53 protein-coding genes and 1 CRISPR repeat array (1 of these 54 only partly in view) are annotated in these 56,815 nt (G+C 71.4%); of the genes, 21 read left to right on the top strand and 32 right to left on the bottom strand.

All coding sequences use genetic code 11. The features are described from left to right. Positions 1 to 5: 5 nt before the first annotated feature. Positions 6 to 766: a CRISPR direct-repeat array (repeat unit 29 nt; unit sequence CGGTCCATCCCCGCGTGCGCGGGGCTTAC). 178 nt (positions 767 to 944) lie between these two features. The 4 genes from B5D66_RS19935 to sigE all read right to left on the bottom strand — a co-directional run bounded on the left by B5D66_RS19935 (position 945) and on the right by sigE (position 4,939). Beyond that, positions 945 to 2,297 carry a S1C family serine protease gene (locus B5D66_RS19935; protein WP_078763324.1) on the bottom strand — a complete coding sequence of 451 codons (1,353 nt, stop codon included), beginning with the start codon at positions 2,295 to 2,297 and terminating at the stop codon, positions 945 to 947. 136 nt (positions 2,298 to 2,433) lie between these two features. Beyond that, on the bottom strand, positions 2,434 to 3,477 hold the full coding sequence (locus tag B5D66_RS19940) for a sigma-E factor regulatory protein RseB domain-containing protein (protein ID WP_144390222.1): 1,044 nt from the start codon (positions 3,475 to 3,477) through the stop codon (positions 2,434 to 2,436). A gap of 41 nt (positions 3,478 to 3,518) precedes the next feature. Further along, entirely contained in the window at positions 3,519 to 4,304 is a 786-nt protein-coding gene (locus B5D66_RS19945) for a zf-HC2 domain-containing protein (protein WP_078763326.1), read from the bottom strand. Further along, positions 4,301 to 4,939 (bottom strand): RNA polymerase sigma factor SigE, encoded by a 639-nt coding sequence (gene sigE / locus B5D66_RS19950; protein WP_235001116.1) that lies wholly within the window; start codon positions 4,937 to 4,939, stop codon positions 4,301 to 4,303. Before sigE ends, B5D66_RS19945 begins: the two co-directional genes overlap by 4 nt. Positions 4,940 to 5,267: 328 nt before the next feature. Here sigE and B5D66_RS19955 point away from each other — a divergent pair, with 328 nt between their 5' ends. Beyond that, a complete protein-coding gene (locus B5D66_RS19955; protein WP_144390233.1) occupies positions 5,268 to 5,876 on the top strand; it encodes an O-methyltransferase in 609 nt (202 codons plus the stop codon). 50 nt (positions 5,877 to 5,926) lie between these two features. Here B5D66_RS19955 and B5D66_RS19960 read toward each other — a convergent pair whose 3' ends face one another. After that, positions 5,927 to 7,432: a leucyl aminopeptidase gene (locus B5D66_RS19960; protein ID WP_078763328.1), complete on the bottom strand. Its 1,506-nt coding sequence runs from the start codon at positions 7,430 to 7,432 to the stop codon at positions 5,927 to 5,929. A 130-nt stretch (positions 7,433 to 7,562) separates the two neighbouring features. After that, positions 7,563 to 7,730, bottom strand: coding sequence for a DUF3117 domain-containing protein (locus tag B5D66_RS19965; protein WP_078763329.1), 168 nt, complete (start codon positions 7,728 to 7,730; stop codon positions 7,563 to 7,565). A 279-nt stretch (positions 7,731 to 8,009) separates the two neighbouring features. Here B5D66_RS19965 and B5D66_RS19970 point away from each other — a divergent pair, with 279 nt between their 5' ends. Next, positions 8,010 to 8,801, top strand: a complete 792-nt coding sequence (locus B5D66_RS19970) for an enoyl-CoA hydratase-related protein (RefSeq protein ID WP_078763330.1) — start codon at positions 8,010 to 8,012, stop codon at positions 8,799 to 8,801. A gap of 45 nt (positions 8,802 to 8,846) precedes the next feature. Here the strand turns inward: B5D66_RS19970 and B5D66_RS19975 are convergent, their stop codons facing one another. The 3 genes from B5D66_RS19975 to B5D66_RS19985 all read right to left on the bottom strand — a co-directional run bounded on the left by B5D66_RS19975 (position 8,847) and on the right by B5D66_RS19985 (position 10,611). Next, entirely contained in the window at positions 8,847 to 9,428 is a 582-nt protein-coding gene (locus B5D66_RS19975; RefSeq protein WP_235001117.1) for a hypothetical protein, read from the bottom strand. A 287-nt stretch (positions 9,429 to 9,715) separates the two neighbouring features. After that, positions 9,716 to 10,162, bottom strand: a complete 447-nt coding sequence (locus B5D66_RS19980; protein WP_235001118.1) for an SRPBCC family protein — start codon at positions 10,160 to 10,162, stop codon at positions 9,716 to 9,718. Beyond that, positions 10,159 to 10,611, bottom strand: a complete 453-nt coding sequence (locus B5D66_RS19985; protein WP_235001119.1) for a hypothetical protein — start codon at positions 10,609 to 10,611, stop codon at positions 10,159 to 10,161. Before B5D66_RS19985 ends, B5D66_RS19980 begins: the two co-directional genes overlap by 4 nt. Before the next feature lie 103 nt (positions 10,612 to 10,714). Between B5D66_RS19985 and B5D66_RS19990 the strand changes: the two genes are divergently transcribed. Beyond that, positions 10,715 to 11,020, top strand: a complete 306-nt coding sequence (locus tag B5D66_RS19990; RefSeq protein WP_235001120.1) for a hypothetical protein — start codon at positions 10,715 to 10,717, stop codon at positions 11,018 to 11,020. 4 nt (positions 11,021 to 11,024) lie between these two features. Here the strand turns inward: B5D66_RS19990 and B5D66_RS19995 are convergent, their stop codons facing one another. From B5D66_RS19995 to B5D66_RS20005, 3 genes are all read right to left on the bottom strand, one after another. After that, positions 11,025 to 11,846: an LOG family protein gene (locus B5D66_RS19995; protein WP_078763333.1), complete on the bottom strand. Its 822-nt coding sequence runs from the start codon at positions 11,844 to 11,846 to the stop codon at positions 11,025 to 11,027. A 99-nt stretch (positions 11,847 to 11,945) separates the two neighbouring features. Beyond that, positions 11,946 to 13,016 (bottom strand): succinyl-diaminopimelate desuccinylase, encoded by a 1,071-nt coding sequence (gene dapE, locus B5D66_RS20000; RefSeq protein WP_078763334.1) that lies wholly within the window; start codon positions 13,014 to 13,016, stop codon positions 11,946 to 11,948. Between the two features lie 75 nt (positions 13,017 to 13,091). Then, positions 13,092 to 13,928 (bottom strand): 2,3,4,5-tetrahydropyridine-2,6-dicarboxylate N-succinyltransferase, encoded by an 837-nt coding sequence (locus B5D66_RS20005; protein WP_078763335.1) that lies wholly within the window; start codon positions 13,926 to 13,928, stop codon positions 13,092 to 13,094. Between the two features lie 259 nt (positions 13,929 to 14,187). On the opposite strand from B5D66_RS20005, the gene B5D66_RS20010 reads away from it, so the two are divergent. Then, positions 14,188 to 15,042, top strand: a complete 855-nt coding sequence (locus B5D66_RS20010; RefSeq protein WP_235001121.1) for a hypothetical protein — start codon at positions 14,188 to 14,190, stop codon at positions 15,040 to 15,042. A gap of 60 nt (positions 15,043 to 15,102) precedes the next feature. Here the strand turns inward: B5D66_RS20010 and dapC are convergent, their stop codons facing one another. Together dapC and fdxA are read right to left on the bottom strand one after the other, a co-directional pair. Then, a complete protein-coding gene (gene dapC, locus B5D66_RS20015; protein ID WP_078763337.1) occupies positions 15,103 to 16,221 on the bottom strand; it encodes a succinyldiaminopimelate transaminase in 1,119 nt (372 codons plus the stop codon). A gap of 118 nt (positions 16,222 to 16,339) precedes the next feature. Continuing rightward, a complete protein-coding gene (fdxA, locus tag B5D66_RS20020) occupies positions 16,340 to 16,663 on the bottom strand; it encodes a ferredoxin (RefSeq protein WP_078763486.1) in 324 nt (107 codons plus the stop codon). 172 nt (positions 16,664 to 16,835) lie between these two features. Between fdxA and B5D66_RS26615 the strand changes: the two genes are divergently transcribed. The 3 genes from B5D66_RS26615 (at position 16,836) to B5D66_RS20035 (ending at position 19,608) form a co-directional block, all read left to right on the top strand. Continuing rightward, positions 16,836 to 17,084, top strand: a complete 249-nt coding sequence (locus B5D66_RS26615; RefSeq protein WP_078763338.1) for a putative acetyltransferase — start codon at positions 16,836 to 16,838, stop codon at positions 17,082 to 17,084. A 97-nt stretch (positions 17,085 to 17,181) separates the two neighbouring features. Then, a complete protein-coding gene (locus B5D66_RS20030) occupies positions 17,182 to 18,552 on the top strand; it encodes a hypothetical protein (protein ID WP_078763339.1) in 1,371 nt (456 codons plus the stop codon). Positions 18,553 to 18,672: 120 nt separating this feature from the next. Next, positions 18,673 to 19,608, top strand: a complete 936-nt coding sequence (locus tag B5D66_RS20035) for a site-2 protease family protein (protein WP_078763340.1) — start codon at positions 18,673 to 18,675, stop codon at positions 19,606 to 19,608. 10 nt (positions 19,609 to 19,618) lie between these two features. Here B5D66_RS20035 and B5D66_RS25205 read toward each other — a convergent pair whose 3' ends face one another. Together B5D66_RS25205 and mshB are read right to left on the bottom strand one after the other, a co-directional pair. Beyond that, a complete protein-coding gene (locus B5D66_RS25205) occupies positions 19,619 to 20,062 on the bottom strand; it encodes a DUF6113 family protein (RefSeq protein ID WP_144390223.1) in 444 nt (147 codons plus the stop codon). Positions 20,063 to 20,129: 67 nt separating this feature from the next. Continuing rightward, the gene (gene mshB / locus B5D66_RS20045; RefSeq protein WP_078763342.1) at positions 20,130 to 20,990 is read right to left on the bottom strand and encodes an N-acetyl-1-D-myo-inositol-2-amino-2-deoxy-alpha-D-glucopyranoside deacetylase; all 861 of its coding nucleotides are present in this window, start codon (positions 20,988 to 20,990) and stop codon (positions 20,130 to 20,132) included. A gap of 109 nt (positions 20,991 to 21,099) precedes the next feature. Here mshB and B5D66_RS20050 point away from each other — a divergent pair, with 109 nt between their 5' ends. The 7 genes from B5D66_RS20050 to B5D66_RS20080 all read left to right on the top strand — a co-directional run bounded on the left by B5D66_RS20050 (position 21,100) and on the right by B5D66_RS20080 (position 31,001). Continuing rightward, positions 21,100 to 23,268, top strand: coding sequence for a S9 family peptidase (locus B5D66_RS20050; RefSeq protein ID WP_078763343.1), 2,169 nt, complete (start codon positions 21,100 to 21,102; stop codon positions 23,266 to 23,268). 438 nt (positions 23,269 to 23,706) lie between these two features. Then, on the top strand, positions 23,707 to 24,852 hold the full coding sequence (locus B5D66_RS20055) for a S1 family peptidase (RefSeq protein WP_078763344.1): 1,146 nt from the start codon (positions 23,707 to 23,709) through the stop codon (positions 24,850 to 24,852). Between the two features lie 241 nt (positions 24,853 to 25,093). Then, complete coding sequence (locus tag B5D66_RS20060) at positions 25,094 to 26,431, top strand: MFS transporter (protein ID WP_200813723.1); 1,338 nt, start codon at positions 25,094 to 25,096, stop codon at positions 26,429 to 26,431. Positions 26,432 to 26,536: 105 nt separating this feature from the next. Beyond that, positions 26,537 to 26,920, top strand: coding sequence for a DUF3054 domain-containing protein (locus B5D66_RS20065; protein WP_078763345.1), 384 nt, complete (start codon positions 26,537 to 26,539; stop codon positions 26,918 to 26,920). 131 nt (positions 26,921 to 27,051) lie between these two features. Next, positions 27,052 to 27,417 carry a hypothetical protein gene (locus B5D66_RS20070; protein WP_078763346.1) on the top strand — a complete coding sequence of 122 codons (366 nt, stop codon included), beginning with the start codon at positions 27,052 to 27,054 and terminating at the stop codon, positions 27,415 to 27,417. A gap of 111 nt (positions 27,418 to 27,528) precedes the next feature. Then, complete coding sequence (locus B5D66_RS20075) at positions 27,529 to 28,188, top strand: TrmH family RNA methyltransferase (protein WP_078763347.1); 660 nt, start codon at positions 27,529 to 27,531, stop codon at positions 28,186 to 28,188. Beyond that, positions 28,185 to 31,001, top strand: coding sequence for a DEAD/DEAH box helicase family protein (locus tag B5D66_RS20080; RefSeq protein WP_078763348.1), 2,817 nt, complete (start codon positions 28,185 to 28,187; stop codon positions 30,999 to 31,001). The genes B5D66_RS20075 and B5D66_RS20080 overlap by 4 nt, the downstream gene beginning before the upstream one ends. A gap of 160 nt (positions 31,002 to 31,161) precedes the next feature. Here the strand turns inward: B5D66_RS20080 and B5D66_RS20085 are convergent, their stop codons facing one another. Genes B5D66_RS20085 through B5D66_RS20095 form a run of 3 tightly spaced genes read right to left on the bottom strand, consistent with a single transcriptional unit; the run spans position 31,162 to position 34,550 of the window. Continuing rightward, on the bottom strand, positions 31,162 to 31,908 hold the full coding sequence (locus B5D66_RS20085) for a succinate dehydrogenase/fumarate reductase iron-sulfur subunit (RefSeq protein ID WP_078763349.1): 747 nt from the start codon (positions 31,906 to 31,908) through the stop codon (positions 31,162 to 31,164). Beyond that, a complete protein-coding gene (locus tag B5D66_RS20090; protein WP_078763350.1) occupies positions 31,905 to 33,845 on the bottom strand; it encodes a fumarate reductase/succinate dehydrogenase flavoprotein subunit in 1,941 nt (646 codons plus the stop codon). Before B5D66_RS20090 ends, B5D66_RS20085 begins: the two co-directional genes overlap by 4 nt. After that, a complete protein-coding gene (locus B5D66_RS20095; RefSeq protein WP_078763351.1) occupies positions 33,846 to 34,550 on the bottom strand; it encodes a succinate dehydrogenase cytochrome b subunit in 705 nt (234 codons plus the stop codon). Between the two features lie 80 nt (positions 34,551 to 34,630). Here B5D66_RS20095 and B5D66_RS20100 point away from each other — a divergent pair, with 80 nt between their 5' ends. Beyond that, positions 34,631 to 35,572 (top strand): LysR family transcriptional regulator, encoded by a 942-nt coding sequence (locus B5D66_RS20100; protein WP_078763352.1) that lies wholly within the window; start codon positions 34,631 to 34,633, stop codon positions 35,570 to 35,572. A gap of 15 nt (positions 35,573 to 35,587) precedes the next feature. Here the strand turns inward: B5D66_RS20100 and B5D66_RS20105 are convergent, their stop codons facing one another. Continuing rightward, the gene (locus tag B5D66_RS20105) at positions 35,588 to 36,541 is read right to left on the bottom strand and encodes an Lrp/AsnC family transcriptional regulator (RefSeq protein ID WP_078763353.1); all 954 of its coding nucleotides are present in this window, start codon (positions 36,539 to 36,541) and stop codon (positions 35,588 to 35,590) included. 609 nt (positions 36,542 to 37,150) lie between these two features. Here B5D66_RS20105 and B5D66_RS20110 point away from each other — a divergent pair. The 5 genes from B5D66_RS20110 to B5D66_RS20130 all read left to right on the top strand — a co-directional run bounded on the left by B5D66_RS20110 (position 37,151) and on the right by B5D66_RS20130 (position 43,878). Then, positions 37,151 to 38,482: an amidohydrolase gene (locus B5D66_RS20110; protein ID WP_078763354.1), complete on the top strand. Its 1,332-nt coding sequence runs from the start codon at positions 37,151 to 37,153 to the stop codon at positions 38,480 to 38,482. Positions 38,483 to 38,516: 34 nt separating this feature from the next. Next, entirely contained in the window at positions 38,517 to 39,887 is a 1,371-nt protein-coding gene (locus B5D66_RS20115; protein ID WP_078763488.1) for an amidase, read from the top strand. 383 nt (positions 39,888 to 40,270) lie between these two features. Beyond that, positions 40,271 to 41,089 (top strand): hypothetical protein, encoded by an 819-nt coding sequence (locus B5D66_RS20120; protein ID WP_078763355.1) that lies wholly within the window; start codon positions 40,271 to 40,273, stop codon positions 41,087 to 41,089. 30 nt (positions 41,090 to 41,119) lie between these two features. Next, on the top strand, positions 41,120 to 43,030 hold the full coding sequence (locus B5D66_RS20125) for a fumarate reductase/succinate dehydrogenase flavoprotein subunit (protein ID WP_078763356.1): 1,911 nt from the start codon (positions 41,120 to 41,122) through the stop codon (positions 43,028 to 43,030). Next, entirely contained in the window at positions 43,027 to 43,878 is an 852-nt protein-coding gene (locus B5D66_RS20130; RefSeq protein ID WP_078763357.1) for a succinate dehydrogenase/fumarate reductase iron-sulfur subunit, read from the top strand. The genes B5D66_RS20125 and B5D66_RS20130 overlap by 4 nt, the downstream gene beginning before the upstream one ends. A 31-nt stretch (positions 43,879 to 43,909) precedes the next feature. Here the strand turns inward: B5D66_RS20130 and B5D66_RS20135 are convergent, their stop codons facing one another. Beyond that, on the bottom strand, positions 43,910 to 45,085 hold the full coding sequence (locus tag B5D66_RS20135; RefSeq protein ID WP_078763358.1) for an FAD-dependent monooxygenase: 1,176 nt from the start codon (positions 45,083 to 45,085) through the stop codon (positions 43,910 to 43,912). Positions 45,086 to 45,342: 257 nt separating this feature from the next. Next, positions 45,343 to 47,229 (bottom strand): translational GTPase TypA, encoded by a 1,887-nt coding sequence (gene typA, locus B5D66_RS20140; RefSeq protein ID WP_078763359.1) that lies wholly within the window; start codon positions 47,227 to 47,229, stop codon positions 45,343 to 45,345. A 345-nt stretch (positions 47,230 to 47,574) separates the two neighbouring features. Between typA and B5D66_RS20145 the strand changes: the two genes are divergently transcribed. Further along, positions 47,575 to 48,621: an iron-siderophore ABC transporter substrate-binding protein gene (locus B5D66_RS20145; RefSeq protein WP_078763360.1), complete on the top strand. Its 1,047-nt coding sequence runs from the start codon at positions 47,575 to 47,577 to the stop codon at positions 48,619 to 48,621. Positions 48,622 to 48,668: 47 nt separating this feature from the next. Here B5D66_RS20145 and B5D66_RS20150 read toward each other — a convergent pair whose 3' ends face one another. The 10 genes from B5D66_RS20150 to B5D66_RS20195 all read right to left on the bottom strand — a co-directional run. Next, entirely contained in the window at positions 48,669 to 49,106 is a 438-nt protein-coding gene (locus B5D66_RS20150) for a (deoxy)nucleoside triphosphate pyrophosphohydrolase (RefSeq protein ID WP_078763489.1), read from the bottom strand. 66 nt (positions 49,107 to 49,172) lie between these two features. Further along, positions 49,173 to 49,460: a hypothetical protein gene (locus tag B5D66_RS20155; RefSeq protein ID WP_144390225.1), complete on the bottom strand. Its 288-nt coding sequence runs from the start codon at positions 49,458 to 49,460 to the stop codon at positions 49,173 to 49,175. Positions 49,461 to 49,854: 394 nt separating this feature from the next. After that, positions 49,855 to 50,823 carry an SEC-C metal-binding domain-containing protein gene (locus B5D66_RS20160; protein WP_078763362.1) on the bottom strand — a complete coding sequence of 323 codons (969 nt, stop codon included), beginning with the start codon at positions 50,821 to 50,823 and terminating at the stop codon, positions 49,855 to 49,857. 457 nt (positions 50,824 to 51,280) lie between these two features. After that, positions 51,281 to 52,489: a benzoate/H(+) symporter BenE family transporter gene (locus B5D66_RS20165; RefSeq protein ID WP_078763363.1), complete on the bottom strand. Its 1,209-nt coding sequence runs from the start codon at positions 52,487 to 52,489 to the stop codon at positions 51,281 to 51,283. Between the two features lie 239 nt (positions 52,490 to 52,728). Beyond that, positions 52,729 to 53,169: a hypothetical protein gene (locus B5D66_RS20170; RefSeq protein ID WP_078763364.1), complete on the bottom strand. Its 441-nt coding sequence runs from the start codon at positions 53,167 to 53,169 to the stop codon at positions 52,729 to 52,731. Positions 53,170 to 53,463: 294 nt separating this feature from the next. After that, positions 53,464 to 53,640, bottom strand: coding sequence for a CsbD family protein (locus tag B5D66_RS20175; RefSeq protein WP_078763365.1), 177 nt, complete (start codon positions 53,638 to 53,640; stop codon positions 53,464 to 53,466). Positions 53,641 to 53,850: 210 nt separating this feature from the next. After that, positions 53,851 to 54,051, bottom strand: a complete 201-nt coding sequence (locus B5D66_RS20180) for a CsbD family protein (protein WP_078763366.1) — start codon at positions 54,049 to 54,051, stop codon at positions 53,851 to 53,853. 453 nt (positions 54,052 to 54,504) lie between these two features. Beyond that, complete coding sequence (locus B5D66_RS20185; protein WP_078763367.1) at positions 54,505 to 54,678, bottom strand: CsbD family protein; 174 nt, start codon at positions 54,676 to 54,678, stop codon at positions 54,505 to 54,507. Positions 54,679 to 55,377: 699 nt separating this feature from the next. Further along, a complete protein-coding gene (locus tag B5D66_RS25210; protein WP_144390226.1) occupies positions 55,378 to 56,142 on the bottom strand; it encodes a hypothetical protein in 765 nt (254 codons plus the stop codon). Between the two features lie 35 nt (positions 56,143 to 56,177). Then, positions 56,178 to 56,815, bottom strand: partial view of a C40 family peptidase gene (locus B5D66_RS20195; RefSeq protein ID WP_078763369.1) — the 3' portion only. The gene runs 526 nt beyond the window's last position; only the last 638 of its 1,164 coding nucleotides appear in the window; its start codon lies off the right edge, out of view; it ends in the stop codon at positions 56,178 to 56,180.

Below are 56,815 nucleotides of genomic sequence, written 5' to 3' on the forward strand. Positions count from 1 at the left end.
CGGGACGGTCCATCCCCGCGTGCGCGGGGCTTACTCATCGGCGGTCAGCGCCGACGTCGAGGAGACCGGTCCATCCCCGCGTGCGCGGGGCTTACACACCGTGCCCATCACAGACCGACCTGCTGAACGGTCCATCCCCGCGTGTGCGGGGCTTACCGCAAGGCCGACCTGGTCCCCTGCCACGAGGACGGTCCATCCCCGCGTGCGCGGTGCTTACCGGCCTGTGGCCGCTTCTGGCCCAGCTCACCCCGGTCCATCCCCGCGTGCGCGGGGCTTACGAGCGCAGCGTCCGCGAGTACTCCGAGGACGTCGGTCCATCCCCGCGTGCGCGGGGCTTACCCCGGCGGTGTCCACCCGCCGGGCCGTATGGCCGGTCCATCCCCGCATGCGCGGGGCTTACATCCGCCCGGCCACCCCCGAGATGCGCCTGATCGGTCCATCCCCGCGTGCGCGGGGCTTACCCCGGCGGTGTCCACCCGCCGGGCCGTATGGCCGGTCCATCCCCGCATGCGCGGGGCTTACATCCGCCCGGCCACCCCCGAGATGCGCCTGATCGGTCCATCCCCGCGTGCGCGGGGCTTACTTCCGCTACAGCTGGACCAGCCGCGCGACGTGGGGTCCATCCCCGCGTGCGCGGGGCTTACTCGTCCAGTCACGCTCACCTCACGTATGAGGCCGGTCCATCCCCGCGTGCGCGGGGCTTACTCGCATCCCGCCCCTCAGTGCGCCCGCCTGACCGGTCCATCCCCGCGTGCGCGGGGCTTACAGAAGATGACCTGCGACTTCGCGGGCCGTTATCTCCGCTTTACCAAATCCGGAAGCCCACCGGAGTGGGCGACGGTCCCACGCCGGTGACGGTCATTCTGCCGGAGAACCACCCCGTCCGCACCGGGGACGGCCGGGAGGAGTTCCTATCGACCGCGGGAACACCCGCCCGTCGGCGGTCACTCCTCGGAGGCGCCCAGGGTGAGGGTCGTGGTCCGTCGTTCGCCGTCGCGCTCGTAGACGACGTCCACCCGGTCGCCGGGCAGCTTGCCGCGGATGAGGGTGATGAGCTGGTCGGAGCCGCGCACCGCCGTCCCGTCGAACTCGACGATGACGTCGCCGGGCCGCAGGCCGGCCTCGTCGGCGGGGCCTCCCTGCTGGACCGCCTCCTCGCCGCCGCCGCCGCTCTCGGCGATGAGCGCGCCCTCCTCCTGGTAGCGGGTGTCCAGCAGCGCCCCGATGACCGCGTGCGGCGCCCGCCCCGTCTCGATGAGCTGGCCGACGACCCGCTCGGCCTGCGCCGACGGGATCGCGAACCCCAGGCCGATGCTGCCGGTCTGCTCACCCGTGGGGCCGCCCATGGTCGCGATCGCGGAGTTCACCCCGATGACCCGCCCCCGGGCGTCCACCAGCGGGCCGCCCGAGTTGCCCGGGTTGATCGCCGCGTCGGTCTGGAGGGCGTTGATGTAGGTCTCGCTGCCCTGCTCGCCGACCGTCACCGGCCGTTCCACGGCGCTGATGATGCCGCTGGTCACCGTCCCCTCCAGGCCCAGCGGCGCCCCGACGGCGATCACCGTGTCCCCGACCGTCACCGCGTCGGAGTCGCCGAACTCCAGCGGCTCGACGTCGACGGGATCGGCCGGGTCCAGCACCGCGAGGTCGGAGCCCGGCGAACTGCCGACCACGGAGGCGGAACTGGTGCTGCCGTCGCTGTAGACGATCTCGATGCCCTGCCCCTCCAAGGCGGCGGTGACGTGGTCGTTGGTGACCACGTAGTCGTCGCGGATGACGAAGCCCGACCCGTTGCCGCTGCTCTGCGCCCCTGCGCCCTGGATCGACACCACGCTCGGGTTCACCCGCTGGGCGACGCCGGCGATCGTGTCCGGCGGCCGGCTCGGCACCCCCTCGGGTACCTCGTTGGCGAGACGGCCCGACGAGGAGAGGGAGGGCTCGTCCGCGCCGATACGGCCGCCGATCAGGCCGCCGATCCCGGCCGCGACGAGCGCGACCGGCAGCGTCACCGCGGCCAGCGACCACAGCGGGACGGTGCGGCGGGGCCGGCCCCCGCGTCCCGGATCGGCCCCCGCTCCCCCGGCCTGGTGGGCGCCGGTGTACGGGGGCTGCGCGGGGCCGCCCGGCGTTCCCGTTCCGTACCCGCCCCAGGCTCCGCCGTGCGCGGCGTGGGACGGGTACTCGTGCCGCGGCCCCCACTCCGGGCCGGGACGGTCATCCCCGATCGGGTGCGTGGCGTCGTGACCCGCTCCGTTGTCTTCCGGCTCCTCCTGGTCGCGGCGTCCGGTCTCGTCCGTCATGAGATCTCCGTCCGTCGGTGCGCGCCCCTATCCGGAAGAGCGGCCACGAAGAGGCATTCAGCGGATATTCCATACGATTCTGACCGCCTGTAGCTATAAAACACCACGCGAAGGCATCAAAGCGGAGAAAAGCGCCTTATTGGGACGGTGATCCCAGGCCCAGCCAGGACCCGAACCGGTCGAATCCGCGCCCCACCCGGGTCCAGAAACCGTCGTCGCCGACCGCCGGCAGGGACCCCACCGCGGTGTCGACGACCTCGGGCGGCGCGTCGGCCATGAGGGTGTAGACGAAACCGCCGGACTCCCAGACCCTGCGCTGCTGCCCGGACTCGCTGACGTAGACGGTGCGCCCATCCTGGACGACGGGCCGCAGCCCCTCGACGGGCTCGCTCGTGCGGGAGCCCAGCCGGCCCCACTGCACGAACACCGAGACGTAGGAGAGCCCCTCGGAGTAGGACAGGTGCACGACCCGCTCCGCGCCCTCGCCGGTGGACCGCGCCTCGACCAGCGACAGGCCGCCGTCGAGCCGTTCGGGCAGCCACCAGCCGTCGTCGGCCAGAGCGGCGCGCTCGCGCTCGTCCAGCACGTCGCCCCACGGCGCGCCCCGCACCACCTCGGTGCTGTCGGGCCGCTCCTGCGGGCCGAACTCGATCGAGACGAAGGCGCTGGCCTGGGCCACCCGACCGGCCTCGTCGAAGGTCTCGCGGCGCAGGAGCAGACCGGACTCGACGTCGATCCAGAACCGGCCCATGACCGAGCCGTCGCGCCCGCGCGCCTCGACCACCCGGGCCGGGCGCCCGCACACCGACCCCTCGCCCGCGCGCACCACCGTGTAGTTGGCGCCGAGCAGGTCCAGCAACGGGTCGTCGACGTCCAACGTGGCCGCGGAGCCGACCAGCAGCCCCGGGCCGCCCTTCTCGTCCGCGTGGCCGGCGCCGACGTAGGAGGTGCCCTCGCCCGGCCGGTGGACGACCTCGATCAGCTCGGTGTCGGTGTCGTTGCCGTTCCACGACGCCACGAACTGCACGCCCGAGTAGGACAGGGCGGGCCCCTCGGCCGCCGCGCGGCGCAGCTCGGCCATGCCGTCGTCCACGCCCGGCGGCGCCTGCCAGACCGGTCCGCTGTCGGAGGAGGTGATGGTCACCAGGAGCAGCGCCGAACACAGCAGGAGGACCGCCATCACGACGTTGGGACGCCGACCGGACCGGAAGGTCCCCGCGCTCACCGCCGCGTGGACTCGCCCACGCGGGCGACGCCGTCCACCGGGAGGACCTCGGCGGCGCCGTCCCGGTCGCCCTGGACGGCGGGGGCCACGGTGAGCCCGACCGCGGTCATCGAGACGGGATCGGCCAGGGAGGCCTGACGTGAGGTGACGGCGTGCTCGACCGCGTAGTCGGCCAACGGCGGGGTGACCACCGGCGCCCGGTCGCCCTGTCCCCCGGCGACGAAGGCCGTGCCCAGGGTGAAGCCGACCACCGACGCGCCGGCCAGCGCGTAACGGGCCTGGGCCCAGCGGGGCCGCGAACGGGGCGCGGGGATCGCGTCATGGGGCGCCTCGTCGGCCGGCGGGTCGGCGAGCGCGGTGGGGGCGGAGTCGGCCGCGGAGGAGCCCCCCAACGGGTGCCCCCAGCCGAGCGGCCGCCCCTCGCCCAGGGGGCGGCTGGAACCGAGCGGCGGGGTCGTGCCCAAGGGGCCTGACGGCCCTCCGCCGGGGTCGCGGCGGCGCAGCCCGGACAGGAACCCGCGCGAGGAGGGCGCGGGCGGCGGATCGAAGCGGTCGTCGGGCGGCGGCGCGTCGAGACCGGAGAGGGCCGCCAGGCGGCCCATGAAGTCGCTCGACGGTTCCGGCGGGTCGAGGCGGGTCAGCCGTCGCTTGAGCCGGCGCAGCATGTCGGCCTCGAAACGGCAGGACTCACAGACCGCGAGGTGTGCCAGCGCGCGATCGCGCTCGGCGTGCCCGAGCTCCCCGTCGACGAGCGCGGACAGTCGTTCCCCCAAGTGGTTCACCGGCCCTCCACCTCCTGGGTCGCACTAGGCGCCACCCGGTCGTCCCGCGGCGGCGCGTCGGCCTGTTCGCCGCGTCCGTCACGCTCGGCCGCCTGGCGCCGCCGGTGTTCCAGGGCGTTGCGCAACTGGGCGCGGCCCCGGTGGATGCGGCTGCGCACGGTTCCCAGCTTGACGCCGAGCGTCGCGGCGATCTCCTCATAGGACAGCCCCTCGATGTCGCACAGCACGACAGGGGCGCGGAACTCGGGGGGAAGCGCGTCGAGCGCGGTCTGGATGTCGGCGTCGAAGTGGCGGTCGTCGTAGGCCTGGGCGGGGGAGGGCTCGCGGCCCTGCATGCGCTCGTCGGCGGTGTCGGCCAGCCCCTCGAAGCGGATGCGGGCGCGACGGCGGGCCATGTCGAGGAAGAGGTTGGTGGTGATGCGGTGCAGCCACCCCTCGAACGTTCCCGGGGTGTAGTTGGCGAGGGAGCGGAAGACCCGGATGAAGACCTCCTGGGTGAGGTCCTCGGCGTCGTGCTGGTTGCCGGTGAGCCGGTAGGCCAGGCGGTAGACCCGCGCGGAATGGGTGCGGACCACCTCGTCCCAGCTCGGCGGCTCCCACTGGTCGAATTCAACCGCAGGTCCGGAATCCGCCACCGACGCTCCTTTCGTCTCCGCGGAGTGGTGTTCCGCGTGAGGCACGGTCCCATCGACACGAGGGAACCCTCCCCCTCTGCAACGCCACGACGCCGGATTAAGTTCCCGTACCGCTCCCGGAGCTTCCAGCGGGTTACGCTTTGCCCAGGGACACCACCTGGGTGTGACCGGTACATGACACCGAGTGACCTCCGGGACCGCCGTTCCCCCGGGAACGCGCGCGGCGCCGCGACGTCGGGTCGCGTACGGGCGGGCACGTCCCCGTCCCCGATCACGCCACCACGCACGGGAGGCCGTCATCGCCAGCCGAGACGACACACTGGCCTACATCGAGCGCTACGCCGTGGAGGACGACACGCTCACCTCCACGCGCCGGCTCGGCCAACGGGCGGACACCCATCCGATCAGCGCCGCGGGCGGCGCCGCGTTGCGCTTCCTCGCCACCGCGATCGAGGCCCGGGCCGTGGTCGAGATCGGCACCGGGTGCGGCAGTTCCGGCATCTGGCTGCTCCGCGGCATGCGCTCCGACGGCATTTTGACCAGCGTCGACATCGAGCCGGAATACCAGGCCTTCGCCCGCGAGGCCTACCGGCGGGCCGGATTCCCCGCGAACCGGGCCAGGCTCATCCACGGACGCGCGCTCGACGTGCTCCCCCGGCTCACCGACGGCGCCTACGACATGGTGTTCGTCGACGCGGCCAGGAGCGAGTACCCCGACTACCTCGACGAGGCCCTGCGCCTGCTGCGCCAGGGCGGCGTCGTCGTGTTCAACGACGCCCTGGCCGCCGGCTCGCTCGACGACGGGCCGCTGGGCGCCAGCGACCCCGGCACCATGGCCGTCCGCGAGGTCGGCCGGCTCGTGCGCGAGGACGAGCGGCTGGTGCCGCTGCTCATCCCGGCGGGCGGCGGCCTGCTCGCGGCGATCCGCACGGCCTGACCCGTCGTCTTCCCGCGGGGCCGCGGCCCCGCGGGAAGACGACGGGAGGCTCACGACGACAGCCAGCGCAGCAGGAGCCGGGTGCCGAACCCGGTGCCGCCCTTGGTGAGGACGCCCTCCTCCGCCATCGACCGGCCGGGGCCGGCGATGTCGAGGTGCGCCCAGGGCACGTCGCCGACGAACTCCTGGAGGAACAGGGCCGCCTCGGTGGCACCCGGGTTGCCGTAGTCGCGCTTGGTGCCGATGTTGGCCAGGTCGGCCACCGGCGACCGCAGGGCGTCGCGGTACTCCTCGACCAGCGGCATCCGCCACACCGTCTCGCCGGAGCCCTCGCCGGCGCCCCGCAGGGCGTCGGCCAGCCCGTCGTCGGTGGCGAACAGCGCGCCGATGCCGGTGCCCAGGGCGAGCTTGGCTGCGCCGGTGAGCGTCGCGACGTCGACGATCGTGTCGGGGGCCAGGTGGCGCACCGCGTAGGCCATGGCGTCGGCCATGACCAGGCGCCCCTCGGCGTCGGTGTTGAGGACCTCGATGGTCCGCCCGCCGTAGGCGGTGATGACGTCACCGGGACGCTGCGCCGAACCGGAGAAGGAGTTCTCCGCGATCGCGAGCAGACCGGTGACCCGGACCGGGACGCCGAGTTCGGCCAGGGCCGACATGACCCCCAGGACGATCGCCGCCCCGCTCATGTCGGTCTTCATCAGCTTCATGTTGTCGTTGGGCTTCAACGACAGACCGCCGGTGTCGAAGGTGATGCCCTTGCCGACGAGCACCACGTGCCGATCGGCCCCCTCGGGCGCGTAGTCCAGCCGCACCAGACGGGGCGGGCGGGAGGACCCGGCGCCGACCGCCAGGATCGCGCCGAACCCGTCACGGGCCAGGGCGGACTCGTCCCACACCGTGGCGGTGAGCCCGACCCGGACGGCGACCTCCTCGGCGCGGGCGGCCAGCCAGGCCGGGTCCTTCTCGGCCGAAGGGGTGTTGATCAGGTCCCGGGCGAGCGCGGTGGCCTCGGCCAGGACCCGACCGGTGTCGATGGGGCGCCTGATGTCCTCGGGGTCGGCGCCCAGCACGTCGACGGCCGGGACCGGGAGGGGTTTCTTCGGTTCCGACCGCAGGGAGAAGGTGTAGGAGGCGAGCAGCACCCCCTCGGTGAACGCGGTCAGGGCCGCCTCCGCCTCGACGGAACCGTCCCCGAGCGCTCCCACCGTGGTGGCGACGCGCTCGCGCCCCTTGGCCAGCCGGGCCAGGGTCGCGCCGGCCTTGCGCAGGTGCCCCGCTGTCGCGTCCCCGACCCCCAGCAGGACCAGCCGGACCAGGCCGCGGCCCAGGTCGACCGGGAGCTCGACCGTCTCTCCGGGTCTGCCGGCGAGGTCGTAGAAGGCGACCAGGTCGGCGAGGGGCGCGGGAAGACGCGCGTCGAGCGCGGCGGGCTCCAGCCCGATCCCGTCGCGCACCACGGCCGGAGCCTCGCCGCCCCGCACGGGGAGGGCGAGAAGATCGGCGGCGGAGTCGACGAGGTCTCCTCGGACGGGACGAATCTCCGTTGCGAAAGGCACGAACGCTCACATTCTGTGCGTACTCGGCTGCCTGGGCGATCTCGCGCGACTGACCCTGTGGATGTCGGGAGGTGGTGGTCAGGTGTGGCCGCCCATGGACAGGACCTCGGGTGGTGGGAGGGCCGACCGGCTAGCCGACGACCCCGTTCAGGGCCTCGGCCAGCGCCGCGGCCTCGTCAGGGGTCAGCTCGACGACCAGCCGACCACCGCCTTCCAGGGGGACCCGCATGATGATGCCGCGCCCCTCCTTGGTGACCTCCAGCGGACCGTCACCGGTCCTCGGCTTCATCGCCGCCATGCCGTATCCCCTTTCCTCGGAAAATTCCTCGCGTGAATGGGCCGGTCCTTCGGCTGCTCGGCCCGCCTTCCGGCGAGCGCGAACCGGGAGTGGAGCCGCATCCGCGTGATTCAGGGAATGAATCACTGGTCTGTCATTATCTCGGGTTTGGGACCTGAATGGGAACGATCGAACGTCCCCCAGACCCACTGGCCCGAAGATCGTGAACGGTTAAGGTTATAGCCGCAGCGCCCGGGCACGCCTCCCGGGCCGCCCGCCGACCACACCAGGGAGTCCCCCTTGTCCGAGTCAGACAGCGTCGTCTACGAGCTCTCGGAGGGCGTCGCCACCATCACCCTCAACCGGCCCGACGCGATGAACTCACTGACCGTCGAGGCCAAGGAGGCCCTGCTGGCCGCCGTGGAGCGGGCCCGCAACGACAACTCCGCGCGGGCGGTCGTCCTCACCGGGCGCGGCAAGGCGTTCTGCGCCGGCCAGGACCTGCGCGAGCACGCCGCCGTCCTGGGATCCGGCGAGGGACTGGGCGACACCGTGCGCAAGCACTACAACCCCATCGCGCTCGCGCTCGCGCGGATGCCCAAGCCCGTCATCGCCGCGGTCAACGGCGTGGCCGCCGGCGCCGGGGCCTCGCTGGCCTTCGCCTGCGACCTGCGCGTCGCCTCGGAGCGCGCGTCCTTCCTGATGGCGTTCGCCAACGTGGGCCTGGGGTCGGACTCCGGCGCCTCCTGGACGCTGCCCCGGCTGATCGGGCACGCCCGGGCCATGGAGATGCTGCTCCTCGCCGAGCCGGTGAAGGCGGCCCGCGCGCTGGAGATCGGCCTGGTGAACCGGGTCGTCCCGGCGGACGAGCTGGCCGGGGCCACCGGTGAACTCGCCCGGCGCCTGGCCTCGGGGCCGACCGTTGCCTACGCCGCGATCAAGGGCGAGCTCAACTTCGGCTCCGGACTGGACCTGGAGAACGCGCTGGAGATGGAGGCGGCCCTCCAGGACCAGTGCGCGCAGACCGCCGACCACCTCAACGCCACCCTGGCCTTCGTCGACAAGCGTCAGCCCGAGTTCGAGGGGCGCTGACAGCGCCCCGCCGCCGCAACGGTCCGCGACCGGGGCGGCGGCGGGTCAGCGGGTCATCGTCCCGGTCGAGGTCATGTGGCTGCCGCTGTGGGAGGACGCCCCCCACTCGGCCTCCAGCGTGCCCTCCTCGGCGCCCGGCCGCAGTTCGAGGGTGCCGGAGTCGATGCAGCGTTCGTCGCCGTCGTAGGTCTCGACGTAGTCGAAGACGATCCGGTCGTCCTCGCGCGCGGTCAGTTCGAGGCTGACGCGGCATCCCAACGACACGAACTGGCTGCTGCCGCGCTCGGCGCCGGCCTCCAGGTGCACGGTCGCCTCCCAGTCGGCGACGTGCGTCCCGTCCTGGTCGTGCTGCGACATCTCGCCGCTCCACTCGCCGGCGTAGGCCGCTGGGACACCGGTGGCGTCGTCGCCGCCCGAGGACAGGGCCCAGACCGTGACACCGCCGGCGGCGAGTAGCGCCGCGCCGGCCGCGACGCCCATGAGGAGCATGCTGCGACGGCGCCGTCCCGCGTGCCGGGTGGAACGGGGCGGCGGCCACAGCGACATCTGTCGGATGGGAGAGGCCGCGTCGGGGGTCGCGGCGCCGGGGGCCGCCGGGTCTTCGGGGCGCGTCGGCACGGCGCTCACCGGTTCTTCCCCGAGCGGCGCGGCGCGGACCGGTCGTGGCCGGCTCGGACGAGGGGTCCCGCCCACACGGCAGCCTGATCCGGGTAGGTCATCGCTTCCTCCAATACGAGCGGACGCAGGGGACCGCTCGCGGGTACAGCGAAAGAGGATAAGCCACCAGGACTTTCCCAAAGGTACCGTCACGAGTGACGAAGGACACAACGAGCCCGCGATCGTCGGCGGGGCGGGGCGGCCACGCCGGGTGTGCGATGGGCGACCCCGGGCGGGAAACAGTGGCGCGGGAGAGCCTACCCGGCCAGCCGGCCCAGTCGGCGCAGGGAACGGCGCAGCAGCACGCTCACCGGGATGCGGACCAGCGGCCAGCCCAGCCGGCCGAGCGCCCCCAGCGGGAGTTCCAGCCACTCGACCCACACCACCCGGCTGCGCCCGTCGGGCAGCGGGAGGACGTCGAACCGGCCGCGGCCCCGGACCAGGCCGCCGAGATGGCGGACCTCGCAGCGGCCCGCGGATTCGCGGGTGGCGGGGACCCACGCGGTGATCTCCATGTGGTCGGTGAAGCCCACCGGCCCCACGCCGGTGAACGCCTCGACCCGGGCGCCCACCCCCTGACCGCCCCGGGCGCGGGTGCGGTACATCCAGCGTTCGTGCAGCCGCCAGTCGACCAGGGTGCGCCAGACCCGGTCGGCCGGGGCCGGGCACACCTGGGACACGGCGACGCCCTGCACCGGGCTCACGCCTCGTCGCCCGCGCCGGAGTCGCGGGGGGCCTCGTGCCGTCCGGCGCTCACCGGCAGGGAGGCCGACTCGTCATCGGCGTCGCCGTCGCGCGGCGGCGCCGGCTCCTCCGAGCGGGGGTACAGCACGCGGGGGCCGGCCGGCTTGGCGGACAGCTCGGCGACGCGCTCCTCCAGCTCCGCGATGCGGGTGTCGCGCTCCCCCAGCGCGACGGCGACCCGGCGCAGCACCTCGTCGACACCGCGCACGTGGTAGCCCCACAGCGCCAACGGCAACCGCACCCGGCCGACGTCGGCCCCGGTCACCGGCCGATCCACGGGCAGCTCCAACGGCGGATGGTCGGCCTCGAAGCGGGCCAGCCGGCCGCCTCCGCCCATGACCACGAGCGCCACCCCGGCGAGGACGGCGACGGCGGCCAACGCGATCAGGATCAGGATGGCTAGGTTCACGCTCCGATCGTGCCACATCGGCCGCCGCTCGGGGCAAGGACCGCACCGCGCGCCCCACCGGCCATGCGAGACTCGACGGGTGCGCGAGGCAACAGGATTCAGCGTGGTTCCGCCGGACGCGACGGTCGACGGCGCGGTCGACGCCGGATACCGGCCGACGGTGGCGCGCGTGCGCGAACTCGCCGCCGGCGACCGGCCGGTGCTCGTCCGCTGCGCTCCCCCCGGCGAGGCCGGCCCCGGCCGCGAGCCGGGACCGGCCGAGACGATCGCCGCGGTGGTGGTCTACGCCTGGTCGGGCGCGCGGGTGTTCGCCACCGGCCACCCCCGGGAGGTCGGCCAGGCCCTGGACATGGTGGCCTCGATCAGCGGCGTGCGACCCCCCGCCGTGGCGCGCCGGGGACTGGTGTGACCCCTCAGGTGCCGTTGCCGGCCTGCTGGGCGTCCTGCACCTCGTGAGCGGTCTCCTCGACCTGCTCCGCCTCGAACCGGCGCCGCTCCAGGTCGACGTGGGCCTTGCGGATGGTCTCGACGACCTCGTCGGCGTCGTCGGTGAGGTACATCAGGTCCGGGTCCGAGGGCGAGATGACCCCCTCGTCCAGCAACCGGCCGCGGATCCACTCGACCAGGCCGCCCCAGAACTCCGTTCCGACCAGTACGACGGGGAAGCGGGTGACCTTACCGGTCTGCACCAGCGTGATGGCCTCGAACAGCTCGTCGAGGGTGCCGAACCCGCCGGGCAGCACCACGAACGCCTGGGAGTACTTCACGAACATCGTCTTGCGGACGAAGAAGTACCGGAACGTCACGCCCATGTCGATGTGCTCGTTGAGCGACTGCTCGAAGGGCAGCTCGATGCCCAGGCCGATCGAGGGGCCGCCGGCCGCCTTGGCGCCCTTGTTCGCGGCCTCCATCATGCCGGGGCCGCCGCCGGTGATGACGGTGTACCCGGCCTCGGCGAGCTTGGCGCCGATGCGCTCGCCCAGCGCGTAGTAGGGACTGTCCGGCTTGATCCGGGCGGAGCCGAAGACGCTGACGGCCTGACCGACCTCCGACAACAGGCCGAAACCCTCGACGAACTCCGACTGGATGCGCATGACCCGCCACGGGTCGGTGTGGACCCAGTCGCTGGGGCCGCGTCGATCGAGAAGGCGCTGGTCGGTGGTGGTCTCGGGGATGGCCTGCCCGCGGTAGGTCAGGGGGCCCGCCCGCCGGACGTTGGATCGAGATTCCGTCATGGCGTAACGCTACCCGTTCCGCCCCCACCTCCACTGGCGTGTTGATCACCCTGGTGTGACGTGGTGGGGAACGCTTGATGACGTCGACGCGCCGCGCGCTCAGACCGTCCCGGCCCCGCTCAGCCAGGCGACCATGCGGCGCTCGGCCTCGACGACGGCCGCCAGCTCGACCCACTCGTCCCTGGTGTGGGCGAGGGTCGGCTCCCCCGGACCGTAGTTGACCGCGGGGACGCCCAGCTCCGACATCCGGGCGACGTCGGTCCAGCCGAGCTTGGCCCGCGCCTGCCCGGAGCCGACCTTCTCGACGAAGGCCGCCGCGGCCGGGTGGTCCAGGCCGGGACGGGCGGGCGGGGCGGCGTCGGTGACCCTGACCTCGAAGCCGTCGAACACCTCGCGCAGGTGCGCCTCGGCGTCGGCGACGCTCAGGTCGGGGGCGAAGCGGTAGTTGACGGTGACGACGCACTCGTCGGGGATGACGTTGCCGGCCACGCCCCCCGAGACGAAGACGGCGTTGAGGCCCTCGTGGAAACGGAGCCCCTCGACCTCCGGCCGGCGCGGCTCATAGGCGCGCAACACGTCGAGGATGCGTCCGGCCTCGTGGATGGCGTTGCGCCCCATCCAGGAGCGGGCGCTGTGCGCGCGTTCGCCGCGCGCGACCACCTCGACGCGCATGGTGCCCTGGCAGCCGCCCTCGATCACGCCGCCGGTGGGCTCCATGAGGACCGCGAAATCGCCGGACAGCCACTCGGGCGAGGTGAGGGAGAGCCGGCGCAGCCCGTTGCGCTCGGCGTCGACCTCCTCGCAGTCGTAGAAGACGTAGGTGACGTCGTGGACCGGCTCGGTCACCGTGGCGGCCAGCTTGAGCTGCACGGCGACACCGCTCTTCATGTCGGAGGTGCCGCAGCCGTAGAGACGGCCGTCGACGACCTTCGAGGGGACGTTGCCCACGATCGGCACGGTGTCGATGTGCCCGGCGAGGACCACCCGCTGGGGACGGCCCAGCTCCGTGCGCGCCACGATGGCGTCGCCGTCGCGGTGGACCCGCAGGTGCGGCAGGGCGCGCAGCTCCGTCTCGATCGCGTCGGCGAGGACGCGCTCGCCCCCACTGACCGACTCGATGTCGACGAGGCGGGCGGTCAGGTCACGGACGTCGGCGGTGAGATCGAGCATGGCGCGCTTTCGAGGTCGGGGACGTTCCCCGCCCGGCGGCGTGCCGGGCGGGAAGCGGACGGGACGGAAGGGACCCTAGGCGTTGACGCCGTGCTCGCGCAGCAGGTCGTTCAACGCCAGCTTGTCGTGCTCCTGCCCCTCCTCCAGGCGCTTGAGCACCAGCAGGCAGGGCATGGCGAAGTCGCCGCCGGGGAAGCTCTTGACCCGGTTGGCGGTGACGCACACCGACCAGGCCGGGGCCTCGCCCCGGGGCAGCTCCTCGCCGGTCTCGGCGTCGAAGACCCGGGTCGAGGAGGTCAGCAGGGTGCCGGCGCCGAGCTTGGCGCCACGGCGCACCCGGGCGCCCTCGACGACCATGCTGCGCGAGCCGATGAAGGCGTCGTCCTCGACGATGACCGGGGACGCCTGCGGCGGCTCCAGGACGCCGCCCAGACCGACGCCACCGGACAGGTGGACGTTCTCGCCGACCTGCGCGCAGGAGCCGACGGTCGCCCAGGTGTCGACCATCGTGCCGGAGCCCACGTAGGCGCCGAAGTTGGTGAACGACGGCATCAGCACGACGCCCGGCGCGAGGTAGGCGCCCCAACGGGCGATCGCCCCGGGGACGACGCGCACGCCGTCGAAGCGCTTCTTCAGCGGGATGCGGTCGTGGTGGTAGAAGTCACCGACCTTCGACTCCTCCATGCCGAGCACGCGGAAGCTGAGCAGGATCGCCCGCTTGGCGCGCTCGTCGACGACGACCTCGTCCGTCGCGGCGTCGACGAAGGCCACGCGGGCCTTGCCGGCGTCGAGTTCGTCGACCGCGCCGACGATGACGTCGCGGGCCTCGGTGTGGTCGGGAGTGAGCTCGGAACGGCGCTCCCAGAGTTCGTCGACGGCCTCGGGGAGCGGACTGGTGAACGAGGTGGTCATGGCTGTGGAGCCTACCGTTTCCCGTCCCTCGGCCACGAACGGCCCGCCCGCGGCCACGGGGACACCCGGCGGGCGCCACCACGACGCTCCTCCTCCGAGCGCCTACTATCGGTACCGGTCTCCCGGCCCCACCGGTCCCGCTGCCCAGCGCCGGCACCGTCCATGACACGGCCGGGAAACACCACCCACCCTGTACGCCGAGGCGGGACACGGCCGCATGCCGTCCGTGATCGCGCCCCACGAACCATTTGGTCTACGTGTGCCTAGCAAGCGTCGAAGAATCTCCGCGTTCTTCAAGATCCTCATCGTGCTGACGGTGGTCTGCGGCGCGCTCGTCGCCGGTGGGTACTACCTCATGCACTCGATCCGACCGATCGAGCTGACACCCCCCGAGCCCGTCGCGGCCTGCACCGTCACCGCCCGCGACGACATGGACGAACTCGAACCGGAGCAGGCCGCCAACGCCGCCACGATCGGCGGCGTGGCCTTCAGCCGGAACCTGCCCGAACACGCCGTCGTCATCGCCTACGCGACGGTGTGGCAGGAGACGAAGTTCTACAACATCGCGCACGGCGACCGGGACTCCCTCGGCCTGTTCCAGCAGCGCCCGTCGATGGAATGGGGTGACCCCGAGCAGATCATCGACCCCGTCTACGCCAGCGGCGAGTTCTACGACGCGCTGGCCGAGATCCCCGACTACCAGGACATGCCGGTCTACGAGGCGGCCCAGGCGGTGCAGCGCAGCGCCGACGGCTTCGCCTACGACCAGCACGAGGAGCGGTCCCGCACCATGGCCGCGGCCTTCAGCGGTTCCGAGGGGCCCGCGGTGAGCTGCCGCTTCGAGGCGGAGGAGGCCGCCGAGACGGACGTGGCGGCGGCCGAGCAGGAGATGGAGCGCGTGTTCGGCGTGGCACCGGGCTCGCTTCCGGTCGCCTCGCCCCCGCAGACCGGCGACCTGGGCTGGGCGATGGCGATCTGGGCCGTCACCCACGCCCAGGAGTACGGCCTGTCCTCGGTCACCTACGACGGCATGCGCTGGCGGGCAGCCGAGGGCCAGGAGGGGTGGGTCAAGGTGTCCGACGCCTCTCCCGAAGGCCAGATCGTCCTGGGCTGAACGAGCGGGGCGCGGCTCCCCCGGTGGGGGGCCGCGCCCCGGACGCCGTCACGGGCCGGTTCAGCCGGCCACGGCCTCCAGCCGCTTGACCGCGGCCGCGACCCGCTCGTCGGAGGCGGTGAACGCCACGCGCACGTGGCCGGCCCCCGAAGGCCCGTAGAACTCGCCGGGGGCGACCAGGATGCCGTGCTCGGCGAGCAGCCGAACGGCCGACCAGGCGTCGTGGCCGGGGAGGGACGCCCACAGGTACAGCCCCGCCTCGGAGTGGGTGATGCGCCATCCCGCCCGCTCCAGCGCCCCGCGCAGCAGTTCGCGGCGCACCCGGTAGCGCTCCTTCTGCTCGTCGGCGTGGGAGTCGTCGTCCAACGCCGCGACCATCGCCGCCTGCACCGGCGCCGCGACGATCATCCCGGCGTGCTTGCGCACCTCCAGCAGCTCGGTGACGAGCGCGGGATCACCGGCGAGGAAGGCCGCCCGGTAGCCGGCCAGGTTGGAGCGCTTGGACAGCGAGTGGACCGCCAGCAGCCCCTCGTGGGAGCCACCGCAGACATCGGGGTGCAGGATCGACACGGGGCGGACACCGTCCCAGCCGAGGTCGATGTAGCACTCGTCGGAGGCGACCACGGCGCCGCGTTCGCGCGCCCACGCCACCACCTTGCGCAGGTGCTCGACCGGCAGCACCCGGCCGGTGGGGTTGGCCGGCGAGTTGATCCACACCAGCGGCACACGGGCCGGGCCGAGCGCGGTCAGCCCGTCGGAGGCCACGGGGGTGGCCCCCGCCAGCCGGATCCCCACGTCATAGGTGGGGTAGGCGAGCTCGGGGTGGACGACGGTGTCGCCCGGTCCCACCCCCAGCAGGGTCGGCAGCCAGGCGACGAGCTCCTTGGAGCCGATGGTGGGCAGCGTGGCGGCCGGGTCGATGACGGCCCCGTGGCGCCGTCCCAGCCAGTCCGCGATCGACTCGCGCAGCCGGGGCGTCCCGTAGGTCGCCGGGTACCCCGGCGCGTCGGCCGCCTCGCCCAGCGCCCGCTGGATCACCTCGGGGACCGGGTCGACGGGGGTTCCCACCGACAGGTCGACGATGCCGTCCGGATGCGCCGCGGCGACCTTCTTCGCGGGGGCCAACCGGTCCCAGGGAAAGGTCGGCAACCGGTCCACCACACGCCGTCGTTCGGCCATTGTTCACGTCCTCGCTCACCTGCGGAAAAACCGTCGCGCCGCCCCATCAGGGACGGCGCGACACCATGATCGCGCGCGGCCGTGCCGCGCGGCGGCACGGCGGTCCCGCGCGTCTCGCCTATTCCTCGCCCTGGGGCGGGAGGGCCGCGACCACGGCGTGGTCCTTGTCGATCTGCCCCACCTTGGAGGCGCCGCCCGGCGAACCCAGTTCGTCGAAGAACTCCACGTTCGCCTTGTAGAAGTCCGACCACTGCTCGGGCAGGTCGTCCTCGTAGTAGATGGCCTCTACGGGGCACACCGGCTCGCAGGCGCCGCAGTCGACGCACTCGTCCGGGTGGATGTAGAGCATGCGCTTGCCCTCGTAGATGCAGTCGACGGGGCACTCTTCGATGCACGCCTTGTCGAGCACATCGACGCAGGGCTGCGCGATGACGTAGGTCACGTCGTACTCCTCTTCGGTCTTCGCCACGCTGACCGCATATGGGTGTCTCCGATGTCACATAGCCTGACGTTGCCGGAACGCCGGCAGCGGGTACGCCGAGACCATCTGACACGCGATTCGCTGCTTCCAGTATTGCGGTGGTCGGGGTGCCGAGACTAATTGGGGGTAACAGGTGGGTTTCGTTGCACGGCTCTCCGATTCCGTTACGCCGCAGGACATCGGTCGGCGCGTCACTGTGCGCATCCAGCTCCCGGACGGGCGCTTCCGGGATATCGTCGGGATGCTGGAGGCCTGGGAGGACGGCCTCATCACCGTCCGCAGGCACGACGACACTGTGACCGAGGTCACTGCTGACGACGTGGTCGCGAGCAGGGTCATCCCCCCGTCCCCGCCCCGGCGCCGTCCCCGGACCGGCGCCTGAGTCCCGCCCGCGAACGCCGCTCCCCAGCGGCGCCGACCATGATGTGGAGCCGTATCCCCACGCGAACGGCCTGATCTGGAGGTGACGAGGTTCCGTCATGCAGGAGACCGTCGCGTCCGCCCTCGCGCAGATGGCGCGGCTGGACCCCAAGGCCGCCCGCTCCGCCGAGAGCGCGTTGGAGACCCTCACGGCCGGACGCGGCCTGGAGACACTGAGCCAGCGCGCCGTCCAGGAGTTCTGCTGGTACGTGCTCCCCCTGCGGTTTCCCACCGAATCCGCCGAGTGGGGGTTCGTCGCCGAGTCTCTCGGCCACCTGTTCTCCCTCCTGGACCTTCCCCGCTACGCCGAGATCTGCACCTCCGGGCGCACCCGCGACATCCTGTCCGCGCACGCCGCCGGGCACGGCCGCGGCGTGCTCGCCTACGAACGGAGCATGCGCGCCTCCGGCGTGGAACCCCCCGACCTCGCCGAGCTGACCTGGGGCACGGCGCTGGGCCAGGCCGAGATCGAGGCCTACCAGGCGGCGTCGGCCGCCCTGGAACTGAGCATCGCGGCGGGCGAGGTCCGACCCGGCTCGCGCGGCTGGCGCTCCGCGCAGGAACGGCACGCCCGCGCGTTCCTGACCCGGCCCGACGGGCAGGGACGCAGCCGGCTCGACCGGATCCGCGAGGAGCGGGTCCGCGAATGGCTCTCCTCCCCCTCCCACCCCCACCGCCGCCGCCTGTGGCCGCTGCTGGACCAGATCACCGTGGGCGCCGAACCCCCGCACGACGCCGCGCGGGCCCTCGCGCCGGTGCAACGGCTGCTCGACTACGCCGACGACGGGATCGGCCTGACCCAGATCGGCTACATCTCCCCCTCCGTCGTGCGGGAGCTGTGCGGCGAGTTCGCCTGGGAGACCACCCCGTCCTCGCCCCGCAGCGAGACCGACGTCATGCAGATCATCGCGCTGCACAAGCTGCTGCGCACCATGCGGGCGGTCCGCCGCTGCGGCCGGCGCCTGGTGCTGACCAGACGGGGCCGCCAGCTCCACGAGAGCACCGAGGCGCTGTGGCGCGCGGTCGCCGAGAGCGTGCTGTGCACCGACGGGTTCGAACAGGCCGCCACCGAGACCCTGCTGGGGCTGTTGCTTCTGCGCTCCCCTCGCTCGCGCGGCAGCCACTCGCGCGACGGCAACGTCGACATCGCCGAGGAGGCGCGGCTGGCGCTCGCCGACGCCGGCTGGGAACACCCCTCCGGCGACGACGAGACGGACGAGGACTCCCCCGACGGTTCCCGCCGGTGCGGCCGGCGCAGGGTCGAATCGGTGCTGATCACGGTGACCTGGCTGCTGGAGACCCTCGGCTGTGTCAGCGGGCACGACCTGCTCGGCGAGGGACGCACCTCCCCGCGGCTGACGAAGGTCGGCCGGGCGTTCGCGCTCACGGCGATCCACCTCTCGGCCACCTCGCCCCGCGCCTCGCTCTAGCCCGGCGCGGCGAACGGTCACCCGGTACCGAGACGGGGAGACGACCCCCTAGCCTTGCAGGTGAGCCGCGGACGCCCTCGTCCGCGCCGACACCAGGCGACCACCACCAGCAGGAGCAGCATGTCCACGCCCGATCCGGAGCAGCGCGACGAGCCGGCGCAGACGTCCGGGGACGCGACCGCGCCGAACGCGGCCGGCGCCGAGTCCGCCTCCGCCGGAGCGGCCACACCGGCCGAAGCGTCCTCGCCCGTCCAGCCCGAGGGGGAGCGGCCGTCCCGCTCCATCGTGGACGTCCTGCCCAGCCCGGTGTTCGTCCTGCTCGTCGGTTTGACCGCGCTGGCCGGCTGGCTGTCGTGGACCCGCGGCGAGGAGGACTGGTTCACCGGCTCCCAGGTCTACGCGCCGTTCGTGTTCATCCTCGGCGGCTGGATCGTGTCGATCGCGGTACACGAGTTCGCCCACGCGGCGCTGGCCTACGCGCTCGGCGAGCGCTCGCTGCGCGGCAGCGCCCGCCTGCGCCTCAACCCGTTCGCCTACCGTGACGGGTTCGCCGGGTGGGTCCTCCCCCTCGTCTACCTGTTCTTCGGCGGGTTCGGCCTGACCGGCCCGGCCGTCCACCCGGAACGGCCCGCCGTCACCGGGCGGGTGCGCCGCAGCGTCATCGCCCTTGGCGGCATCGCCGCCAACCTCCTGATCGCCGTTGTCCTGGCGGTCGTGGTGAAGGCGCTGATCCCCGAGGGGTCGGTGACCAACAACTGGATGATCGTCGGCCTGATCTACCTGTGCTTCCTCAACGTCACCTCGGCGTTGGTCAACGTGCTGCCGATCCCCGGCCTCGACGGGTTCGACGCGATCGCCCCGTACCTGCCCGGGCGCCTGGGCCGGCGCTCGCTCACCACCGCGGTCTTCGGCTCGGTGGTGGTGTTCGCGATCCTGTGGTTCCCGCAGGTCAACACCGTCTTCCTGAACGCCGTCCACGCCCTGCTCGGACTCGTGGGGATGAACGAGGAGTACTTCGCGTTCGGTGACCTGCTGTTCCGGTTCTGGGTGAGCTGACCTCGCCGGGTCAGCCCCGGGGCGGGGTCAGCACGGTCGCCACCACCACGGCGGCGATGCCGCCGAAGACGAACCCGTAGTTGATCGTCGCCGAGGTCAGCACGACGTCACCGCCGGAGGACCAGCCGATCAGGGCGAAACTCGCGGCGACCCACCCCGCCGCGGGGAACCCGGCGCCCGGCCGGCCCAGCTCGCGTCCGGCGAGCCGGCAGGCCAGGAACAGCAGCAGCAGGAACGCGACGAGCCCGGACACCGCCACCACCGTGCCGGCCGTGCCCGTCTGCGACAGCCACGCCAGCCACCCCTGGGCGATCCCCGCGACGATTCCCGCCACGAACCCCAGGACCAGCAGCGCCGCGTAACTGGCCATGACGATGGCGTCGGGCAGGAGGCGGGGGCCGGGTGAGGCGCCGTCCTGACTGCGCGACGCCGGCCGGGATGCGGAAGCGGACATGTCCGCAGCGTATCGGCTCACCGGTCGCACCGTACGGGCGGGAGCGCGACCGGCCGCGGCCCGCCGGTCAGGCGAACAGGTCGGTCTCGAAACCGTCGGGGCCACGGCGCGGCGCTGGGCCGCGCAGCAGCGAGAAGTACTCCACCGCGTCGATCTCCTGGGCGATGTCGTTGGACAGCGCGAACCGCTCCCCGGCCACGGTGATCTGGGTGGCGTGCTCCCGCATGGCCAGGGCCTTGGCCGCCCAGTGCGCCGTGGCGTCGATACGGGTGGTGACGGCCCCGTCGGGGGTTCCCGGGGCGATGTCCCCGATCCCGGCCGGCGCGGTGAACGGTCCCGGGTCCTCCTGGAGCCGGGCGACGGCCGCGGCGAGCACCGAGCGGGGCTGGGCGATGGCGTAGAGCTTGCGGGTCTGCCAGGGGGTTCCCGGCAGGGAGCGGTCGGCGGCCATGGCGAACGCCCGCAGGGCCACCCGGTGGGCCTGGATGTGGTCGGGATGGCCGTAGCCGCCATTGTCGTCGTAGGTGACCATGACGTGCGGCCGGACCTCGCGCACGATCGTCGCGAGTTCGCGCGCGGCCTCCTCGACGTCGGCCCGCCAGAAGCAGTCGGGGTCGTCGTTGGTGGCGGCGCCCATCATGCCGGAGTCGCGGTAGCGGCCGGCCCCGCCGAGGAAGCGGTGGTCGCCCACCCCCAACGCGGCGCACGCCCGTTCCAGTTCGCCGATGCGGTACTCGCCCAGTCCGCCCTCGCGGTCGGCGGCCAGGTGAGCGAGCTCGGGCGGGATGACCTCGCCCTGCTCGCCGAGCGTGCAGGTGACCAGGGTGACCTCGGCGCCCTCCGCCGCGTATTTGGCCATGGTCGCCCCGGTGACGATGGACTCGTCGTCGGGGTGGGCATGAACCAGGAGCAAGCGGCGATCCGTCATATGCGGGACGATACCCGTGCGCCGGCCGGGGTAGTCCACGCCGTTACCGGTGTGACCCGCGCCGCCCCGCCGTCACGCGCCGCCACGCGCGCGCTGCCACAATCGGCTCATGAGTTTCCCACGGCAACAGGCCCGGACCCGGCGGTTCTCCCTCGGTGTGCCCCGGGCCTTCCAGATCTCTCCGGACGGTCGGCGCGTCACCTTCCTGCGTGGCAGGCACGGCCTGGATCCCGCGACGTGCCTGTGGCTCCTGGATCTGGACAGCGGCCGGGAACGGGTCGTGGCCGACCCCCGCGAGCTCGGCCGCACCGACGAGGACCTTCCCCCCGAGGAGCGCGCGCGCCGCGAGCGGCTGCGCGAGACCGGCGGCGGCGTCGTCTCCTACACCGTCGACGACGGGCTCACCCGCGCCGCCTTCACCCTGTCCGGGCGGTTGTACCACGTCGACCTGGTGGGAGACGGGGCGACCGCGCGCGAGCTCCCCGTCACCGGCCCGGTCGTCGACCCCGTGATCGACCCGCGCGGGGAGGCGGTGGCCTACGTCAGCGGCGGCGCGATCCACGTCGTCACCATCGCCGACGGGAACGTGCGAACGCTCACCGGCCCCGAGGGGGAGGGGGTGACCTGGGGACTGGCCGAGTTCATCGCCGCCGAGGAGATGGGCCGCTACCGGGGCATGTGGTGGGCCCCTGACGGCTCGGCGCTGCTGGCCGCCCGGGTGGACGACTCCCCGGTCGCGCGCTGGCACATCGGCGACCCCGCCCACCCCGAGACCGCCCCGCAGGTCATGGCCTATCCGGCGGCCGGGACCGCCAACGCCGAGGTGCGCCTGGCCGTCCTGCCGCTCGGGGAGAGCGCGGAGGGGCCGGCCAAGCCGGCCTGGATCGACTGGGACCGCGAGGCGCTGCCCTACCTGGTGACGGCCGGGTGGACGACCGGACCCGACGGGACGCCGACCGTCGTGTTCACCGCGCAAAGCCGTGACCAGCGGTCCATGACCGTGTTCAGCGCGGACCCCGCCACCGGTCTGGTGTTCGACCTGCTGTCGGAGGACGACGACACGTGGGTGGAGATCATGCCGGGCGTCCCCGCCTTCACCGCCGGGGGCGACCTGGTGTGGATCGGGGCCCGCGGCGAGGACCGCGAACGCCACCTGTACGTCGCGGGGCGCGCCGTGGAGGGCAGGGGCCACTACGTCCGCGGCCTGGTCGACGTCGACGGCGGCCTGCTGCTGTACAGCGGGTCGGTGGCGGGGTCGCCCGGCGACGTCGGGCTGTGGCTGTTGGACGTCACCGAGGGCGGGGCGCTGCCCGTGGAGTTCCCCGGCGCGTCGACCGGCGGCGTCCACTCGGGCCGGTTGCGCGGCGGGACGCTGGTCCTCCAGCGTCGCGACCTGGAGAACGACGGGGTGCGCACGGTGGCGATCCGCGAGGCGGCCTCCGAGACCCGTCGCTCGGTCACCCCGATCGACAGCTTCGCCGAGACACCCGACCTGCCGGCCCCCCGGGTGCGGATGTGGGCGGCCGGGGAGCGTCGCATCCCCTCCGCGCTGCTGCTGCCCTCGTGGTACGAGTCGGGGTCGGGGCCGCTGCCCGTGCTGATGGACCCCTACGGTGGTCCGCACGCCCAGCGGGTGCTGCGCGCCCGTGGCGCCTACCTGACGTCGCAGTGGTTCGCCGAGCAGGGGTTCGCGGTGCTCGTGGCCGACGGCCGGGGGACCCCCGGTATCGGGTTGGAGTGGGAGCAGGCGATCTCCGGTGACCTGGCCTCGGCGGTTCTGGAGGACCAGGTGGCGGCGTTGCACGACGCCGCGGCCCGCTCGGAGGACCTGGACCTGGATCGGGTCGCCATTCGCGGCTGGTCGTTCGGCGGGTACCTGGCCGCGCTGGCCGTGCTGCGCCGTCCGGACGTCTTCCACGCGGCCGTCGCCGGCGCGCCGGTCACCGACTGGCGGCTGTACGACACCCACTACACCGAGCGTTACCTGGGACTCCCCCAGGAACGACCGGACGCCTACGCGGCCAGCTCCCTGCTGGGGGACGCGCCGAACCTGCGCCGCCCGCTGATGCTGATCCACGGGCTGGCCGACGACAACGTGGCCTTCGCCCACTCCCAGCGATTGTCGTCGGCGCTCCTGGCGGCGGGCCGGCCGCACACGGTGTTGCCGCTGTCGGGGATCACGCACATGCCGACCGAGGAGTCCACCGCCGAGAATCTGCTGTTGCTCCAGGTGGAGTTCCTGCGTGAGGCGCTGCGCGGGGAGGGCTCCGGCTCCTGACGAAAGGCCGCGGACAATGTCGCGGGGGGAATGCCGGATCTGGCATTCCCCCCCCCGCGACATTTCGCTCTACCCGGGCGTCCGGGAGGCACCCCTCAGGACTGGCCGGATCCGGCCAGCGCTTCCCTCTTGCTCTTTCGTGCCGCTTCTCCCCGGGCGTTGGAGACGACCGGTCAACTTCGGTGTTTACAGATTCGTCATCTGAGCGGATGTCCCCGCATTCCGGCCTCTGAAGATCATCATTACATGTCGGGATTTTTCTCTTTGTGTTGGGTCTATTGCGAAGCGTTCCGATGACTTATCGTTTCCAATCGTTTACCGAGTGTCCGGTGAACACCGCTGGTCATCGCCCCACAAGGGCGGCGCCAGCGGGGATTCGCGTCGAGTCCCCGCTCGTTGACGCGGATCCGCCCTGGTCATCCAGAGAAAGGGCTGGAAGTGAAGAAGTCCCCCGTGTTCCGTGCGCTGGGCGGTAGCGTCCTGGCGTTCGGCCTGGTGCTCACCGCGGTCCCCGCCGCGAGCGCCGCCCCGGCACCCGCCGCCCCCGCCGCACCGGCCGCCCCCGCCGCCACCCAGGCGGAGGCGCTGGAGCGTGACCTCGGCCTGTCCTCCACCGAGGCCGCCGAGATCACCGCGAAGCAGGAGAACGCCGTCAAGGTCGAAGAGGAGCTGCGCGCGTCGCTCGGCGACGACTTCGGCGGCAGTGTCTTCGACGTCCAGACCGGGAAGCTGACGGTCTCGGTCACCGACGAATCCGCCGCGGCCGAGGTTCGCGAAGCCGGGGCCACCCCCCGGGTCGTCGAGTTCGGCGAGAAGGAGCTCGACTCCATCGTCTCCGACCTCAACTCCGAGGAGACCACGGCCGACGCCGCGGTCACCGGCTGGTACACCGACGCCGCGGCCGACGCCGTGGTGATCACCGTGGAGAAGGGCCAGGAGGCCGCGGCCGAGGAACTGGTCGCCGCCGCCGGGGTCTCCGCCGACGCGGTGCAGATCAAGGAGACCACCGAGGAGCCCCGCACCTACGCCGACATCATCGGCGGCAACAAGAACAGCCTGAACGCCGCCGGCACGAGCTACTGCTCCGTCGGCTTCGCCGTCCAGGGTGGTTTCGCCACCGCCGGCCACTGCGGCAGCGTCGGCGCGACGAGCTACTCCCCGGCCGGGACGTTCGCCGGTTCGATCTTCCCCAGCCGCGACATGGGCTGGGTCCGGACGACCAGCGCCTGGGTTCCGCGTCCCTACGTCAACAACTACTCCGGCGGCACGGTGACCGTCCGCGGCTCGCAGGAGGCCGCGATCGGCGCCTCCGTCTGCCGCTCCGGTGCCACCACCGGCTGGCGCTGCGGTGTCATCCAGTCCAAGAACCAGACCGTCCGCTACGCCCAGGGCGCGGTCTACGGCCTGACCCGGACCACCGCCTGCGCCGAGCCCGGCGACTCCGGCGGCTCCTGGCTGAGCGGCAACCAGGCGCAGGGCGTCACCTCCGGTGGTTCGGGCAACTGCCGGACCGGCGGGACCACCTACTTCCAGCCCATCAACCCGATCCTCAGCCAGTGGGGCCTGACCCTGGTCACCGGCTGACCTCCCCTCGGGTGAGCCTCCGCGCTCCCCGATGACCGAGTAGGGGTTCCCCGGCGTCGCTCGCGGCGCCGGGGAACGCGCGTCCCCGGCCACACGCCACCGACCGGTACCTCTCCCCATCCCCGTACCGGTCGGTCTCTCATGTCCACTGTCTCATTATGCGGGACAGGCATCTCATGCACCGGTTCTCCTGCCGTACCCTGAAGCGGTCAAACAGCAATAAACCGGAGGTAGTGGCACCGTGGTCGCGCAGAATACGGACCCAACCGGCGAGAAGGCACCGCCCACCAACCCGGCCGGCCGGGTCATCACGGCCAGCCTCGTGGGAACGTCCATCGAGTTCTACGACTTCTACGTCTATGCGACGGCCGCCGTCCTCGTCTTCCCCCAGCTCTTCTTCCCCGCGGGGGACCCGACCGCGGCGACCCTCCAGTCGCTCGCCACCTTCGCCATCGCCTTCGTCGCCCGCCCCGTCGGCTCGGCCCTGTTCGGCCACTTCGGCGACCGCATCGGCCGCAAGGCCACGCTCGTCGCCTCCCTGCTGACGATGGGCATCTCCACCGTCGCGATCGGCCTGCTGCCCACCCACGCCCAGATCGGCGTGTTCGCGCCCCTGCTCCTCGCCGTCTTCCGCTTCGGCCAGGGACTGGGCCTGGGCGGCGAGTGGGGCGGTGCCGCCCTGCTGGCCACCGAGAACGCCCCCCGGGCCAAGCGCGCGCTGTTCGGTACCTTCCCCCAGCTGGGCGCCCCCATCGGGTTCTTCCTGGCCAACGGCGTGTTCCTGCTGCTGTCGGAGGCCATGAGCGACGACGCCTTCCTGTCGTGGGGCTGGCGGGTGCCGTTCCTGCTGTCGGCCGTCCTGATCGTCGTGGGCCTGTGGGTGCGCCTCTCCCTGCACGAGACCCCCGCCTTCGCCAAGGTCGTCGCCTCGGGCTCACGCGCCAAGGCCCCCGTGACCGAGGTGTTCCGCACCGCCACCCCCGCCCTGGTGCTGGGCACGTTCATCATGCTCGCCACCTACGTGCTCTTCTACCTGATGACCGTGTTCTCGATGTCCTACGGCACCAGCCCCGAGGGACTGGGCTATGAGCGCTCGGAGTTCCTGGCGCTGCTGCTCGTCGGCGTGGTCTTCTTCGGCCTGACGGTCCCGGTGGCGGGCGTGCTCGCCGACCGGTTCGGCCGCCGGCCCACCCTGATCGTCACCACCTCGGCGATCCTGCTGTTCGGCCTCGTCCTCGGCCCGCTGTTCGGCGCGGGATCGGTGCCCGCCGTCCTCGCCTTCCTCATCATCGGCCTGGCGCTGATGGGCTTCACGTTCGGCCCGATGGGCGCGGTCCTGCCCGAGCTCTTCCCCACCAACGTCCGCTACAGCGGCGCGTCGATCTCCTACAACCTGGCAAGCCTGCTCGGCGCCTCGGTCGCCCCCTACATCGCCACCTGGCTGGCCGACTCCTTCGGGCTGGCCTGGGTCGGCGGCTACCTCGCGATCGCCGCGGCCATCACCCTGGTCGCGCTGGTCATCAGCCGCGAGACCCGCGACACCTCGCTCGACGAGATCGGGACCGCCGCGAAGTCCTGACACCCCACGACCGCGGGCGCGGGCGGGCCGTCGCGGCCGGCCCGCGCCCGTCGTCCTGTCCGGGGGCGGCCGTGCCCCCGGCGGGCCTGGCCCTAACCTGGGAGCATGCGTTTCCCCTGGGCCGTTCTCATCGACCTCGTCTGCGTCCTGGCCTTCGTCCTCATCGGGCGTTCCAGCCACGGCGAGGGCAACGCCCTGCTCGGCCTCGCCACGACCCTGTGGCCGTTCGCGGCCGCGCTCGCGGCCGGGTGGCTGCTCACCCGGGCCTGGCGGGCGCCCGCCGCGGTCCTGCGCACCGGGGTGGGCGTGTGGGTGGTGACCATGGCCGGCGGCATGGCGCTGCGGGCCGTCACCGACGCGGGAACCGCCCCGTCCTTCGTGGTCGTGACCTCGGTCTTCCTCGGTGTGACGCTCCTCGGCTGGCGTGCCGTCGCCACCGCGGTGCTGCGCCGCCGCCCGGGCCGGGCCACACCGGCCGCGTCCCGCTGACACGCCGGCCCGGCGTGCCGGCGGCCCTGTCCCGCCTCTCCCGCCACGGCTAGGCTGGACCGCGGAAACCGGCCCTGCGCGATCCGGCCGGACGTCTCCGGCGGATCCCCGCCCTTCCTGATGGGAGCGCCATGGACGAGGTGATGATCGCCCTGGCCGCCGCGGTGGCCGGCAAGGTCGGCGAGTCGCTCGCCGAGAACCTGCGCGAGCCGCTGAAGCGGCTGCGCCGGGCGCTGCGGGAGCGCTTCCGCGACGCGCCGGACGCCCGCGCCGCGTTGGAGGCCGCCCAGGACGACCACGACGACGCGGTCGCCGTCGAGGAGCTGGCGGGCCACATCGCCTCCGTGGCCTCGACCGACGCCGAGATCGCCGAACTCGTCGCGCGCCTGCGCCCCCACGTCGCCACCGGCCGGGGTGACGTTGTCAACACCATCCACGGCGACGTCTCGGGAACCGCGATCCAGGCCGGCGAGATCCACGGCGACATCCGGCTGTGAGGGAGCCGGGAGGAGCCACAACGTGAACGGAGACGGCCGCTAGGTCCCGTTTTCGTTTCACCCCTCCCGGAAGGTGCGAAACGGTCCCGTCCCTTGTCTACCCTGGATCGGGTGAGTGAGCAGGTCGTCGCGTTCCCCGCAGCAGCTCCCGAAGCAGACCGGCCCGAGGTCGGTGTGGGCCCCTGGGAGGGGCCCTGGCCTGAGGGGGACCACTACGACCCGGTGCTCCTCGCCGAGGGCGACCGGCGCAACGTCGTCGACAGGTACCGCTACTGGAAGCGCGAGGCCATCGTCGCCGACCTCGACACACAGCGCCACCCGTTCCACGTGGCCGTGGAGAACTGGGAGCACGACTTCAACATCGGGTCGGTCGTGCGCACCGCCAACGCGTTCGGCGCCAAGGCCGTCCACATCGTCGGCAAGCGGCGCTGGAACCGGCGCGGCGCGATGGTGACCGACCGCTACCAGCACGTCCACCACCACCCCGACACCACCGCCCTCCTCGCCTGGGCCGAGGAGGAGGACCTTCCCGTCATCGGGGTGGACAACCTCCCCGGTTCGGTCCCGTTGGAGACCTATCCCCTGCCCCGGGCCTGCGTCCTGGTCTTCGGACAGGAGGGGCCGGGACTCTCCGAGGAGGCCCGCTCGGTCTGTCGCGCGGTGCTGTCGATCGCCCAGTTCGGCTCCACCCGCTCCATCAACGCCGGCGCCGCCGCCGCGATCGCCATGCACGCCTGGGTACGCGCCCACGTCTACGGCCAGGGCCTATGAGCGGCGTCGGCGAGGCGCGCTGGTCGGGCGGGCTGGCCCCGCACCAGCGCCAGGCGCTGGAGCTGCTGGCCGAGCGGTGGGCCACGGGCCGCAACCGCGCCTGGCTGGTGCTGCCGCCCGGCTCCGGGAAGACCCTGGTCGGCCTGGAGGCCGCGCGCCGACTGGGCCGGCGCACCGTGGTGTTCGCCCCCAACGCCGCGGTCCAGGGGCAGTGGGCCGCGCAGTGGCGGTCGTTCGAACGCCCCGAGGGCTGCACCGCCGGTGTCGACCGCCGGCTGCGCGACGACGTCACCGTCCTCACCTACTCGTCCCTGGCCTTGTTCGACCCCGACGCCGAGACCGACGAGGAGGGCCGCCCCCAGGCCCAGCCCAAGCGGCTGCACGGCAACGGCTCGGCGCTCCTGGACACGTTGCGCGCCGAAGGCCCCCTCACCCTGGTCCTCGACGAGTGCCACCACCTGCTCCAGGCATGGGGGCGCCTGCTCGGCGAGATCCTGTCGGGTTTCACCGACGTCCACGTCATCGGCCTGACCGGCACGCCGACAACGGCCCTGACCCCGAGCGAGTCCGCGCTCGTCACCCGCCTGTTCGGGGAGCCGCTGCGCGGCGCGTCCACCCCGGCGCTCGTCCGCGAGGCACGCCTGGCCCCCTTCGCCGAGTTCGCCTGGATCACCGAACCCACCCCCGCCGAACACGCCTACATCGGCGAGGAGGGACAGCGCTTCGCCGACCTGTGCGCCGACCTGCTCTCCCCCGGGTTCGCCTCGACCGACTTCCTGCCCTGGCTGCGCGCCCGCTTCCACGAACGTGTCGGCGCGGACGGGACGGCGGTGCCCTGGTCCCAGATCTCCGCCGAGACCCCCGAACGCGCCGACGCGGTACTGCGGCTCCACCACGCGGGCCTGTGCGAGCTTCCCCCGGGCGCGCGCTTGGTGGAACGCCACCGCCGCCCGCCCCGGGCCGAGGACTGGACCGCCCTGCTCGGCGACTACGTGACGACGGGACTCCAGGTCGCCGCGCCTTCGCCCGATGACGAGAAGGCGATCGAGCGCATCCGCGCCGCGCTGCCCTCCGTCGGCTGCACGCTCACCAAGCGGGGAATCCGCGCCGCGCGTTCCCCCGTGGACCGGGTGCTGGCCCGCAGCTCCGCGAAGGGGCACGCGGCGGTGGAGATCGCCGCCGCCGAGGCGGCGACCCTGGGCGAGGAGCTGCGCGCCCTGATCCTGTGCGACCACGAACGCGCCACGAGCCGCCCTTCGACCCGGTTGCGCGAGGTCCTGGCCGACGACGCGGGCTCGGCCTGGGCGCAACTGGACCTGCTGGTCGCCGACGAGCGGACCCGGCCGTTGGCGCCCATGCTGGTCACCGGCCGCACCGTGGCGGCCGCACCGGACGTGGCCGAGGCGTTCGTCGCCTGGGTGCGACGCCGACGCCCCAACCTGCGCCTCGACGTGACCCCCACCGAGGACGGCCGGCTGGCGCGGGTCGAAGGCTCCTGGACGCCGCGGCACTGGGTACGGCTGGCCACCGCCTACTTCACCAAGGGGGCGAGCCGGCTGCTGGTGGGCACGCGGGCCCTGCTCGGCGAGGGGTGGGACGCCCCCGCGCTGAACACCATCGTGGACCTGACCACCGCGACCACGGCCACCGCCGTCACGCAGAGCCGCGGCCGGGCGCTGCGGCTCGACCCCCGCCGTCCCGGCAAGGCCGCGCACACCTGGACGGTCGTGTGCGTGAGCGACCGCCACCCCAAGGGCGCCGCCGACTGGGACCGCTTCGCCCGCAAACACGAAGGGGTCCTGGGCGCCGACGAGCAGGGCGAGGTGACCAGCGGGATCTCCCACATCGACCCCTCCTTCTCCTCCTACGCCCCTCCGTCCCCCGGGGAGTTCGGCGCGCTGAACGCGCGCATGCTGGCCCGCGCCGCGGACCGGGAGGCGACCCGGGCGCGCTGGCGGATCGGCGCGCCCTACACCGACGAGCTGCTGCCGACGCTGCGGGTCCGGCCGCTGTCCGAGGACTCCGCCACCCCTGCGCGCCCCGTCCCCGGCCCGGTGCACCCTCCCGAGGCGATTCCGGCCGCCTCCGGGGTCGCCCCACGCGAACCGCTGTCATCGCGGCCCAACGGAACGTCGCTGCTGGCCGGTACGGCCACTCTGGCCGGCGGGACGGTGCTGCTCGGCCTGGTCCTGCCGGCGGTCGTGGCGCTGGTGGCCGCGGTCGCGGCCGGCGCCACCGTCGAACGGCTGGCCACCCGCGCCGTGCGGGAACGCGCGGCCACCGGACTGGTCATGGCCGCCTCCGAAGGGCCGGAGGTCTGGCGGTTCGGTTACGCCGTCGCCGACGCGCTGCGATTGGCGGGACACTCGGCGATCGGCGCCGAGGGCGTGCGCGCGCGACCCGGCCCCGGCGGCACCTACCTCATGTCGCTGAGCGGCGCCGGCCCGCACGCCGCGTCCCTGTTCTGTGAGGCCCTGGAGGGCGCGCTGTCGCCGCTGGTGGGCAGTCCGCGTTACGTCATCGCGCGCTTCTCGCTCGCCCCGGCGGTGTCGGAACCGCACGCGGCGCGGCGCACCGCGGCGGCCTGGCTGCGTGGCCGCGCCCCCGTGAACCCGGGATCGCCCCACCCCGTTCCGGCGCTGTTCGCCCGCGACCGCGCGGGGATCGAGGCGTTCGCCTCCGCCTGGAACCGGTGGATCTCCCTGAGCGAACCGGTGTACACGGCGAGCCCGGCGGGGGCGAAGCTCCTGCGGGAGTACTACGCGACCGACTCCTACCCGGTGTCCACCTCGCTGCGGTTGACCTGGTCCTGACCCCCGCCGCCGGGGCCACATGCCGCCCCTCCTCACGGGGCGGGACCACCGCGGCGCCGCGCGCCCGCCGGCCCCCACCACGGTCACGGCCGAGCCCGGCAACGCGAACGGGGCCGCCCCCGGAAGGGAACGGCCCCGTTCACGGACGGTGTGGGACGCCTTAGAGCTTGCCGCTCGCCAGCGCGCCCAGCAGGTCCTTGTTGAGCTGGGAGATCGTGTCCAGCGGGATGCCCTTCGGGCAGACCGCCGCGCACTCGCCGATGTTGGTGCAGCCGCCGAAGTCCTCCTCGTCGTGCTGGTTCACCATCTTGACCACGCGGGCCGCCCGCTCGGGCTGGCCCTGCGGGAGCATGCCCAGGTGGGTGACCTTGGCGGCGGTGAACAGCATGCCCGAGGCGTTGGGGCAGGCCGCCACGCACGCGCCGCAGCCGATGCAGGTCGCGGCGTCGAAGGCGCGGTCGGCGTCGGCCTTGGGGATCGGGTTGGCGTGGGCGTCGGGCGCGGTCCCGGTCGGGGCGCTGATGTAGCCGCCGGCCTGGATGATCCGGTCGAAGGCGCCACGGTCGACCACGAGGTCCTTGATGACCGGGAACGCCTTGGCCCGCCACGGCTCGACGTCGATGACGTCGCCGTCCTTGAAGCTGCGCATGTGCAGCTGGCAGGTGGTGGTGGTCTCGGGGCCGTGGGCGACACCGTTGATCACGACACCACAGGCACCACAGATGCCCTCGCGGCAGTCGTGGTCGAAGGCCACCGGGTCCTCGCCCGCGAGCGTGAGCTTCTCGTTGAGGACGTCGAGCATCTCGAGGAAGGACATGTCCTGGGACACGTCCTCCACCTTGTAGGTGACCATCCGGCCCTCGTCGCCGCGGCCCTTCTGGCGCCAAACGCGCAGGGTGATGTTCACTTGTAACTCCGCTGCTTCATCTCGACGTATTCGTATTCGAGGTTTTCCTTGTGCAGCACCGGCTGCTCGCCCGTCCCGGTGAACTCCCAGGCGGCGACGTAGGCGAACTCGTCGTCGTGCCGCAGCGCCTCGCCGTCCTCGGTCTGGCTCTCGGCGCGGAAGTGACCACCGCAGGACTCGCGGCGGTGCAGCGCGTCGATGCACATGAGCTCGGCCAGCTCGAAGAAGTCGGCGACGCGGCCGGCCTTCTCCAGCGACTGGTTGAGCTCGTCGTTGGTGCCGACGACCTTGACGTTCTGCCAGAACTCGTCCCGCAGTTCCCGGATGCGCTCGATGGCCTTGCGCAGCCCCTCCTCGGTGCGCTCCATACCGCAGTACTCCCACATGATGTGGCCGAGTTCCCGGTGGAAGGAGTCGACGGTCCGGTTGCCGTCGATGGAGAGCAGCTTGTTGATGCGCGCGCGCACCGACTCGGCCGCCTCCTTGGCCTCCGGCGTGTTCTCGTCGAGCTTCTCGAACGGCCCCGAGGCGAGGTAGTCGTTGATCGTGTTGGGCAGGACGAAGTAACCGTCGGCCAGGCCCTGCATGAGCGCGCTCGCGCCCAGGCGGTTGGCGCCGTGGTCGGAGAAGTTCGCCTCGCCCGTCACGAACAGACCGGGGATGGTGCTCTGGAGGTCGTAGTCGACCCACAGACCGCCCATGGTGTAGTGCACGGCCGGGTAGATGCGCATCGGAACCTCGTAGGGGTTCTCGCCGGTGATGCGCTGGTACATGTCGAACAGGTTGCCGTACTTGGCCTCGACGGCCGGGCGGCCCATCCGCTTGATCGCGTCGGCGAAGTCCAGGTAGACGCCCAGGCCCCCCGGCCCCACGCCGCGGCCCTCGTCGCAGACGTTCTTGGCGGCGCGGGAGGCGATGTCACGCGGCACCAGGTTGCCGAAGGACGGGTAGATGCGCTCCAGGTAGTAGTCGCGCTCGTCCTCGGGGATCTGGCGCGGGTCGCGCTGGTCGCCGGCCTTCTTGGGCACCCAGATGCGGCCGTCGTTACGCAGCGACTCGCTCATCAGGGTCAGCTTGGACTGGTAGTCGCCGCTGACCGGGATGCAGGTGGGGTGGATCTGGGTGAAGCACGGGTTGGCGAACAGCGCGCCCTTGCGGTGCGCCCGCCAGGTCGCCGTGACGTTGCAGCCCATGGCGTTGGTGGACAGGAAGAACACGTTGCCGTAGCCACCGCTGGCGAGGACGACCGCGTCGGCGAAGTGGGTCTCGATCTCGCCGGTGACCATGTCGCGGGCGATGATGCCGCGCGCCCGGCCGTCGACGACGATGAGCTCCAGCATCTCGTGCCGGGTGTGCATCTTGACCGTGCCGGCCGCCACCTGGCGCTCCAGCGCCTGGTAGGCGCCGATCAGGAGCTGCTGGCCTGTCTGGCCGCGGGCGTAGAAGGTGCGGGAGACCTGGACGCCGCCGAAGGAGCGGTTGTCCAGCAGACCGCCGTACTCGCGGGCGAACGGGACGCCCTGCGCGACGCACTGGTCGATGATCTCGACGCTGACCTGGGCCAGGCGGTAGACGTTGGACTCGCGCGACCGGAAGTCGCCGCCCTTGACGGTGTCGTAGAACAGCCGGTAGATGCTGTCGCCGTCGTTGCGGTAGTTCTTGGCCGCGTTGATGCCGCCCTGGGCCGCGATGCTGTGCGCGCGCCGCGGGCTGTCCTGGTAGCAGAACGACGAGACCTGGTAGCCGGCCTCGCCCAGCGTGGCGGCGGCCGAGGCACCGGCCAGACCGGTACCGACGATGATCACGGAGAGCTTGCGCCGGTTGGCCGGGTTGACCAGCTTGGCGGAGAAACGGCGCTTGTCCCACCGCTGCTCGATCGGGCCCTCGGGGGCCTTCTCGTCGCGGATCGGGTCGCCCTCGATGTACAGCTCGGTCATTTAGCTCACCAGCCCGAAGAAGACGGAGAAGGGCGGGATCAGGAAGCCCACCGTGATGACGAGCGCGATCGCGGTCGCCGTGATGTTGAGCACGCGCTGACGGGAGGCCTTGTTGGCCCCCAGCGTCTGGGTCGCGCTCCAGATGCCGTGACGCAGGTGGAAGCCGACGGCGATCATCGCGATGAGGTAGGTGAGGAGCACCCACCAGATCTGGAATCCGTTGACCACGCGCTCGTAGGGGCTGTCGGAGGCGCCGCCGGGAGCGATGTTGTTGGTGGTCAGGTGGAGGATGTGGTAGATCACGAAGAGCGCGAGGATGACCCCGCCCCAGCGCATGGTACGCGAGGCGTAGGTCTGCTGGACCGGCTTGCGCCGCGTCTGGTAGCGCTGCCCGGCCGGCCGCGCCCGGCGGGCCCGGGCCCACAGGGTGAACGCCGCGTAGGCGTGGATCAGGACGCTCGCCAGCAGGACGATGCGGATGATCCACAGCGCCCCCTCGGGCGGGAGCATCGGCTCACCGATCACCCGGATGTGATGGGAGTACTCGTCGAAGACCTCCTGGCCTCCGAAGATCATCAGGTTGCCGTACATGTGCACGATCAAGAACAGCACGAGGATCCCACCGGTGACCGCCATCGCGGATTTGAGGGCCACCGTGGACTTGAATGCCGTTGACCGCTGCTTGGTCAGGGTACTGTTCGCCACAACCTGTCACTTTAAAACTTGGTGAACAGCACCGTCTAAGTCATGAGAACGCTGGTCTCCATAGACATAGGCTATCGAGCATGCAGTTCCAGCAGCTGGCCTACTTCGTCGCGGTCGCCAAGACACGGCATTTCACCCGCGCAGCGGAGGTTTCGCGCGTCGCCCAGCCCAGCCTGAGCAAGCAGATCCGGGCCCTGGAAGAGGAACTGGGAGCACCGTTATTCGTTCGTGCCCGGGGAAATATCACACTGACTCCCGCCGGTGAAGTCCTTCTTCCCCTGGCCCAACGCATCCTCACCGACATGGAGACCGCCCGGCGCGAGGTCCAGGAACTCGCCGGCATGCGACGCGGCCGCGTCCGCCTGGGGGCCACCCCCTCCCTGTGCGCGGGGCTCCTGGCCCCCGCCCTGGCCTCCTTCCACTCCCGCTTCCCCGGTATCGAACTGCACGTGGAGGAGAGCGGGTCACGCGACCTGATCCGCGCCCTGGGCCGGGGCGAACTCGACCTGGCCCTCATCATCCTGCCGCTGCACAGCAGCGACCCCGCGTTCGTCACCACGCCGATCCTGCGCGAGAACCTCGTCGTCGCCAGCCCCCGCGACGCCCCGCCCCCGAGCAACCGGGCATCGATGCGCATCACCGACCTGCGCGACAAACCCTTGGTGATGTTCCGCCGCGGCTACGACGTGCGCGAAGCGACCCTGCACGCCTGCCGCGCCGCCGGGTTCGAACCACGGCTGGCGGTCGAGGGCGGCGAGATGGACGCCGTCCTACGCTTCGTCGAGGCCGGCCTGGGCCTGGCGGTCGTGCCCAGCATGGTACTGAAGAATCGACCGGGCCTGCGCGGCACCCCCCTGGCCCGCCCCCGGCTGCTCCGGACGATCGCCCTGGCCCACCGCAAGGACGTCGAGCCCTCCAACACCGCCAAGGCGTTCCGCCGCGGCCTGATGAACCACCTGAGCGCGCTACCCCCCGAGGAGCTCGGGGCCGATCTGGAGGTCATCTCCTCCCCCGTCGTCTGACCCGAAGCGCCGGCGTCAGGCGACCAGGACGCCGCTGCGCTTGAACGGCCCGACGACGAGCGCGGTGTCGACCACGGTCGCCTCACGCGCCCACTCCCCTGCGGTGATGAACTCGTACAGGTCCGCCTTTGACGGCGCGGCCACATGGCACAGGAGCTGGTACTCCCCCATCAACGCGGCGGCGTAGCGTACCCAGTCCGATTCGAGCAGCGCGCGACCGACCCGGTCGACCGCGTGCGGCGCGGTCGTGATCCACAGCAGCGCCTCGACCGGCAGCCCCAGCAGCGCCGGTTCCACCACGGCGCGCAAGTGGACCAGGCCGCTGGAGCGCAACCACTCCACCCGCCGCCGCGCGGTGGGCTCCGAAACCCCCGCCAAACGCCCCAGGGCCTCGTGGGTGAGCCGGCCGTTGTTCGACAGCGCGCGCAGGATCGCCTGGTCGGCGTCGCTCAGCTCCTCCACCATGGGAGTCTCGGCGGAGGACGGGGCCGGTGCGACGTCGCAGAGCTCCGCGACCTCCTCGGGGGCGAGGATTCCGGGGAACCATTCGTGGACGGTGCGGTAGTAGCGCAGCACGGGAAGCGTCTCGACACCGACCACCCCGGGAAGGCCCGGCAGCTCGTCCACGGTGACGGCCAGCAGCCGCCGCGGCGCGCAGAACAGTTCGGTGACGCAGTCCACCGTTCCGGTCACGGCGTAGCTGAACGTGGTGTCGGGTCGGCGGGCCAGCGCGGTGCCTCCCATACGCAGACCGCCGCTGGCGTGGCGGGTGCGGACGATGACCGGGTCACCGGTGACGCACAGGCCGATGACGGTGATGAGCCGCCGCTCCAGGAGCCGGTTGCCACGCCGGGCCACCGAGCGTTCGGGCTCTCCCAGCACCGAGGCGATCCGACGCCAGGAGGCGCGCCCGTTCACCTGGAGCGCCGCCGTGATGCGCCGGTCCAGCGCGTCGAATTCCCGGGCCATCCCAACCTCCCCGGCCAGCAATGTGGCTGTTTTCGTCAGTATGCCGTTTTCACTTGTCGGTAACGGAAGAGACGTGCATTCTCTGTCCCACATTTCCTTCGTCCGAGGAGGCCGTCATGCCGGGTCCCGTCTCTCCCCGCGCCCCGGGACGGTCCGATGCTCCACACAACGCCACCCGGCTCCCCCCTCGGTCACCTCCTCGATGTGGCCGCGTCCTGTGTCTCCGGCCGCCTCTGATCCGGTCTTCCCACCCTGGCCGTGTGAACCCCGGCGCGGAACCCGGCCCCCTTCCCTTCCCCGCCCTGGCCGTCATCGGGACGCCCGGCCACGGGACAACGGCGAACCGGTCACAGCGGACCGGGGGTGGCCCCGGCGCCCTGGTCCCCCTGGCGGGCGAACCATTCCCCGTCCCCACCCACCGCTCGCCCGCACCGGGGTGGCCGTGGCGACGACGTTCGCACCGGCGGGATTCGGTCAGGTCGGTGAGGGAATCGTGGGACTGGCCGGGAACGTCGGGGCGGTCGTTGTCGCCCCGCCGGCGGTGAACGCGCGCCGGCGTGACGCACGCCCCTCGGAACCGTCCACGGCCCAAGAGCAGAGGAGCCGCGCATGACCCGAAACGCCGAGCTCAAGAAGGCCGTCTGCGCGGAGATCGACCGTCGCGCCGCCGAGATCACCGCGATCTCCGAGGAGGTGCTGCGCCACCCCGAGACCGGCTGGCGCGAGAGCGAAACCGCGCACCGGGTCCGGCGCTGGTTCGACGGGCTGGGGCTCGCCCACGAGGACGGGCTCGCCCTGACCGGGGTCAAGGCCCGCATGCGCGGCCGGACGTCCCGGCGCAGCGTCGCGGTCCTGGGTGAACTCGACGCGCTGCTGGTCGACGGCCACCCCTACGCCGACCCCACCACCACGGCCGCCCACGCCTGCGGGCACAACGCCCAGATCGCGTCGATGATCGGAGCGGGCTACGGACTGGCCCCGGTGATGGACCGGCTCGACGGGGACGTCGTCCTGTTCGCGGTGCCGGCTGAGGAGTGCATCGAGGTCGACTGGCGGCTGCGGCGCCGCGAGGCCGGCGACTTCGAGTTCATCGTGGGCAAGCCGGAACTCATCAGGATCGGCGCGTTCGACGACGTGGACATGGCGATGATGACCCACGCCGGCCCGACGGTCTCCGCGCCGGCGGCGGCGGTCGCGGCCTCGGCCAACGGCTCCCTGGTCAAACGTGCCGCCTTCACCGGCGTGGCCGCCCACGCCGGCGCGACCCCGTGGGCCGGCGCCAACGCGCTGAAGGCGGCGACCCTGGCGATCGCCGCGATCGACGCCCAGCGGGACACGTTCGACGACGCCGACACCGTCCGGGTCAGCCAGATCCTGACCGGCGGCGAGGCCGTCAGCGCCGTCCCCGCCCACGCCCACATGGAATTGATGGTCCGCGCCGGCTCGGTCACGGCCATGCGCGATGCCGCCGACAAGGTGGACCGGGCCCTGCGCGCCGGCGCCTTCGCCCTGGGAGTGGACGTGCGCGTCGAGACGGTCGGCGGCTACCTGCCGCTGTCCGTCGACGAGCCGCTGGCCGACCTCCTCCACGACAACTGCGTCTCCCTGTTCGGCGCGGACGCGGTGATCCGCGACAGCGGCCGCATGGGCGGATCCACCGACATGGGCGACCTCGGCCACATCATGCCGGTCGCCCATCCCTGGGCGGCCTCGGGCAGTGCCGCCCCCTTCCACGGTCCCGGGTTCTTCACCACCGACCACGTCGCCGCGGCGGTGAACCCGGCGAAGTTCATGGCGATGACCGTCGTCGACCTGCTGTGCGAGGGGGCCGAACGCGCCGAGCAGGTCCTCTCCACCAGCGGCCCCAAACTGTCCCGCGACGCCTACCTGGAGTTGCGCCGCTCCTTTGACACCGTGACCGGAGGAATCGTTGAACGCTGAGTTGCACCACCGTGAGGCCGTCGAGCTCGCGCGGATGCTGCGATCGGGGGAGGTGTCGGCGCGCGAGGTCGTCCAGGCCCACCTGGACCGCATCGAGGCCGTCAACCCCGCGATCAACGCCGTCGTCACCCTGTGCCCCGAACGGGCCCTGGACGAGGCGGCGGCCGCCGACCACCGACACGCCGCGGGACGGCCCACCGGCCCCCTGCACGGTCTGCCCATCGCCGTCAAGGACACCCACGAGACCGCCGGCATCCGCACCACCCACGGGTCCCCCATCCACGCCGACCACGTTCCCGAACGGGACGAGCTCGTCGTCGAACGCCTGCGCGCCGCCGGCGCCATCGTCATCGGCAAGACCAACGTCCCCGAGTTCGCGGCCGGCTCCCACACCTTCAACCCCGTGTTCGGCACCACCCGCAACCCCTACGACACCAGCCGCTCGGCGGGAGGCAGCAGCGGCGGCGCGGCTGCGGCGCTGGCCGCCGGTCTGCACCCCATCGCCGACGGCACGGACATGGGGGGATCGCTGCGCAACCCGGCCTCCTTCAACAACGTGGTCGGCCTGCGCCCCACCCCTGGGCGTGTCCCCACCTGGCCCAGCACCCTGCCATGGGAGACCCTGGCGACCTCGGGTCCCATGGGGCGGACGGTCGCCGACACCGCGCTGGTGCTGTCGGCCATCGCCGGCCCCGACCCGCGTTGCCCGTTCGCCCTGGCCGAGGCGGGGTCGACCTTCGCCCCGCCCCTGCACGTCGATCTGCGCGGGCTGCGGGTGGCGTTCTCGCCCGACTTCGGCGGGACGCTCCCGGTGGAGGCCGAGGTGGCGCGCGTCGTCGCTGAGGCGGCCAAGACCTTCGCCGCCCTGGGCTGCCACGTCGAGGAGGCCGCCCCGGACTTCTCCGGCGCCGACGAGGTGTTCCGCACGCTGCGCGCCTGGCAGTTCCACCTGAACCTCGGACCGCTGATCGAGGCCAACCCCGGCCGGGTGAAGGAGACGGTGGTCGCCAACGCCGCGGTCGGCCGGGCCCTGTCCGGCGAGGAGGTGGGCCGGGCCAAGCAGGGGCTCGCGGAGCTCTTCCACCGCTTCGGGAGGTTCTTCGGCGACTACGACCTGCTCCTGCTGCCGGTCAGCCAGCTCCCGCCCTTCGACGCCGACCTGGAGTATCCGACCGAGGTCGCCGGCACCCCGATGGCCGACTACCTGGACTGGATGCGTTCGGCCTACCAGGTGACGGTGACGGGCTGCCCGGCGATGTCGGTACCGGGCGGGTTCACCTCCGACGGCCTGCCCGTGGGGGTTCAACTGGTCGCCCGCCACGGCGCGGACCTGGACCTGCTCCGCTATGGCCACGCCTTCGAACAGGCCACCGGGTTCGGTCGGCGCCGCCCGCCGCTGGGATAGGCCCGGATCCCGCCGGTGGCCGCGGGGCGGCGAGGCGACCGGACGGTCCCCGGCGTCGCGCCCGCCGGCGAAACGCCGGACGCGCCCGGTCCAGGGGCCCTTCCCGGTTCCCGGCCGGGCGCGCGGAAAGGGACCGGTGGGGCGTGTGTTCCCCATGTGCCCCACCTTTCGTCCGCTTTTCCGTAAACGCGATTTCGCCATTTCGGCGAGTGGTTTTTTTCACACTGGAAACACGTGAACCCATTGTCGAATTCCGCGGCCTCGCCGTTTTAACGTGGCTACCCCGCCCGCCTCCGCACGGACCGTACGACGCGCGAGGGTGGCCGGCCCGCTCCGTGTCGCGGCGTCCGGCCGGCCCTTCACGGGATGGAGATGCCGCGACGATGACAGCGCCACCGCCCGTACCCCGCGAGCCCGTACTCGAGCGCGCCCGGCTGGGGGCGCGGACCCTGCGCCGGGACCGGTGGTGGGTCCCACCCCTGTTCACCGCGCTGGGGCTGGCCGCGTTCGTCGGCTACGCCACGTTCCGGGTGTTCCAGCAGGACCATTACTGGGTGGCCGACTACCACTACCTCACCCCGTTCTACTCCCCCTGTCTCAGCGCCGCGTGCGCGCCGGGGTCGGCCGTGTTCGGCACGCTCCCCTTTGAATTCCCGTGGTTCCTCCCCTACGCGCTCGTCTCCCTTCCTTTCCTCCTGCTTTTCCGATTTACCTGTTATTACTATCGAAAAGCGTATTATCGTGCGATTTGGCAGGCTCCCCCGGCCTGCGCGGTACGCGAACCCCATCGGCGCTACACCGGCGAATCCCGCCTCCCGCTGATCGGGCAGAACCTGCACCGCTACTTCTTCTACGCCGCCGTCCTCATCTCGCTGCTCAACACCTACGACGCGCTCGTCTCCTTCGCGCACGGCCACAACGGAGGCTTCGGCGTCGGACTGGGCAACCTCATCCTGCTCGGCAACGTGATCCTGCTGTGGTGCTACACGCTGTCCTGCCACTCCTGCCGGCACGTCGTGGGCGGAAGGCTGCGCAGCTTCCGCCGGCACCCGCTGCGCTACCGGGCCTGGACCTGGGTGTCCCACCTCAACGCCCGGCACATGGCGTTCGCCTGGATCACCCTGGGCACCCTCGTGCTCACCGACCTGTACGTGGCACTGGTGGCCAGCGGAACGCTGACCGACGTGCGGCTGTTCAACTGACCCACCCGCCGGCACGAAAGGCCAGGGCAGATGACCGAGACGACGCGCCTCGCCTACGACGCCGTGGTGATCGGCGCCGGCGGGGCCGGACTGCGCGCCGCCATCGAGGCGCGCCTCCACGGCCTGCGGACCGCGATCGTGTCCAAATCACTGTTCGGCAAGGCCCACACCGTGATGGCCGAGGGCGGTGCCGCCGCGGCGCTCGGCAACGTCGCCTCCGACGACGACTGGCGCGTCCACTTCCGCGACACCATCCGCGGCGGCAAGTTCCTCAACGACCCGCGCATGGCCGAACTCCACGCCCGCGAGGCCCCCGACCGCATCCTGGAACTGGAGTACTGGGGCGCCCTGTTCGACCGCACCGAGGACGGCCGGATCAGCCAGCGCAACTTCGGCGGCCACGAGTACCCGCGCCTCGCCCACGTCGGCGACCGCACCGGGCTGGAGATGATCCGCACCCTCCAACAGCGGATCGTCCAGCTCCAACAGGCCGACGCCGCCGAGTACGGTGACCCCGAGGCCATGCTGAAGGTGCACGCCGAGACCACGATCACCGAACTGGTCACCGACAACGGACGTGTCGCCGGGGCCTTCGGCTACCTCCGCGACAGCGGGGAGTTCCTGCTGCTGGAGTCGCCGGTGGTGATCCTGGCGACCGGCGGCATCGGCAGGTCGTTCGAGGTCACATCGAACTCCTGGGAGTACACCGGTGACGGCCACGCGCTCGCGCTGCGCGCCGGCGCGGCACTGATCAACATGGAGTTCGTCCAGTTCCATCCCACCGGCATGGTCTGGCCGCCCTCGGTGCGCGGCATCCTCGTCACCGAATCGGTCCGCGGGGACGGCGGCGTGCTGCGCAACTCCGCGGGGAAACGGTTCATGTTCGACTACGTGCCCGAGGTGTTCCGCGCCCAGTACGCCGAGTCCGAGGAGGAGGCCGACGGCTGGTACACCGACCCGCGCAACCACCGCAGGCCCCCCGAACTGCTGCCCCGCGACGAGGTCGCGCGGGCCATCAACACCGAGGTGAAGGAGGGGCGCGGCTCCCCCCACGGCGGGGTGTTCCTGGACGTGTCCGAACGCCTGTCGGCCGAGGAGATCACCCGCCGGCTGCCCTCCATGTACCACCAGTTCAAGGAACTGGCCGACGTCGACATCACGGCCGAGCCGATGGAGGTCGGACCGACCTGCCACTACGTGATGGGCGGCGTCGCCGTCGACGCCGAGACGGGGGCCGCGTCGGTGCCGGGGCTCTTCGCGGCCGGCGAGGTCGCGGGCGGAATGCACGGCTCCAACCGGCTGGGCGGCAACTCCCTGTCCGACCTGCTGGTCTTCGGCCGGCGCTGCGGTCTGGGGGCGGCCGCCTACCTCGATTCGCTGGGAGCCGACCGGCCCGCCGTCCCCGCCGCGGCGGTCGCCGAGGCGGCCACCGCGGCGACGGCCCCCCTCTCCCGATCCGAAGGCGACAATCCCTACCTGCTGCACCGCGAGATCCAGCGGACGATGAACGACCTGGTCGGCATCGTCCGCAACGGAGCGGAGATCGAGCAGGCCATCGCCAGGCTGGAGAAGCTCGACGCGCGCGTCGCCGGCGTCCGCGTCGAAGGCGGCCGATGCTACAACCCGGGCTGGCACCTGGCCCTGGATCTGCGCAACATGCTGCTGGTGTCACAGGCCGTCGCCCGCTGCGCCCTGGAACGCGAAGAGTCCCGCGGCGGCCACACCCGCGACGACTTCCCCCGGATGTCGGCGCGGTGGCGCCGGATCACCCTGGCCGCCCGGCTCGACGGCTCGGACGTCGTCGTGGAACACCGCCGGACGCCGCCGATGCGCCGCGACCTGCTCGCTTTGTTCGAACGCGGCGAGCTGGAGAAGTACCTGACCGAGGAGGAACTCGCGGACGGCTCCCCCGAGGACACGGACGAGGAGGAAGGCGCGTGAACGGCGAAACGACACTGCGCGTGTGGCGCGGCGAGGGCGGCGAGGGCCGGTTGGTCGACTACACCGTCGCGGTCGAGGAGGGGGAGGTCGTCCTCGACGTCCTCCACCGGCTCCAGGCCACCGCGGCGCCGGACCTGGCGGTGCGGTGGAACTGCAAGGCCGGCAAATGCGGTTCGTGCTCGGTCGAGATCAACGGGCGTCCCCGGCTGGCCTGCATGACCCGGATGAACCTCTTCGCCCCCGGCGAGACGGTGACCGTCACCCCCATGCGCACCTTCCCCGTCATCCGCGACCTGGTCTGCGACGTGTCCGCCAACTACCGCAAGGCGCGCGAGATCCCCTCGTTCACCCCGGACCCGGCGACGCGTCCCGGGGAGTTCCGGATGTCACAGGCCGACGTCCAGCGCCAGCAGGAGTTCCGCAAGTGCATCGAGTGCTTCCTGTGTAACAACGTCTGCCACGTCATCCGCGACCACGAGGACAACACCGCGCACTTCTCCGGGCCGCGCTACCTGATGCGGGTCGCCGAACTGGAGATGCATCCCTACGACACCGCCGACCGGCGCAAGATCGCCCAGGAGGAGTTCGGGCTCGGCTACTGCAACATCACCAAGTGCTGCACCGAGGTGTGCCCCGAGAACATCCAGATCACCGACAACGCGCTGATCCCCCTGAAGGAGCGGGTGGCCGACCGCCGCTACGACCCCCTGGTGTGGCTCGGCCGGCGCATCGGGCTGCGCCCGGCGTCACAGGACACCCCGATCCCGCCCGGCGTCCGGCAGGACGGCCGAGCCGCCGCCCCCCGGACCGGGGAACCCCGCCGAAAGCCCGGACCGGACACGACATGACGGCGGCGCCCACGCCCCGCCAGGGGAAGGGTCACACCCGAGCGGGTTCGACGGGAGGACGCCAGTCATAGAGCCGGTCCAGGAAGCGGGTCACCGTCCCCGGCGCCAGCCGGCCGAGCAGTCCCGCGCCGACGTCACGGAGGCGGACGGCCGAGGGGGACTCGCTCTGCACCGCCTCGGCGAGCTGCGCCGACCGTTGCACGGTCTGGGCCGTCCGCTCCATCCTGGCCTCGGTGTAGGAGTGCAACGCGGTCGGCAGGTAGGCGGTGGAGCCGTTGACGTGGTGGGCGAGGACGACCGCGTCCTCGATGGCCTGCCCCGCCCCCTGCCCGAGGTTGGGGGTCATGGCGTGCGCGGCGTCGCCGAGCAGCGCGACGCGCCCCTTGTGGTAGGCGGGCGGCGGGGTGTCGATGTGCCAGACGTCCCCACGGCGCACGGACTCCGACGGCGCGGCCGCGAACAGGGCCGGCAGCGGGTCGTGCCGGACGGCCAGCCGGCCGAGCAGCTCGGCCTTCTCGTCCCCGGCGTTCTCGCCCGCGGGGGCGTTGGCGGTGGCGTAGCAGTGGAGGCGTCCCTCGGGCAACGGCAGCACCCCGACAAGGCCGCCCCGCCCCCAGGTCTCGCCGAAGGCGACCGGGACACCGGCGTCCGGCACGACGGCGCTCCAGGTCGTGAAACCGGCGTAGACCGGTCCCGGGTGCTCCAGGAACAGCGCGGAACGGACGGCGGAGCGCAGGCCGTCGGCGGCGACGACGAGGTCGGCGCTCACCTCGCCCGCCTCGGTGCCGACCCGGGCGAGCCTGCGGGTGTCGCCGGGTTCGACGCTGGACACCGCGGTGGCGGTGTGCACCACGCCGGCCGGCAGGCGGGTGAGCAGCAGGTCGACGAGGTCGGAGCGGAGCAGCACGTGCGCCCCGCCGTCGAAGCCGCGTCTGGCGCGGGATGCCAGGCGCAGCAGGCGACGCCCGTCCCCCCGGCGGATCTCGATCCCCGAGATGTGGGCCGACCGCGCGCGGACCGCACCCCCCAACCCGAGGGTGTCGAGCGCCCGAAGCGCGTTGGGGGCCAGGACCAACCCGACCTCGGCGGGGTCGGGCGCCGGCGCGCGCTCGCACACGGTCACCGCCCACCCCTTGCGGTACAGGGCCACGGCGGCGGCCAGGCCCCCGATACCGCCTCCGACCACGACCGCGTGCGGTTGTGCCATGGAGCCGACCTCCGGATTGGCTGAGGCCCCTGGGCGCCGGATGCCGGAAGGGCCCTGATGCCCCAGGCTAGGCGGGCCGGCCCTGGACGCGCCATGGATCACCCGTTTTTCCGGACTTCTGGCCCAAGCCGGACTTCCAGCTCGTCATTCCCATCCCGACAGCGCCACCGGAGCGGACGGACCTCCCCGCCGAACGCGAAAAGCGCGGAGCGCCACCCCCTCGGGGCGACGCTCCGCGCTCGACGTCGGGACCTCCGTCAGGAGGAGCGCTTCTTGTGCGCCGTGATACGGGCGCGCTCCTTCTGGTCCAGGATGACCTTGCGGATGCGCACGGCCTCGGGCGTGACCTCGACGCACTCGTCCTCGCGGCAGAACTCCAGGGCCTGCTCCAGCGACAGCTTGCGCGGCGGCACCAGGCGCTCCAGCTCCTCCCCCGTGGAGGAGCGCATGTTGGTGAGCTTCTTCTCCTTGGTGATGTTGACGTCCATGTCGTCGGCGCGCGCGTTCTCACCGACGATCATGCCCTCGTAGACCTCGGTGCCGGGCTCGACGAACAGGATGCCCCGCTCCTGGAGGTTGAACATGGCGTAGGTCATGGCCGAGCCGGAACGGTCGGCGACCAGGGAGCCGTTCTGGCGGGTACGCAGCTCACCGAACCACGGCTCGAAGTCCTCGAAGACGTGGTGGGCGATGCCCGTGCCGCGGGTCTCGGTGAGGAACTCGGTGCGGAAGCCGATGAGGCCGCGCGAGGGCACGAGCCAGTCCATGCGGATCCAACCGGTGCCGTGGTTGGTCATCTGCTCCATCCGCCCCTTGCGGACACTGAGGAGCTGGGTGATCGCCCCCAGGTACTCCTCCGGCGCGTCGACGGTGAGGCGCTCGACAGGTTCGTGGACCTTGCCGTCGATCACCTTGGTGACCACCTGCGGCTTGCCCACGGTCAGCTCGTAACCCTCGCGGCGCATCTGCTCGACCAGGATCGCCAGGGCGAGCTCACCACGGCCCTGAACCTCCCAGGCGTCGGGACGGTCGGTCGGCAACACCCGCAGCGACACGTTGCCGACCAGTTCGCGGTCGAGGCGGTCCTTGACCAGGCGCGCGGTGACCTTCGCCCCCTTGACCCGTCCCACCAGGGGTGAGGTGTTGGTGCCGATCGTCATCGAGATGGCGGGCTCGTCGACGGTGATGAGCGGCAGCGGGCGCGGGTCCTCGGGGTCGGCCAGCGTCTCGCCGATCATGATGTCGGGGATGCCGGCGATGGCGACGATGTCACCGGGGCCCGCCTTCTCGGCGGGCTTGCGCTCCAGGGCCTCGGCCATGAGCAGCTCGGTGATCTTCACCTGCTGGGTGGACCCGTCCGCCTTGATCCAGGCGACCTGCTGGCCCTTGCGGAGTTCGCCCTGGTGGATCCGGCACAGCGCCAGACGGCCCAGGAACGGGGAGGCGTCCAGGTTGGTGACGTGGGCCTGCAACGGCGCTCCCGGCGTGTACTCCGGTGCCGGGATCGTCTCCAAGATGGTGCGGAACAGCGGCTGGAGGTCGTCGTTGTCGGGCACCGAGCCGTTGTCGGGGCGCTCCAGGGACGCCTTGCCGTCACGGGCGCAGGCGTAGACGATCGGGAAGTCGATCTGGTCCTCGTTGGCGTCCAGGTCGAGGAACAGCTCGTAGGTGTCGTCGACGACCTCGGCGATACGGCTGTCGGGGCGGTCGACCTTGTTGATCACCAGGATGACCGGGAGCTTGGCCGCCAGCGCCTTGCGAAGCACGAACCGCGTCTGCGGCAACGGCCCCTCGCTCGCGTCGACCAGGAGCACGACGCCGTCCACCATCGACAGGCCCCGCTCGACCTCGCCGCCGAAGTCGGCGTGGCCGGGGGTGTCGATGATGTTGATGACGACATCCTCACCCTCGGGCGTCGTGTAGTGGACGGCCGTGTTCTTGGCGAGGATGGTGATGCCCTTTTCGCGCTCCAGGTCGTTGGAGTCCATGACGCGCTCGTCGACGTCCTGGTTGGCGCGGAACGCGCCGGACTGCCAGAGCATGGCGTCGACGAGGGTGGTCTTACCGTGGTCGACGTGGGCGACGATGGCGACGTTACGAAGGTCGGTGCGGCGGGCGGAGCCTTCGGGCGTGGCGGTGGACATGCGAAAGTCTCGATCTCATCTGCTGGGGAACACCGCGATTCCCGCGGCCGTCCATCAGTCTATGCGGTGATGGCCTGCCCCCCGGGAAACGGGCAAGTCACGTGGGACGACGGCGCGATGGCGGTTTCGGGCCGCCCGTCGAGGGCGCCGCGTCACCCAACGAAACGGAGTCACCAGGTCCGCTATTCCCGCTCCCCGCTCTCGAAGGACCCTGACGCGACAAGAACCCCCTCTCCGACTTAGGATAGCCAAACCTCACCCTTACGGGCGGGTGGATCCGTCGTGCCGCCGCACGCCCGGCTCCGTCCGCCCGCGGACACCACCTCTCCTACCTGGGGGTCATCCATGCTGTTCAGTCATCCGACAGGCCGGCGCGTCCGGGGCCTGCGCGCCGGGGCCGTGGCCGCGGTCGCCGCGATCGCCCTCAGCAGCTGCGGTACGGACACCACCGAGGAAGAGACCGCCGCGCCCTCCGGAGAGGGATCGGGCGCCTTCCCCGTCACCATCGAGCACGCCTTCGGCAGCACCGAGATCACCGAGAAGCCCGAACGGGTCGTGACCGTCGGCTGGTCCGACGAGGGCACCCTGCTCGCCCTCGACATCGTCCCGGTCGGCATCGCCGAGTCCACCTTCGGCGCCCGCGAGGACGGTCTGCTGGAGTGGGACGCCGAGAAGCTGGAGGAACTCGGCGGCGAGAAGCCCACGCTGATCAGCAACGACGACGGCATCCCGGTCGAACAGGTCGCCTCGCTCGCCCCCGACCTCATCCTCGGAGTCCAATCGGGCCTTGAGGAGAACCAATACGAGCAGCTCTCCCAGATCGCCCCGACCATCCCCTACCTGGACAAGCCCTGGCAGACCGCCTGGCAGGACCAGACCGTGGCGGTGGGCCGATCCGTCGGCATGGAGGAGGAGGCGCAGCAGCTCGTCGACGACACCAACGCCTACATCGACGGGATCGCCGAGCAGCACCCCCAGTTCGCGGAGAAGACCTTCGCCTTCGGCACCGTCACCCAGGACGGGCAGCTCGCCTTCTACATCGACGGTGAGCCCCGGGCCGAGGTGATGAAGCAGCTCGGGTTCGCCCCCGCGGGCATCACCGAGCAGCTCGACGTGGCCGAAGGCCAGTTCTTCGGCACCACGAGCATGGAGAACGCCGACAAGGTCGACGCCGACGTGATGGTCATGTGGTACAACAGCGCGGACGCGCGCGAGGCCGCCGAGGCCAACCCGGTATTCCAGCAGATCCCCGCGGTGCAGGACGGCGGCTACGTCGCGTTCGACGACGACGCGGTGGCCATGGCGATGTCCGCGGTCAGCCCCCTGAGCCTGCCGTGGGCGGTCGACCAGTTCCTGCCCGACCTCGTCAAGGCCGCCGAGGGCAAGGCCTGAGACCGTCGGCGCTCCCACCGAGACGACCCCGTGCCGCCCCGGCCGGCTCAACCGCCCCGGGCGCCGGCCACGGGGTCGTCGCTTTCCAGATAGGGGCGGATGGCGGAGAGGAAGGGCAGGTCGGCGGGCAGCCAGTCGACGTCGTGCAGCGCGTCGGCCGACAGCCAGCGCAACGACAGGTGTTCCAACGGCCGCGGCTCCCCTTCGACCAGGTCGGCCACCCACACCCGCAGCAGCGCCGGCGGAGCGCCAGGACGTTGCGGGAAGGCGACGTCCCGGCCGATGCGCTCCAGCAGGCGGACCCGGACGCCCAGCTCCTCCTCGCACTCGCGGACCAGCGCCGCCTCGTCGGTCTCGCCGGGATCGACCTTGCCGCCCGGCAGTTCCCAACGACCCCGCATCTGCGGCGGCTCGGCGCGCTGGGCGGCGAGGAGGGCGCCGTCACGGACGATCGCGGCGCCGACGACGATCAGGGGTTCGGTCATGACGTCCAACGCTACTCAACTGCTGTGACGCCACAGGCACGCGGTGGACATTGGCCCGGTCCGGCCTTAGGCCGCGGCGCGTAGCGGCTGCGCCAGTCCGCACAGCTGGCGCGCCGCGCCTTCGGGGTCGTCGGCCGAGTGGGTCACCGTGCGTCCCAGTTCGTCCTGCCAGCGGAACATCCCGTTCATGCACCACACCGTGAGACCCGCGCGAATGGACAGCGACGCGACCGTCGTCCGGCTCGCGGCGTAGAGCCGCTCCACCCCCGCCGCTGTGAGGTAGCTGTGCAGCATGCTGACGGCCTCGGCGGGAGTCGCAGGGTGAGAGCCGTCGATCCACGAGATGGTGCCCACGGATGCGTGCCTTTCCATGAGGTCGCACGGATGCCCCCGGACACCCGTGATGACTGCGAGGAGGTGCGGCATGCAGGTGCGGTCCCGCTGCCAGCGTGGCTCATACCCGTACCGGCCGAAAGCGTAAACGTTCCGTTTTCATTTTCATTACTAATTGATTACGGAGACTCGCTCGGAACAGGGCGGTTCCCCACCCTCTTCTCCCCCTCCCAGAACACCGGTCTCCATTACGGTCATCCGCTCTGCAGTTTGGCTACGTTCCGTTTCAGGCTGGGCAGGCCATGGCACACGACCTCCGGTGACACGCGCTCACCCGCGCCGAACGAAAACCCCGGGCACCGGACGGTCGGCCGGTGCCCGGGGGCTGACGCCCTCTAGGGGGAGTGAGCGGGCGTCAGCGTCCAGGACGCCAGAGGGAACCACAGCACTTCTTGTACTTCGCCGCCGCCCCGCACCAACAGGGCGCGTTCCGCCGCGGCGGCCAGGCGAGTGCGACCCGGCGCTCCAGCAGGTGACGCAGGTACTCCTCACAGGTGCGGCCCGAACGCGGATCGGCGACCGCCCGCGCGGCGAATCCGAGGTAGTCGTCAAGGCGGACCGGAAGCAGGGCGATCCGGCCACCGAACGCCCACCACTCGCGCTCCAGCACCCCGAAGTAATGGGCGGGCTCATCCGAGGCGAGCTCCCCCGGGAGCAACACCCCCCGCCCGTACGCCCGGGCCAGGTCCGAGCGCGGCACGAAGGCGGCCACCGGCGGCCCGGCCACGGGCTGGGGGGCCGCGCAGTCGACACCGTTGAACGGCTCGGACTCCTCCTCGTAGGAACGGGCGACGACGGCGTCGAGGTCGTCGGGTGCGATGCCCAGCGCGGCCCGGGTGCGGGCCCGCCCCTCGGCCGACTCGAACTGGACCAGGTACCTGGGAAGGTCGTCCGGATCGATCCGATCCAGATCGGTCCGCAACGGAGCGCAGGCGAGGTCGTAGAACTCCAGTGCGGCGCGATACCGCCCCAGGGACTCCAGCAGCTCGGCCACGAGATGGGCGGGACCGATCCCGATCCGGCCGCTTCTGAGCGCCCCGAGCTCGGCCTCGAACTCCTCCCAGCGTTCCTCGGCCGCGAAGACCTCCATACGCCGCAACCGCGCGAATCCGACCCCCTCCTCCCCGCACGCGATCGCCCGCGCGCACAGGTCGAGTGCCCGGTCGGACTCGCCCAGGCGGTGCCACAGTCCCGCCGCCTCGCACAGGATCTCGCCGCGGTCGCCGGGGAATGCCTCCGCATCGGCCTCCAGGCGAAGGGCCTCGGCCCGGACCTGTTCCCGAGACCGCCCGACGAGCAGGCCCGCCCCCGGTTTCAGCTTCATGAGGGGAGCCTAAACCGACGTTGGGAACCGGGAGGCGAAAACCCGGAAATCGATGAGTACTGGTCCGGGGCTGCCCCGCGCCCATTCTGCGAGGGAGGGGTTTCGCAGAATAGCCCCCGAAGTTCAGGCAGCCCCGGCCCACATGGCCCGCGCCCTGGGAGGGAGGTCGGGCGGGGGCCATGACCCGCGGTGACACGTCGGATAAGGGGGAGGACTCCACGCGACCGCACGCCCAACGCTAGACCGTCGGGGGACGGATTCCATTGGGCACCTTGCACGAATTCCGCGGACGAATACGGGCGTGCTGCACAAATCAAAAATGGAATCGCGGACTATGTAGCTTTTTAGGTAGTTTCGCGAATATCAGCGGCAGGACGTCCTCTCTATCCCCTTATGAGGCACCTGTCGCCCCCCGGCCCGCCCCGCGCCGGCCAGGCCGCGGAGACCCATCTCACACTCACCGCGGGGCGGTGGACCTCGCGCGCCACGGCCCGCCGGAGATCCCGCGCATCAGCAATCCGGCCAGCAGAGCCCAAAACGCCGAACCGATACCGGCGACGGTCACCCCCGACGCGGCCACCAGGAACGTCACCGCGGCGGCCTCCCGCCAGGACTCCTCCTCCAGCGCCCCCTTCAGAGACGCGGCCAGGGTCGTGATCAGCGCGAGCCCGGCGGCGGCCTCCACCAGGCCCGCCGGCGCGGCGGCGATCACCGCGGCGAGCGCGGCCGACAGGACCGCCAGGAGCAGATAGGACCAGCCCGCGGCGACGGCCGCGCGCCACCGCCGGGCCGGATCGGGATGGGCCTGCGGCCCCGCCGCCAACGCGGCGCTGATCGCCGCCAGGTTCACCGCGAACCCGCCGAACGGCCCCGTCAGAACCGTGGCGGCCCCGGTCGTCACCATCGCCGAGCGCCACGGCGTCCGATAGCCGAACGAGGCCAACACCGCTGTTCCGGGCACGTTCTGCGACGCCATCGTGACCACGAACAGCGGGAGGGCCACGCTCGCGACCGCCTGCCAGGTCAGGGCCGGCGTCGTCCACTCCGGAACCGGGAGCAGGACCGCCGGATCGACACCGGCGCCACCACCGCGCAACGCCCCCAGGGCCACCACCAAGGCCGTGAACAACGCCGCGGGGACCGCCCAGCGTCGCGCCACCACCAACATCACCAGCCACACCAGCACCACCGGGCCGACGAGCAGCGGCTGTTGTGCCACCCCCTGGACCGGGGCCAGGCACAGGCTCAGCAACACCCCCGCCAACATGGCCTGAGCCAGCGGAACCGGGATCTGGGAGATCGCCCTCCCCAAAGGGGCCACCAGGCCGCTGAGCACAACAAGGGCGCCGACCAGTAGGAACGCGCCCACCGCGGCCGGCCATCCACCGGCCACCTCGCCCGTGCTCGCCAACAGCGCCGCGCCCGGGGTGGACCAGGCCAGGGTGATGGGGATCCGGTACCGATGCCCCAGCCACAGCATCGCCACCCCGATGGCCAGACACAGGACGAACAACCCCGAAGCGGCCTGGGCCTGGGTGGCGCCCACCGCCCGCAACCCGGCGAGGACGATGACGAACGAGCTCGAGAATCCGACCAGGGCGGCGACCAGCCCCGCTCCCGCGAGGTGGAGGCGCTCGGAACCGGCGAGGCGAGAGGAATCGGACATGGGCACCTGCGTTCCACGACGGGGAACCCGACCGCGAAGCCGGAGCCGAGGGCGACCGCCGGCCACCCACCGGACGCCGCCACGGCCGCGAGGGGAAAGGGTCCGGTGATCCTACCGACGCCCTCTTGTCATGCCTTTCCCCGGGGCGGCCCTCTCCTGCGTTCCCACCTCACGGTCACGACGGCGGGGGCGCGGCCCACCAGGCCACGCCCCCGCGCGTACCGCCCACCGCGGCCGGTTCAGGCCCCGCCGGCCCCTCGCACCGGCGCGCCCGAGCGCCGGTGCAGGAAGAACTCCCGTGACGGGGTGACCAGGACGAGCGCGAGGAGGATGATCGGCATGACAAGCTGCGCCCAACCCGACCAGCCGGACGACAGGGAGACCAGGGCCATCACCAGGGAGAGCCCCTGAATTCCGACGATTGTCCAAAATGTCCAGCGGCGCCCCTTGCGCATGACGACACCGAGCACGACGCACAGGATCCCGTAGGCGACGAGCCAGACCGACGAGAAGATCGTGGCGGGGACGGCGCTCTCGGGCACCCCCGCTCCCCCGGACGGGGAGTCCGACAACAGGGAGATCCCCAGGAGGGCGAATCCGGCGAGGACGATGGCGGCGCCTCCGGTGATGAAGAGCAGCACTCTCGCCACTTTGAGCGTGGTAGGCATCGGGGGGTTCATCGATCTCCTCCTCGGAGCGCTTTTCCTTTTCCCTTCCCTCTCCGAATTCAGATCCTTCATTCCCGGGTCGGGAAAACGCCATCCGATAGGGAAAACGATCTACACGGTTTACGGAACGCCCCAGCCGTCTTTTTCGGATGCCTTTCCGAAACAGCGCCGGATCGCGGCCCGGACGGCACGATCGTCGGAACGGGTGGCCGCGGGGTCACGTCACGTCCGTCCTCTTCGGCCCGCACAGACGAGCGGCGGAGCCCACCGGCTTCGCCGCTCCTGCGATCACCCACGGGCGCCGCGTCACCTCTTCCTGAACACGTCCATGATGGTGTGTCCGGCCTGGCGGAATTTCCCCTCGGCGTGATCGGCCCGGCCCTCTGCGGCCAGACGGCGGTCGCCGGTGAGCCTGCCCGCGGCCTCCTTGGCCTTGCCCTTGAGCTGCTGGATCTTGCTGTCGGCCTTTCTGCCGGCGTTCACGTGGACCTCCAGCGGAGAATGGTCGGTCCGGATCGGAGAACGGACCTCGTGTCCTTCCCCTGCCGCGTTTCCCGGGGTTTCATGCATCCTTTTCGGCCGCGATCCCATCCAAAGGACGAAAGCACCTTGGAACGCGACCGGGACGGTGACCTGGCAGGGTCACCGTCCCGGTCGCACGACACGCGGAACACATATGCCGCGTTCGAGCGGTCAGCGTTTGTCGTCGCGGGCGCCCCGGATCGTGCCGCGTACGGTGTCCTCGGCGTTCTGCGCCGTCTCGCGCACGTTGCCCTTGGCCTGCTCGGTCTTCCCCTCGGCCTTGAGCCTCTCGTCGCCGACGGCCTTGCCCGCGGCCTCCTTGAGCTTGCCCTTGATCTGCTCGCCCTTGCCCTGGGCCTTTCCATCCCCCATTTGGTCCCCCTTGGTACTCGTACGAGCCGACCACGGCTGGTCGCCCCTTCTCCATCCCCTGCCTCGCCTGAGCTCTTTCATGCGCGAGGAAGCACCGGGAGGAGCGCCGTGAGCCGGTCACCGACCGTTCCAGGAGCACGGTGAGGAGAGGAGAGCGCCCGCCGGTCGGCCCCTGCACCATGCTTCCCCGCCCCCGAGATCGGAGGCCGCCCTCCTGTCGGGGCGGCGCCCCGGTTCGTCCTCCCGCCGGCGCGCGAGTTCCGCCGCGAAACGGCCGCGTGACCACGGGAACGTGTTGCGCCGGCACGGATGGTCGCCCCCTTTCGCTGCCCCGTCCCGCCGCGGGCAGATGGCGCGGCGGGCACGCCGCCTTCCCGACGCGGACGAGCGGCGGGCCCCCGAAAAACCCGCCGCTCGTTTCCGGACACCGGCCGACGCCGGCGTGTGATCCGGTCAGCGTTTGAAGGCGCTCTTGGCGTCCTGGCCGACCTCTCGGCCCTTGCCCTCGACCATGTCGGCGCGTCCCTTGTTCTTGAGCCGGTCGTTTCCGGTCGCCTTGCCCACGGTCTCCTCGGCCTTCCCCTTGACCTGCTGGCCCTTGGCTTCGACCTTCTTGCCGGTGCTCATCTCGACCTCCAGCTCGTGCGTGTGGCCCGCGCGGCGAGGTGCCGCGTCCGAACCGTCCGTACGCCCTTACGCCTGCCGCACAACGCGCCGCCTATACATATTTCTGCCAAGAAAATCCCAAAAACGGCCGATATCGCACGTCAGAGCGCCATCGGATCAAGCGGGGACGAGAACACGGTTCCGCCGGGATCGAGGCCGGGGAAGACCAGACCGTCCGGCTCCACGCCCAAAGTCAACCGAACGCGCCCCCACCAGACCACCCCGCCACCACGACCGACCAGGCCGACCCGAGAGACAGGCACCCCGCTCAGCCAGGGCACGTCAGCCCGTCAAGAGCACCCTCACCGAACGAGCGGCGTCCCGCCATGCTCAGCCATTCACTCCGAGAAGCCCATGACCACTAGCTCCCCAAAAGCAAATGACACAAGACATTAATAAAATCCGCCATGATTCTCGAATCAGACAGGAAGGACGATGTCGCAACCCATTCGAGCGAATCGAACAAATTGAACCTCAGAAGAAAACTTCAAAGGAGTATCTCGATATTTCACAAGTCTACGGCTTTCAACTGAAGACAGAAAGGACCGACTCACCCCTAGAATAAGCAAAGCAGACAGAGAAGCATCGAAGACACCGAAAGGGACGCTCGAGCAGCTCGACGCTCGAGAGAGCGTGAAACATCTACAGAAATCTCTACACTCAATCGGGGATGATCCGATCGAAGCGCATTTGAATGTCGGGCATCATCTGTCGAATCAGGGACCGATACTCCTCTTCAAGATCCCCTCCGCCCCCCGAAGAACTCTCCCCTTCTATGGAAATCTCAAATACGCTACTTTTGACAAGACCGACGAAATGCATCGCCTGCACCACCTCTTCATCCCGCACATCCCCGTAGACATAATATCCACCTCCTTCAAGTCCACCGATATCCCCCTCAGAAACAACACTTAAAAACCCTTCGCCAACTTCCGACCTCTCCCGCTCGAATTCTAAAGACGCCTTCTCCGTCGCAGACTCTCCAGAAGGAACTGCAGCGATAGACCTGTACGAGAGGGTGAAGAGCGACTGTTCCAACCCTCCAATATTCAACACCCAAGAGCACTCGTTCTCTATAACCCTAGCCTCTTCCTCAGGGTTTTCCAGAGCCGTATCCGAATACCTCTCCCCGGAGTCCACCCTTTGAGGCATGGCAGCACTGAAAGCCTGTATATTCCCTAGGGAATCACAGAGATCAAATCCTCCGGGCGCCAAAGAGGAGACCACACCCCTCGTAGGCGCAGCAGCAGCGAAGTCTCGCTCTTGTGGATTTACATTAATCGCAGATGAGAATAGACGGAGGGCACCAAATATGACTCCTACAACCAAGAAGGCGGCAGCTGTTCCCGAAGAAACGACTAGAAAGAAAGCCTTCCAACCACTCACACCGCGTCTTCTTTTTTCTGCCCCTGCCGCTTCGGACACAGAACTCCTCCGTCTACAAGCATCTTACCGTCCCCTCATCCCCGCTCTTCTAGCTGCGCCTTCACAGACGGCTCCTCCAAGGGACGAGTAAATCCCACAATCTCCGCGCGGTTCGGATCGTCGTACTCCCTAACGGCGATCGGACCGCAGTTGGTGCACCACGCCTCGACCATCAGACCGTCCCCGATCACCATTCCGACATGCCCAGGCCCCGGCGGCTCGCCTGTTCCGACCCGTTGGACATCGAAGAACACCAGATCCCCCGGCTGTTCCTCACCTTTCTCGATGCGCGGTCCGAACTCCCACTGGTGCTGTGAGACACGCGGGATCGTGACGCCGATACTCTCGTAGGCCTTCATCATCAGCCCCGAGCAGTCAAACCCGTTGGGACCCACCCCGCCCCACACGTACGGCTTGCCGCGCTGGGCCAACGCCCAGTCCACGACGGCCTGCGTCAGTTCGTCCGGTGCCTGGCCGATCAGCGTGCCGTCGGCGTTGACCTGACAGTTGACCGCGGTCTCGATGGCCTGGTCGGTGGAGTAGTCCCCCTCGGCGTACTGCTCGGCCCAGCCGAGGACGTCGTCCACGTACCACCAGGCGTGGTTGTAACCGAAGATCGCCTGGCGGAGGTCCTCCTCCGCGCCGTGGGCGATGAGGTAGTCGGCGGCCGCGG

Source organism: Marinactinospora thermotolerans DSM 45154, assembly GCF_900167435.1.
Taxonomy (GTDB): Bacteria; Actinomycetota; Actinomycetes; order Streptosporangiales; family Streptosporangiaceae; genus Marinactinospora; species Marinactinospora thermotolerans.

Coding starts and splice junctions, on each gene's coding strand:
- B5D66_RS19935 (WP_078763324.1), bottom strand. CDS start 2,297: ATGACGGACGAGACCGGACGCCGCGACCAGGAGGAGCCGGAAGACAAC.
- B5D66_RS19940 (WP_144390222.1), bottom strand. CDS start 3,477: ATGGCGGTCCTCCTGCTGTGTTCGGCGCTGCTCCTGGTGACCATCACC.
- B5D66_RS19965 (WP_078763329.1), bottom strand. CDS start 7,730: ATGGCGGCGATGAAGCCGAGGACCGGTGACGGTCCGCTGGAGGTCACC.
- B5D66_RS19995 (WP_078763333.1), bottom strand. CDS start 11,846: ATGACGGAATCTCGATCCAACGTCCGGCGGGCGGGCCCCCTGACCTAC.
- dapE (WP_078763334.1), bottom strand. CDS start 13,016: ATGCTCGATCTCACCGCCGACGTCCGTGACCTGACCGCCCGCCTCGTC.
- B5D66_RS20005 (WP_078763335.1), bottom strand. CDS start 13,928: ATGACCACCTCGTTCACCAGTCCGCTCCCCGAGGCCGTCGACGAACTC.
- dapC (WP_078763337.1), bottom strand. CDS start 16,221: ATGGCCGAACGACGGCGTGTGGTGGACCGGTTGCCGACCTTTCCCTGG.
- B5D66_RS20030 (WP_078763339.1), top strand. CDS start 17,182: ATGCAGGAGACCGTCGCGTCCGCCCTCGCGCAGATGGCGCGGCTGGAC.
- B5D66_RS20035 (WP_078763340.1), top strand. CDS start 18,673: ATGTCCACGCCCGATCCGGAGCAGCGCGACGAGCCGGCGCAGACGTCC.
- B5D66_RS25205 (WP_144390223.1), bottom strand. CDS start 20,062: ATGTCCGCTTCCGCATCCCGGCCGGCGTCGCGCAGTCAGGACGGCGCC.
- mshB (WP_078763342.1), bottom strand. CDS start 20,990: ATGACGGATCGCCGCTTGCTCCTGGTTCATGCCCACCCCGACGACGAG.
- B5D66_RS20050 (WP_078763343.1), top strand. CDS start 21,100: ATGAGTTTCCCACGGCAACAGGCCCGGACCCGGCGGTTCTCCCTCGGT.
- B5D66_RS20065 (WP_078763345.1), top strand. CDS start 26,537: ATGCGTTTCCCCTGGGCCGTTCTCATCGACCTCGTCTGCGTCCTGGCC.
- B5D66_RS20070 (WP_078763346.1), top strand. CDS start 27,052: ATGGACGAGGTGATGATCGCCCTGGCCGCCGCGGTGGCCGGCAAGGTC.
- B5D66_RS20080 (WP_078763348.1), top strand. CDS start 28,185: ATGAGCGGCGTCGGCGAGGCGCGCTGGTCGGGCGGGCTGGCCCCGCAC.
- B5D66_RS20090 (WP_078763350.1), bottom strand. CDS start 33,845: ATGACCGAGCTGTACATCGAGGGCGACCCGATCCGCGACGAGAAGGCC.
- B5D66_RS20100 (WP_078763352.1), top strand. CDS start 34,631: ATGCAGTTCCAGCAGCTGGCCTACTTCGTCGCGGTCGCCAAGACACGG.
- B5D66_RS20105 (WP_078763353.1), bottom strand. CDS start 36,541: ATGGCCCGGGAATTCGACGCGCTGGACCGGCGCATCACGGCGGCGCTC.
- B5D66_RS20110 (WP_078763354.1), top strand. CDS start 37,151: ATGACCCGAAACGCCGAGCTCAAGAAGGCCGTCTGCGCGGAGATCGAC.
- B5D66_RS20115 (WP_078763488.1), top strand. CDS start 38,517: ATGCTGCGATCGGGGGAGGTGTCGGCGCGCGAGGTCGTCCAGGCCCAC.
- B5D66_RS20120 (WP_078763355.1), top strand. CDS start 40,271: ATGACAGCGCCACCGCCCGTACCCCGCGAGCCCGTACTCGAGCGCGCC.
- B5D66_RS20125 (WP_078763356.1), top strand. CDS start 41,120: ATGACCGAGACGACGCGCCTCGCCTACGACGCCGTGGTGATCGGCGCC.
- B5D66_RS20135 (WP_078763358.1), bottom strand. CDS start 45,085: ATGGCACAACCGCACGCGGTCGTGGTCGGAGGCGGTATCGGGGGCCTG.
- typA (WP_078763359.1), bottom strand. CDS start 47,229: ATGTCCACCGCCACGCCCGAAGGCTCCGCCCGCCGCACCGACCTTCGT.
- B5D66_RS20145 (WP_078763360.1), top strand. CDS start 47,575: ATGCTGTTCAGTCATCCGACAGGCCGGCGCGTCCGGGGCCTGCGCGCC.
- B5D66_RS20150 (WP_078763489.1), bottom strand. CDS start 49,106: ATGACCGAACCCCTGATCGTCGTCGGCGCCGCGATCGTCCGTGACGGC.
- B5D66_RS20160 (WP_078763362.1), bottom strand. CDS start 50,823: ATGAAGCTGAAACCGGGGGCGGGCCTGCTCGTCGGGCGGTCTCGGGAA.
- B5D66_RS20165 (WP_078763363.1), bottom strand. CDS start 52,489: ATGTCCGATTCCTCTCGCCTCGCCGGTTCCGAGCGCCTCCACCTCGCG.
- B5D66_RS20170 (WP_078763364.1), bottom strand. CDS start 53,169: ATGAACCCCCCGATGCCTACCACGCTCAAAGTGGCGAGAGTGCTGCTC.
- B5D66_RS20180 (WP_078763366.1), bottom strand. CDS start 54,051: ATGGGGGATGGAAAGGCCCAGGGCAAGGGCGAGCAGATCAAGGGCAAG.
- B5D66_RS20185 (WP_078763367.1), bottom strand. CDS start 54,678: ATGAGCACCGGCAAGAAGGTCGAAGCCAAGGGCCAGCAGGTCAAGGGG.